The 57,447-nt window shown below is 59.7% G+C and carries 48 protein-coding genes, 1 other RNA gene and 1 pseudogene (2 of these 50 only partly in view); 25 read left to right on the top strand and 25 right to left on the bottom strand.

Annotated elements, in window-relative coordinates:
- Positions 1 to 314 carry the 3' portion of a cysteine hydrolase family protein gene (locus tag C2134_RS17545; protein WP_103321380.1) on the top strand. 259 nt of this gene lie to the left of the window's left edge, so only the last 314 of its 573 coding nucleotides appear in the window; its start codon lies off the left edge, out of view; its stop codon occupies positions 312 to 314.
- Positions 314 to 1,255, top strand: coding sequence for an FUSC family protein (locus C2134_RS17540; protein ID WP_103321379.1), 942 nt, complete (start codon positions 314 to 316; stop codon positions 1,253 to 1,255). The genes C2134_RS17545 and C2134_RS17540 overlap by 1 nt, the downstream gene beginning before the upstream one ends.
- A 129-nt stretch (positions 1,256 to 1,384) precedes the next feature.
- On the opposite strand, the gene C2134_RS17535 is transcribed toward C2134_RS17540, so the two are convergent.
- Positions 1,385 to 4,540, bottom strand: a complete 3,156-nt coding sequence (locus C2134_RS17535; protein ID WP_103321378.1) for a bifunctional diguanylate cyclase/phosphodiesterase — start codon at positions 4,538 to 4,540, stop codon at positions 1,385 to 1,387.
- A 106-nt stretch (positions 4,541 to 4,646) separates the two neighbouring features.
- Here C2134_RS17535 and rnpB point away from each other — a divergent pair.
- The 5 genes from rnpB to purD all read left to right on the top strand — a co-directional run bounded on the left by rnpB (position 4,647) and on the right by purD (position 9,747).
- An RNA gene (gene rnpB / locus C2134_RS17530) (RNase P RNA component class A) lies at positions 4,647 to 5,107 on the top strand.
- Positions 5,108 to 5,221: 114 nt separating this feature from the next.
- Positions 5,222 to 6,280, top strand: coding sequence for a tRNA dihydrouridine synthase DusB (gene dusB / locus C2134_RS17525; RefSeq protein ID WP_103321377.1), 1,059 nt, complete (start codon positions 5,222 to 5,224; stop codon positions 6,278 to 6,280).
- A 47-nt stretch (positions 6,281 to 6,327) separates the two neighbouring features.
- Positions 6,328 to 6,564, top strand: a complete 237-nt coding sequence (locus C2134_RS17520) for a helix-turn-helix domain-containing protein (protein ID WP_011134100.1) — start codon at positions 6,328 to 6,330, stop codon at positions 6,562 to 6,564.
- Between the two features lie 174 nt (positions 6,565 to 6,738).
- Positions 6,739 to 8,316, top strand: coding sequence for a bifunctional phosphoribosylaminoimidazolecarboxamide formyltransferase/IMP cyclohydrolase (gene purH, locus C2134_RS17515; protein WP_103321376.1), 1,578 nt, complete (start codon positions 6,739 to 6,741; stop codon positions 8,314 to 8,316).
- Positions 8,317 to 8,469: 153 nt separating this feature from the next.
- A complete protein-coding gene (purD, locus tag C2134_RS17510; RefSeq protein WP_103321375.1) occupies positions 8,470 to 9,747 on the top strand; it encodes a phosphoribosylamine--glycine ligase in 1,278 nt (425 codons plus the stop codon).
- A gap of 177 nt (positions 9,748 to 9,924) precedes the next feature.
- Here purD and C2134_RS21345 read toward each other — a convergent pair whose 3' ends face one another.
- From C2134_RS21345 to C2134_RS17455, 12 genes are all read right to left on the bottom strand, one after another.
- On the bottom strand, positions 9,925 to 11,376 hold the full coding sequence (locus C2134_RS21345) for a glycosyl hydrolase family 79 C-terminal domain-containing protein (protein ID WP_146042195.1): 1,452 nt from the start codon (positions 11,374 to 11,376) through the stop codon (positions 9,925 to 9,927).
- A 44-nt stretch (positions 11,377 to 11,420) separates the two neighbouring features.
- Positions 11,421 to 11,906: a hypothetical protein gene (locus tag C2134_RS17505; protein ID WP_103321374.1), complete on the bottom strand. Its 486-nt coding sequence runs from the start codon at positions 11,904 to 11,906 to the stop codon at positions 11,421 to 11,423.
- 134 nt (positions 11,907 to 12,040) lie between these two features.
- Entirely contained in the window at positions 12,041 to 13,363 is a 1,323-nt protein-coding gene (locus C2134_RS17500) for a capsule polysaccharide biogenesis protein (RefSeq protein WP_103321373.1), read from the bottom strand.
- Positions 13,364 to 13,430: 67 nt separating this feature from the next.
- Positions 13,431 to 15,464, bottom strand: a complete 2,034-nt coding sequence (locus C2134_RS17495; protein WP_233196492.1) for a capsule polysaccharide biogenesis protein — start codon at positions 15,462 to 15,464, stop codon at positions 13,431 to 13,433.
- Entirely contained in the window at positions 15,461 to 15,625 is a 165-nt protein-coding gene (locus C2134_RS17490; RefSeq protein WP_428037185.1) for a hypothetical protein, read from the bottom strand. The genes C2134_RS17495 and C2134_RS17490 overlap by 4 nt, the downstream gene beginning before the upstream one ends.
- Before the next feature lie 42 nt (positions 15,626 to 15,667).
- A complete protein-coding gene (locus tag C2134_RS17485) occupies positions 15,668 to 20,308 on the bottom strand; it encodes a CDP-glycerol glycerophosphotransferase family protein (protein WP_103321372.1) in 4,641 nt (1,546 codons plus the stop codon).
- 22 nt (positions 20,309 to 20,330) lie between these two features.
- Positions 20,331 to 22,604: a bifunctional glycosyltransferase/CDP-glycerol:glycerophosphate glycerophosphotransferase gene (locus C2134_RS17480; protein WP_103321371.1), complete on the bottom strand. Its 2,274-nt coding sequence runs from the start codon at positions 22,602 to 22,604 to the stop codon at positions 20,331 to 20,333.
- Between the two features lie 9 nt (positions 22,605 to 22,613).
- Positions 22,614 to 23,687 carry a stealth family protein gene (locus C2134_RS17475; protein WP_103321370.1) on the bottom strand — a complete coding sequence of 358 codons (1,074 nt, stop codon included), beginning with the start codon at positions 23,685 to 23,687 and terminating at the stop codon, positions 22,614 to 22,616.
- The gene (locus tag C2134_RS17470; RefSeq protein ID WP_103321369.1) at positions 23,684 to 25,348 is read right to left on the bottom strand and encodes a polysaccharide biosynthesis/export family protein; all 1,665 of its coding nucleotides are present in this window, start codon (positions 25,346 to 25,348) and stop codon (positions 23,684 to 23,686) included. Before C2134_RS17470 ends, C2134_RS17475 begins: the two co-directional genes overlap by 4 nt.
- Before the next feature lie 2 nt (positions 25,349 to 25,350).
- Complete coding sequence (locus C2134_RS17465) at positions 25,351 to 26,529, bottom strand: KpsE/RkpR family capsule polysaccharide export protein (RefSeq protein WP_199179969.1); 1,179 nt, start codon at positions 26,527 to 26,529, stop codon at positions 25,351 to 25,353.
- Positions 26,513 to 27,184, bottom strand: coding sequence for an ABC transporter ATP-binding protein (locus C2134_RS17460; RefSeq protein WP_103321368.1), 672 nt, complete (start codon positions 27,182 to 27,184; stop codon positions 26,513 to 26,515). Before C2134_RS17460 ends, C2134_RS17465 begins: the two co-directional genes overlap by 17 nt.
- Positions 27,181 to 27,954, bottom strand: coding sequence for an ABC transporter permease (locus C2134_RS17455; RefSeq protein WP_103321367.1), 774 nt, complete (start codon positions 27,952 to 27,954; stop codon positions 27,181 to 27,183). The genes C2134_RS17460 and C2134_RS17455 overlap by 4 nt, the downstream gene beginning before the upstream one ends.
- A 924-nt stretch (positions 27,955 to 28,878) precedes the next feature.
- Between C2134_RS17455 and tsaC the strand changes: the two genes are divergently transcribed.
- The 3 genes from tsaC (at position 28,879) to yedA (ending at position 31,058) form a co-directional block, all read left to right on the top strand.
- Entirely contained in the window at positions 28,879 to 29,439 is a 561-nt protein-coding gene (gene tsaC, locus C2134_RS17450; RefSeq protein WP_233196491.1) for an L-threonylcarbamoyladenylate synthase type 1 TsaC, read from the top strand.
- 25 nt (positions 29,440 to 29,464) lie between these two features.
- Positions 29,465 to 30,133: a protein TolQ gene (gene tolQ, locus C2134_RS17445; RefSeq protein WP_103321366.1), complete on the top strand. Its 669-nt coding sequence runs from the start codon at positions 29,465 to 29,467 to the stop codon at positions 30,131 to 30,133.
- 61 nt (positions 30,134 to 30,194) lie between these two features.
- The gene (gene yedA / locus C2134_RS17440) at positions 30,195 to 31,058 is read left to right on the top strand and encodes a drug/metabolite exporter YedA (protein ID WP_103321435.1); all 864 of its coding nucleotides are present in this window, start codon (positions 30,195 to 30,197) and stop codon (positions 31,056 to 31,058) included.
- Between the two features lie 12 nt (positions 31,059 to 31,070).
- On the opposite strand, the gene C2134_RS17435 is transcribed toward yedA, so the two are convergent.
- Positions 31,071 to 32,225: a lytic polysaccharide monooxygenase gene (locus tag C2134_RS17435; RefSeq protein WP_103321365.1), complete on the bottom strand. Its 1,155-nt coding sequence runs from the start codon at positions 32,223 to 32,225 to the stop codon at positions 31,071 to 31,073.
- Positions 32,226 to 32,607: 382 nt separating this feature from the next.
- On the opposite strand from C2134_RS17435, the gene C2134_RS17430 reads away from it, so the two are divergent.
- The 5 genes from C2134_RS17430 (at position 32,608) to gap (ending at position 38,631) form a co-directional block, all read left to right on the top strand.
- The gene (locus tag C2134_RS17430; protein ID WP_043629116.1) at positions 32,608 to 33,342 is read left to right on the top strand and encodes a GntR family transcriptional regulator; all 735 of its coding nucleotides are present in this window, start codon (positions 32,608 to 32,610) and stop codon (positions 33,340 to 33,342) included.
- Positions 33,339 to 34,460, top strand: coding sequence for an N-acetylglucosamine-6-phosphate deacetylase (gene nagA / locus C2134_RS17425; protein ID WP_103321364.1), 1,122 nt, complete (start codon positions 33,339 to 33,341; stop codon positions 34,458 to 34,460). The genes C2134_RS17430 and nagA overlap by 4 nt, the downstream gene beginning before the upstream one ends.
- Positions 34,453 to 35,463, top strand: a complete 1,011-nt coding sequence (locus C2134_RS17420; RefSeq protein WP_103321363.1) for an SIS domain-containing protein — start codon at positions 34,453 to 34,455, stop codon at positions 35,461 to 35,463. The genes nagA and C2134_RS17420 overlap by 8 nt, the downstream gene beginning before the upstream one ends.
- Before the next feature lie 276 nt (positions 35,464 to 35,739).
- The gene (gene nagE, locus C2134_RS17415; RefSeq protein WP_103321362.1) at positions 35,740 to 37,422 is read left to right on the top strand and encodes an N-acetylglucosamine-specific PTS transporter subunit IIBC; all 1,683 of its coding nucleotides are present in this window, start codon (positions 35,740 to 35,742) and stop codon (positions 37,420 to 37,422) included.
- Positions 37,423 to 37,632: 210 nt separating this feature from the next.
- Positions 37,633 to 38,631 carry a type I glyceraldehyde-3-phosphate dehydrogenase gene (gap, locus tag C2134_RS17410; protein ID WP_011134115.1) on the top strand — a complete coding sequence of 333 codons (999 nt, stop codon included), beginning with the start codon at positions 37,633 to 37,635 and terminating at the stop codon, positions 38,629 to 38,631.
- Between the two features lie 67 nt (positions 38,632 to 38,698).
- Here gap and C2134_RS17405 read toward each other — a convergent pair whose 3' ends face one another.
- Positions 38,699 to 39,142 (bottom strand): Lrp/AsnC family transcriptional regulator, encoded by a 444-nt coding sequence (locus C2134_RS17405; RefSeq protein ID WP_103321361.1) that lies wholly within the window; start codon positions 39,140 to 39,142, stop codon positions 38,699 to 38,701.
- A 419-nt stretch (positions 39,143 to 39,561) separates the two neighbouring features.
- Between C2134_RS17405 and phoB the strand changes: the two genes are divergently transcribed.
- The 3 genes from phoB to tal all read left to right on the top strand — a co-directional run bounded on the left by phoB (position 39,562) and on the right by tal (position 42,735).
- Positions 39,562 to 40,251, top strand: coding sequence for a phosphate regulon transcriptional regulator PhoB (gene phoB / locus C2134_RS17400; protein ID WP_103321360.1), 690 nt, complete (start codon positions 39,562 to 39,564; stop codon positions 40,249 to 40,251).
- Between the two features lie 6 nt (positions 40,252 to 40,257).
- Entirely contained in the window at positions 40,258 to 41,565 is a 1,308-nt protein-coding gene (gene phoR, locus C2134_RS17395; RefSeq protein WP_103321359.1) for a phosphate regulon sensor histidine kinase PhoR, read from the top strand.
- Positions 41,566 to 41,673: 108 nt separating this feature from the next.
- Complete coding sequence (gene tal / locus C2134_RS17390) at positions 41,674 to 42,735, top strand: transaldolase (protein ID WP_103321358.1); 1,062 nt, start codon at positions 41,674 to 41,676, stop codon at positions 42,733 to 42,735.
- A gap of 75 nt (positions 42,736 to 42,810) precedes the next feature.
- Here tal and C2134_RS17385 read toward each other — a convergent pair whose 3' ends face one another.
- On the bottom strand, positions 42,811 to 43,341 hold the full coding sequence (locus C2134_RS17385) for a hemerythrin domain-containing protein (protein WP_103321357.1): 531 nt from the start codon (positions 43,339 to 43,341) through the stop codon (positions 42,811 to 42,813).
- Between the two features lie 203 nt (positions 43,342 to 43,544).
- Between C2134_RS17385 and C2134_RS21965 the strand changes: the two are divergent.
- A pseudogene (locus C2134_RS21965) lies at positions 43,545 to 43,973 on the top strand (GNAT family N-acetyltransferase); the annotation flags it as partial.
- Between the two features lie 45 nt (positions 43,974 to 44,018).
- Positions 44,019 to 44,567, top strand: a complete 549-nt coding sequence (gene ampD, locus C2134_RS21960; RefSeq protein WP_255408117.1) for a 1,6-anhydro-N-acetylmuramyl-L-alanine amidase AmpD — start codon at positions 44,019 to 44,021, stop codon at positions 44,565 to 44,567.
- A gap of 15 nt (positions 44,568 to 44,582) precedes the next feature.
- Here ampD and C2134_RS17375 read toward each other — a convergent pair whose 3' ends face one another.
- From C2134_RS17375 to C2134_RS21340, 4 genes are read right to left on the bottom strand one after another with little or no spacing between them, the layout of a single operon-like run.
- Positions 44,583 to 45,038 carry a hypothetical protein gene (locus tag C2134_RS17375; protein ID WP_103321355.1) on the bottom strand — a complete coding sequence of 152 codons (456 nt, stop codon included), beginning with the start codon at positions 45,036 to 45,038 and terminating at the stop codon, positions 44,583 to 44,585.
- Positions 45,035 to 46,357, bottom strand: coding sequence for a chorismate-binding protein (locus tag C2134_RS17370; RefSeq protein WP_158248803.1), 1,323 nt, complete (start codon positions 46,355 to 46,357; stop codon positions 45,035 to 45,037). Before C2134_RS17370 ends, C2134_RS17375 begins: the two co-directional genes overlap by 4 nt.
- Positions 46,358 to 46,359: 2 nt before the next feature.
- Positions 46,360 to 47,103, bottom strand: coding sequence for a queuosine precursor transporter (locus tag C2134_RS17365; RefSeq protein WP_158248802.1), 744 nt, complete (start codon positions 47,101 to 47,103; stop codon positions 46,360 to 46,362).
- Entirely contained in the window at positions 47,100 to 47,627 is a 528-nt protein-coding gene (locus C2134_RS21340; protein WP_146042194.1) for a helix-turn-helix domain-containing protein, read from the bottom strand. The genes C2134_RS17365 and C2134_RS21340 overlap by 4 nt, the downstream gene beginning before the upstream one ends.
- A 405-nt stretch (positions 47,628 to 48,032) precedes the next feature.
- On the opposite strand from C2134_RS21340, the gene C2134_RS17360 reads away from it, so the two are divergent.
- Positions 48,033 to 48,599, top strand: coding sequence for a phosphohydrolase (locus C2134_RS17360; RefSeq protein ID WP_103321352.1), 567 nt, complete (start codon positions 48,033 to 48,035; stop codon positions 48,597 to 48,599).
- A gap of 59 nt (positions 48,600 to 48,658) precedes the next feature.
- Here C2134_RS17360 and kup read toward each other — a convergent pair whose 3' ends face one another.
- Positions 48,659 to 50,524 (bottom strand): low affinity potassium transporter Kup, encoded by a 1,866-nt coding sequence (kup, locus tag C2134_RS17355; RefSeq protein WP_103321351.1) that lies wholly within the window; start codon positions 50,522 to 50,524, stop codon positions 48,659 to 48,661.
- A 328-nt stretch (positions 50,525 to 50,852) separates the two neighbouring features.
- Here kup and C2134_RS17350 point away from each other — a divergent pair, with 328 nt between their 5' ends.
- Positions 50,853 to 52,559 (top strand): proline--tRNA ligase, encoded by a 1,707-nt coding sequence (locus C2134_RS17350; protein ID WP_103321350.1) that lies wholly within the window; start codon positions 50,853 to 50,855, stop codon positions 52,557 to 52,559.
- A complete protein-coding gene (locus tag C2134_RS17345) occupies positions 52,559 to 53,182 on the top strand; it encodes a lytic transglycosylase domain-containing protein (protein WP_103321349.1) in 624 nt (207 codons plus the stop codon). The genes C2134_RS17350 and C2134_RS17345 overlap by 1 nt, the downstream gene beginning before the upstream one ends.
- 86 nt (positions 53,183 to 53,268) lie before the next feature.
- Here C2134_RS17345 and C2134_RS17340 read toward each other — a convergent pair whose 3' ends face one another.
- Entirely contained in the window at positions 53,269 to 53,766 is a 498-nt protein-coding gene (locus C2134_RS17340) for a MarR family winged helix-turn-helix transcriptional regulator (RefSeq protein ID WP_103321348.1), read from the bottom strand.
- A gap of 214 nt (positions 53,767 to 53,980) precedes the next feature.
- Between C2134_RS17340 and guaD the strand changes: the two genes are divergently transcribed.
- The gene (gene guaD / locus C2134_RS17335; protein WP_103321347.1) at positions 53,981 to 55,291 is read left to right on the top strand and encodes a guanine deaminase; all 1,311 of its coding nucleotides are present in this window, start codon (positions 53,981 to 53,983) and stop codon (positions 55,289 to 55,291) included.
- 107 nt (positions 55,292 to 55,398) lie between these two features.
- Here guaD and C2134_RS17330 read toward each other — a convergent pair whose 3' ends face one another.
- Both C2134_RS17330 and C2134_RS17325 read right to left on the bottom strand, forming a co-directional pair.
- The gene (locus C2134_RS17330) at positions 55,399 to 55,824 is read right to left on the bottom strand and encodes a carboxymuconolactone decarboxylase family protein (protein ID WP_103321346.1); all 426 of its coding nucleotides are present in this window, start codon (positions 55,822 to 55,824) and stop codon (positions 55,399 to 55,401) included.
- The gene (locus C2134_RS17325; RefSeq protein WP_103321345.1) at positions 55,825 to 56,094 is read right to left on the bottom strand and encodes a DUF2798 domain-containing protein; all 270 of its coding nucleotides are present in this window, start codon (positions 56,092 to 56,094) and stop codon (positions 55,825 to 55,827) included.
- 99 nt (positions 56,095 to 56,193) lie between these two features.
- Between C2134_RS17325 and C2134_RS17320 the strand changes: the two genes are divergently transcribed.
- Positions 56,194 to 57,087 (top strand): LysR family transcriptional regulator, encoded by an 894-nt coding sequence (locus C2134_RS17320; protein WP_103321344.1) that lies wholly within the window; start codon positions 56,194 to 56,196, stop codon positions 57,085 to 57,087.
- Positions 57,088 to 57,091: 4 nt separating this feature from the next.
- On the opposite strand, the gene C2134_RS17315 is transcribed toward C2134_RS17320, so the two are convergent.
- Positions 57,092 to 57,447, bottom strand: partial view of an RDD family protein gene (locus C2134_RS17315; RefSeq protein ID WP_103321343.1) — the 3' portion only. Its footprint extends 166 nt past the window's final position; 356 of the gene's 522 nt are visible here — the last part of the coding sequence; its start codon lies off the right edge, out of view; its stop codon occupies positions 57,092 to 57,094.

Below are 57,447 nucleotides of genomic sequence, written 5' to 3'. Positions count from 1 at the left end.
GCACGGCCTTCCATGCCGATCTGGACGTGCAGCCCGGCGACGCCATCGTGGTCAAGCACCGCATCAGCCCGTTCTACGCCACCTCGCTGGAAGCGGTGCTGCGCGCCCAGCGCATTGAGCGGCTGGTGATCGCCGGCGTCAGCAGCACCTGGGCGGTGCAGGCGGCGGCGCGCGACGCGCACGACCGCGATTACAAGGTGCTGGTGCTGGAGCCGGCCTGCGCCGCGGCCAGCGAGGAGGAGCACCAACTGTCGATGCGCCAGCTGGCCACCATCGCCGACATCATCACGCTGGATCAACTGGCCGCGCTGTGATGGCTGCCCTGCGCCGGTTGTGGACGACGCACTGCGACGGCTATCTGGCGGTGCGCGTGCTGGCCCTGATCGGGCCGGCGCTGCTGCTGGCTTTGGCCGGCGGCGGCGAGCGGGCGCTGCAGGGCGGCATGTTGGCGGTGTGTTGCTTGATCGCGATGGAGCGCGGCCGGCTGGGCTGGAAAATGGGTATGGTTCAGGCCGCGCTGGCGCTGGCCGGCTGCTTGCTGTTGAGCCGGCTGTGGGCTTGGCCGCTGGTTTTCGCGCTGGCTTGCGCCGCGGCTGCGGAACTGGCGGGCCGGCTGGGCGCGCGCCAGGCGCGCTGGCGTTCCGTCGCCAATTTCACTTTCATTCCCGCGCTGTATCTCGGCTGCGAGGCGGCGCAGGCCGGCGCGCCGGGCCTGACTGAGCTGTGGTCGGCCTGGCCGTGGCTGGCGAGCGGGGCCATGGCGGCGTGGTTAGTGCGCGGGCTTGCCGGCAGGCGGGACGCGCCGGCAAGCCGGCCTGGTGTCGCGCCGCAAACTGGCGTCGCTTTCGCCTGCGTCGGCCTGCTGGCCTGGTTGGCGGCGCATTTCCAGCTGCCGTGCGGCCAATGGCTGGTATGGTCCGGCGCCAGCGTGTGCGTCGGCGGCTTCGCCGCCATCCGCGACAAATGCTGGCAGCGCTGCAGCGGCGCGGCCATCGGCGTGCCGGCCGGCATGCTGCTGGCGCTGGCCCTGCAGCCGTCTCCCGCGCTGCTGATGTTGCTGGGCGCGGCGGCGATGCTGACCTTGGCGTTGTTCCGCGCTTATCGGCCTGCCTTTGCCGCCCGCAGCGCCTTGGCCGCCGCGCATCTGAGCCTGCTAGGCGGCGCGGCCGTCATCCGCTTGCTGGATGTGGGGCTGGCGGCCGGGCTGGTGTGGCTGATGCTGGCGGCTGGCTACTGGTTGGCGCAGGCGCGCTAGGGGCTGGCGCCTTTCGCGCCGACTCTTCGTTGTTCCGCGCTGGCAGAGAATGACTATGCGGCGCACGAAACGCCTCGATTCGTCGCAAAACGCATCCCGGCGCGACCGCTCACCAAACGTCAACAGCCCCTAGGGAGTGGGCACCGCTTGTTGGCCCGTCAGCCGCTGCGTCATCGCGTCCTCGGCCAGCGGCGTGCCCAACAAGTAGCCTTGCATCGCTTCGCAACCCAGTTTTTTCAGGAAGCGTTGCTGCGCTTCGCTCTCCACCCCTTCGGCCAGCGTCTGCATGCCCAGCGCGCCGGCCAGGTGGACGATGGCGCTGACGATGGCGGCGTTTTCTTCGTCGTTCGGCAGATCGTTGATGAAGGAGCGGTCTATTTTGACGGTGTCCGGCGCGAAGCGCTTCAGATAGGCCAGGCTGGAGTAGCCGGTGCCGAAATCGTCCACCGATAGCCGCACGCCCATGGCCTTGATCACGGCCAGCTGGCGCGAGGCCAGGTCGGCATCGGCCATCAGCGTGCTTTCCGTCACCTCCAGCTCCAGGCAGTGGCCGGGCAGCTTGTGTTGCTGCAGGGCCTCGCGCACGTCGTCGAGGAAGTCGTGGCGCATCAGCTGGTGTGCCGAGACGTTGACGGCGACGCGGATCGGCCCCAATCCGTCTTCCAGCCAGCGGCTGGCCTGGCGGCAGGCTTCGTTCAGCACCCAGCGTCCCAGCGGCACGATCAGGCCGGTGTCCTCGGCCACCGGGATGAAGCGGCTGGGCATGATCAGGCCCTGCTCGGGATCGCGCCAGCGCAGCAGCGCCTCGCAACCCAGCAGCCGCTGGCCGGCCATGTCGTACTGCGGCTGGTAGACCAGGTACAGCTGGCCCAGCTCCATCGCCCGCCGCAGGCGGTTTTCCATCAGCAGCCGCTCGGCCACCTGGGTGTTCATCTCGCGGGTGTAGAAGCGGAAGGTGTTCCGGCCATGCGCCTTGGCGTGGTACATCGCCAGGTCCGCGTTCATCAGCAGGGTCTGGATGTCGCTGCCGTCGTCCGGCATCAGGCTGATGCCTATGCTGCAGCCGACCACCAGCGAGTGGGCGCCGATCTGGAACGGCTGCTGCATGGTGCGCAGGATGCGCTCGGCGATCAGCGCGGCTTCGCTGGGTTGATTGATGGACGGCAGGATCAGCACGAATTCGTCGCCGCCGGTGCGGCCGACGGTGTCCACGCCGCGCACCGACTCCGCCAGCCGCCGCGCCACCTGTTTCAGCAGCTCGTCGCCGGCGCAGTGGCCCAGCGTGTCGTTGATGTTCTTGAAGTGGTCCAGGTCGACGAACAGCACCGCCAGCTGGTTGTGTTGCAATTCGGCTTGGCGGATGGCCTGGTGCAGCCTGTCGTTGACCAGGACGCGGTTGGGCAGGTCGGTCAGCGCGTCGTACTCCGCCATGTGCTGTACCCGCGCTTCCTGCTCCTTGCGCTCGGAGATGTCGGAGAACAGGGCGATGAAGTGGCTGACCGCGCCCTGGGCGTCCTGCAGGATGCTGATATTGACCCAGCACGGGAAATGATCGCCGTTCTTGCGCTGGTTCCAGATTTCGCCGGCCCATTGCCCGCGCTGCTGCAGCGTCTGCCACATCTGCTGGAAAAAGGCCGGGTCGTGGCGGTCGGAGAACAGCAGGGCGGGTTTCTGGCCCTGCACTTCGGCCTCGCTGTAGCCGGTGATGGCGCTGAAGGCGCGGTTGACAGTGAGGATGCGGTTGTCCGCGTCGGCGATCAGGATGGCCTCATTGCTGGACTCGAACACCTGGGCGGCCAGCCTGAGCTGGCGCTCGGTCATGCGGCGGATGCTGATGTCGCGCGCGGTGGCGCACAGATAGCGCTCGCCCTCGTACTGCAGCTGGTTGACGGTGATTTCCAGATACAGCGCGGCCTCGCCGTCGCCGTGGCGGGTTTCGAAGGTCAGCGGGAAGGAGCCGGGCGGGTGGCGGAACAGCGCGTCCACCAGCTCCGGCCGCCGCCGCAGCGCCAGGTTGCAGTACACCACTTCGCCGCGGTCGCTGCGCAGCGCCACCATGTCGGTGGCGTTGTCGATCATGAAATGGCTCAGCCTGAGTTCGCGCGCCTGTTCCTTCAGCGACAGATGGCTCTGCGCCAGATCATGCTGGTAGCGCCGCACCAGCGCGCTGACCCAGCGCACGAAATACCAGCACAGGAAGCCGGCGCACAGCATGGCCACCAGCGTCATGCCCAGAGTGGCGACGATGCGTTCGGCCAGGCGGCCTTTGAGGCGCTGCGCGGCGCGCAGGCTGTCGTCCTGTATCGTCTGCACCCGCATGCTGGTGACCAGGGTCCAGTCCCAGCCCGGCAACTGGCGCGCGTAGGCCAGATAGGTCTCGCCGGATTGGCTGTCGCCGCCGCGGTTGAATTCGATAAAGCCGCCGCGCTTGCCCAGCTGGATCAACTGCAGCGCGCGTTCGCGCTCGGCCTGCGGCAACACCTTGTAATGGCGTCCCACCAGCGAGGGCTGGCTGGGGTAGAGCCGGATCAGGCCGTTATTGTCTATGATCATCAGCTCGCCGCCGCTCTGCCCCAGCCGCATGCGGGCCAGCGTGTCCAGGCCCTGTTGCTGCAACGCCGTCTCGACATTGCTGATGTATTCGCCGCTGCCGATCAGCCAGTTGTAATGCGGAAAGCGCCGGGCATAGGTGATCTTGTCGTCCATGTGGATGCCGCCGGGCAGATACCAGCGGTAGGACGAGAAGCCGCGGCCGGAGGCGTTGCTGACCGATTCGATCAGGCTCTTCATGATGTAGCGGCCGCGGTCGTCGCGGTTTTGCAGCAGCGAGCTGCCCTCGCGCTGCGGCGCGGTGGGCAGCAGCACGCATTGGCCGTCCAGGGTGTCGATGAAGAAATAGCCGCGGCCATCGAAATAGCGCAAGGGGCGCAGCGCCTCGATGATCAGCCGCTGCACTTGCGCCGGGCTTTGCCGCGCATGCTCGCGCCGCCAGATGGCGTCGGCCAGCTTCCAGGCCTGCTCCACCTGCTCCTGCAGCTGATGGCGCATGGTGTCGTTGGTGCGCTCGCGCAGCGCGGACAGCAGCAGCGCGGCGTGATCGGTGTAGCCTTGCAGGTTGTCGCGCGCGCGCGCGGCGGCTTCTTGCTCGATGTTTTGTCGTCCGGATTGGAAATCGCGCCAGCTCATCATCAGGAAATAGCTGGTCAGTGTCAGCGCGAGCGCAAACACGATGGCCAAGGTGCCAAACAACTGCAAGCGCGACAGCCTGGCTTGATTCAACTCCATCACCGATCCGGAACTTCGAAAAAGGATGATCAGTATACGGGAATATCCTGTATGTCATGGAAAATTGTCGGGCGGCCGCGGCGATTTTCCGCTAGAATCGCGGCCGGAAGTCAGTCAGACAATCGCCGCGCCCGCAAGGGCGGGGAGGAAAGTCCGGGCTCCGCAGAGCAGGATGCCGGCTAACGGCCGGGCGCCGCGAGGCGACGGAAAGTGGAACAGAGAGCTGAACCGCCGATGGCCGGACTTGTCGACCGCAAGGTCGACAATGTCTTTTTGGAGGGCTAGTCCCGACAGAAACCCGCAAGGGCGGATCAGGCAAGGGTGAAAAGGTGTACCGGGAGGCGCAAGCCGTACCGGACAGGCGGGGCAACCCGCTTGCGGTAAGAGCGCACCGCGGACGTGGCAACACGGACGGCAGGCTAAACCCCATCCGGAGCAAGACCAAATAGGGGGGCGCTAACGTGGCTCGCGTTGTCCCCGGGTAGGTTGCTTGAGCCTGCTGGCAACGGCAGGCCTAGAGGAATGATTGTCCAACGACAGAACCCGGCTTATCGACTGACTTCCACCCCCATTACTCGCGGCTATCGATCTTGCTTAAAAAATAAGCAAAAATTTTTCCCCGCCGCCGCGAATCGCTATACAATACCGACCCTTCCCGCCATTACCCGTATTTGAATTGTCATGCAGATAGGACCGTACCAACTGAAAAACCGGCTGATCGTAGCGCCGATGGCCGGGGTGACGGACAGGCCCTTCCGCATGTTGTGCAAGCGTCTGGGCGCCGGCATGGCCGTTTCGGAGATGATCACCGCCAACAAGGCCTTGTGGACCACGCCGAAGACGCTGCGCCGCGCCAATCATGAGGGCGAAGTGGAGCCCATCGTGGTGCAGATCGCCGGCGGCGAGCCGCAGATGCTGGCCGAGGCGGCCCGGCTCAACGTCGAGCACGGCGCGCAGATCATCGACATCAATATGGGCTGCCCGGCGAAGAAAGTATGCAATGTGGCCGCCGGATCGGCGCTGCTGCGCGACCTGGACAATGTCGGGCGGATACTGGAAGCGGTGGTGAAGGCGGTGGACGTGCCGGTGACGCTGAAGACCCGCACCGGCTGGAGCCGGGAGGTGAAGACGGCGCTGCGGGTGGCCAGAATGGCGGAAGAAGCCGGCATCGCCGCGCTGGCGCTGCATGGCCGCACCCGCGAGGACATGTACCGCGGCGACGCCGAGTACGACACGATACGCGAGGTGAAGCGGGCGGTGTCCATCCCGGTGGTGGCCAACGGCGACATCGATTCGCCTCTCAAGGCCAAGCATGTGCTGGATTACACCGGCGCCGACGCGATCATGATAGGCCGCGCGGCGCAGGGCCGGCCGTGGATTTTCCGCGAGATCCAGCATTATCTGGAGACTGGGGAGCTGTTGCCGCCGCCTACGGTGGGCGAGATCCGCGAGCTGATGCTGGGCCATCTGGACGAGCTTTACGGTTTTTACGGCGAGTACTCGGGCTGCCGCATCGCCCGCAAGCACATCGCCTGGTATACCAAGGGCCTGGCGGGCGGCAACGCTTTCCGCCAGCAGATGTACCGCTTGGAAAGCACGGACGAACAGCGCCGCGCGGTGGGTGAGTATTTCTCCCGCCTTGGCGACGCCGGGGATCGTCTAAGCTATGTAGTCGAGGATGAGGACAAGTTGGACCGCGACGGCGACGCCGTGGCGGAGGGCGAGGCCTGCGGCGGCTGAATCGGCGCGGACCTTACGGGAACCCTACTCTGGATATCAATAACAAGATGCAAAACAACGATCACATATCCCAGTCGGTGCGGCTGGCGATGGAGCAATATTTTCGCGATCTGGACGGCGAGGCGCCTTCCGCCATTTACGACATGGTGCTCGCCTGTGTCGAAAAGCCGCTGTTGGAGGTGGTGCTGATACACACCCAGGGCAACCAGACGCGAGCGGCGGAGTTGCTGGGCTTGAACCGCAACACCCTCCGCAAAAAGATGAAGTCGTATGATTTGATTTGAAGATAAACCGGCCAAACTGCTTACAGGATGGCCGGTTTTTTTTGCCCCCTCTCGCGCGGAGAGCCTTGGGGCTGGGGATTCGATGGACAGGCGGCCGCGGGGCGACCGAGGCGCACGTTGGCGGCCTGAGCCGGTTTTTATTGTTTTTATCCATAGCCAAAGCGGTAGAGAAACATGACCAAGATCGAACGAGCGCTGATCAGTGTGTCCGACAAGAGCGGTGTGCTGGAATTTGCCCAGGAACTGCATGCGCAGGGCGTACACATCCTGTCCACCGGCGGCACCGCCAAGCTGCTGCTGGACGCCGGCCTGCCGGTGACCGAGGTGTCCGACTACACCGGCTTCCCCGAAATGCTGGACGGCCGCGTCAAGACCCTGCATCCCAAGGTGCATGGCGGCATCCTGGGCCGCCGCGACCTGCCGGAGCACGTCGCCACCATGGCCGAACACGGCATCGGCAATATCGACCTGGTCTGCGTCAATCTCTACCCGTTTGAAGCCACCATCGCCAATCCGGACTGCACGCTGGAAGACGCCATCGAGAACATCGACATCGGCGGCCCGACCATGGTGCGCTCCGCCGCCAAGAACTGGGCGCATGTGGCCATCGTCACCGACAGCGCCGACTACGCCGCGCTGACGGCCGAACTGAAGGCCAACGCCGGCCAGCTGTCCAAGGCCACCCGCTTCGAGCTGGCCAAGAAGGCCTTTACCCACACCGCCGCCTACGACGGCGCCATCTCCAACTACCTGACCAGCCTGGCCGACGGCGTGGTGGCGGGCAAGCCGGAGCGCGTGGCCTTCCCGAACCGTCTGAACGCCCAGTTCATCAAGGTGCAGGACATGCGCTACGGCGAGAACCCGCACCAGGCGGCCGCCTTCTACCGCGACCTGGACCCGGCCGCCGGCAGCATCGCCCATTACCAGCAGCTGCAAGGCAAGGAACTGTCGTACAACAATATCGCCGATGCCGACGCCGCCTGGGAGGCGGTGAAAACCTTCGACGATACCGCCTGCGTCATCGTCAAGCACGCCAACCCGTGCGGCGTGGCCGTCGGCCCCGATACGCTGACCGCGTACAAGCTGGCCTTCGCGACCGACACCACCAGCGCCTTCGGCGGCATCATCGCCTTCAACCGTCCGGTGGACGCCGCTACCGTGGAAGCGGTGACCGGCCAGTTCCTGGAAGTGCTGATCGCGCCGTCCTTCACCGAGGAAGCCAAGGCCATCATCGCCGCCAAGAAGAACGTGCGTGTGCTGGAGATTCCGCTGGAATCCGGCGCCAATCGCTTCGAGCTGAAGCGCGTGGGCGGCGGCGTGCTGGTGCAGACGCCGGACATCCGCAATGTGGGCCTGGACGAGCTGCGCGTGGTCAGCAAGCGCCAGCCGACGCCGCAGGAGCTGTCGGACCTGCTGTTCGCCTGGCGCGTGGCTAAGTTCGTCAAGTCCAACGCCATCGTCTTCTGCAAGAACGGCCAGACCGCCGGCATCGGCGCCGGCCAGATGAGCCGCGTCGATTCCACCCGCATCGCCGCGCGCAAGGCGCAGGACGCCGGCTTGAGCCTGGCCGGCGCGGTGGCGGCGTCGGATGCCTTCTTCCCGTTCCGCGACGGCATCGACGTCATCGCCGAACAGGGCATCAAGGCCATCATCCAGCCGGGCGGCTCGATGCGCGACGAGGAAGTCTTCGCCGCCGCCGACGAGCATGGCATCGCGCTGGTGTTGACCGGCGTGCGCCATTTCCGCCACTGATAATTGGCTTTCGGCGAATGCCGCCGTCTTCCTCATGCGGAAACGGCGGCCATCTAACCGACTTGGCGCTATGCTATGCAGGTATTCGCCAAGTGAAGGCGGCGATGGCCGGCGCGTGCCGGCCGCGCCCTCTTGTATAAGGACTGAAATCCCATGAAAGTTCTCGTGATCGGCTCCGGCGGACGCGAACACGCGCTGGCCTGGCGCATCGCCAAATCCAAGCGCGTTTCCAAAGTGTTTGTCGCGCCGGGCAATGCCGGCACCGCGCTGGACCCGAATCTGACCAATGTGCCGGCCAACAGCGTGGCCGAATGGCTGGCCCTGGCCAAGCAAGAAAAGGTCGATCTGACCATCGTTGGCCCGGAAGCGCCGCTGGCCGCCGGCGTGGTGGACGTTTTCCGCGGCGAAGGCCTGAAGGTGTTTGGCCCCACTCAGTACTGCGCACAACTGGAAAGCTCCAAAGATTTTGCCAAGGCTTTCATGCAGCGCCATGGCATCCCCACCGCCGCCTACCAGACCTTCCGCAGCGCCACCGAGGCGCATGCCTATGTGAATGAGCGCGGCGCGCCCATCGTGATCAAGGCCGATGGCCTGGCCGCCGGCAAGGGCGTGGTGGTGGCGATGACGATGGAAGAGGCGCACGCCGCCATCGACGACATGCTGCTCTCCAACAAGATGGGCGAGGCCGGCAGCCGCGTGGTGATCGAAGACTTCCTGCAGGGCGAGGAAGCCAGCTTCATCGTGATGGTGGACGGCGAGCATGTGCTGCCGATGGCCACCAGCCAGGACCACAAGCGCTTGCTGGACCACGACCAGGGGCCGAACACCGGCGGCATGGGCGCCTACAGCCCGGCGCCGGTGGTGACGCCGGAAGTGCACAATCGCGTGATGCGCGAAATCATCCAGCCGGTCGTGCAGGGCATGAAGAAGGACGGCCATTCGTACACGGGCTTCCTCTACGCTGGCCTGATGATAGACGAGCAGGGCCACCCCAAGGTGATCGAGTTCAACTGCCGCTTCGGCGACCCTGAAACCCAACCCATCATGGCGCGCCTGAAAACCGACTTCACCGTGCTGCTGGAAGCCGGCGTCAACGGCAAGCTCGACAAGGTGGAAGCGGAATGGGACCGCCGCGTGGCGCTGGGCGTGGTGCTGGCCGCCGCCGGCTACCCGGACGCGCCGCGCAAGGGCGACGCCATCCATGGTATCCCGGCTGCCAGTGACGACGGCATGGTGTTCCACGCCGGCACGGTGCTGGACGAACAGCGCCAACTGCGCAGCAGCGGCGGCCGCGTACTATGCGCCGTTGGCCTGGGCGACAGCGTCAAGATGGCGCAAAGCCGCGCCTACCAGCTGGCCGACGCCATTGAGTTCGCCGGCAAGCAATTCCGCCGCGACATCGGCGCGCGGGCGATTGGGCGCAAACACTGATCGGTTTTTCTTGCACGGTAAATACAAAACAGCACCTGAGGGTGCTGTTTTGTCATGGGGCAGCTGGACTGAGGAGAATTTGTCCTCCGGGTGTATCGCTGGAGCGGGCAGATCAAGAGTTTGGCATGGCTCGAAGATGGCCCAAGCAGCCTCATACGTGGACTATGTTTTTGCGGCTCAGGCGCTTTGCAGCAGGATAGCTGTAAACGGAGGTACTGTCAGGGATAGGGTGCCGTTGTTGGTGGTCAATTGGCTGGCGGAGGAGGCTCCAGCCCAGCTACCGTCAGGATTAATCGGAAATCCATTCAGTAGTACACCAGATGTGCTACCCAAAGAGGGGCCGGTCAGATCCCAGCGTACAATCTTATTTACTGATGGTGGGAAGTCGACGGTCGTTTGTACCGAACGAGATGGATCTTTGTTAATCAGCAGAATATTCTGTCCATTGTCTACCCGGAAGACGCCATAAGCAGAGAAGTTGATACCATTATCCGATATGGATAGATTGACAGTTCTGCTGGCCCCTTGTGCAAGCTGAGCAAACATTTTTAAACCATAGAATATAGGTTGAGCTTGTTGAACCACTCCATTGTTATCGGTAATCGCAGCAAATGCTTCTTGTTGGCCACCATGCAGGTTTACGCCTGTGCAATGATTGAGTGCACATGTAAACATAACATCCAAAACCCAGAGTGCTGATGCATATGCATTGCTGATGCCCGGTGCACCTTGATTAACAAAGGAATTGAATTCTGCAAGGCGAAAGCCGTTTTCCAAATTTGCTGCGCTTTTGGTTTGTATCTGGATGTTCCGAATTAAGTTTTGATCCGGTTGGAGCAGAATATCTATGGAAGGGGTAGGACGCTCGGAGTTCGCATCGTTCCTGTAGTAGTGGCTGGTGAGTGTGCTGATTTGGCTCCCAGCATCCTGCGAAAATGGAACAACATAGCCTGGAATGTTGTCTGCAACAGCTGGTCCGGTAAGCGCTATGCCTGGAGCTGCACGAGTAATTGCGGCAGCGAGACTTTTCCATTCTCTCAAATAATTACTATAGTTCCAGCCTTGAGGCCTGTATTTGTTTTTTACGTATAGATCAGGCTCGTTTCCAATCTCAAAGCCAATGAGAGAAGAGGCAAGTGCCTGAGCAACATAACTTGCTTCTTCAGCTGCATTGACCGATGAGTTGTTAGCCATATTTATGCCGTAAATGACGGTCCAGCCTGTTTCTTGCAAGAATCCTGCGAGTGCATCAACGTGCGTGGGCAGTAATTGGGTTGCCGTTGGATCGAATCCGTTCCAGCTGGATTTATCGACTGAGTTTCCCCCTATGCGTAATACGCCTTGTCCCAGCTGTTTGAACAAATTGATAAAGGCAGTATTCTGTGAATTAAAAAGATTGGAATTGATCCTACCTTTTTCATAGCTGAGACCAACAAAGCTATTGGACAAATGAGCCCCTTGTGTTTCCGCGAGGCTGATTCTTGCTGTTGTTTGAGAAGGTGTGTTGCTCCCGGATCCGCCACCACCTCCACCGCATGCCGTCAAGGGAAGAGCTAGCGAACCAAGCAGGAAACTGCGGCGGTGAATTGGCGTATCAAAAATAGCGCGAAGGGGTTCAGTTTTTTTCATGGGCTTCATTTCCTGATGATTGATCAAGAGCCACTTCAAAATCATTACAGATCGTAGCGGGCATTAAAGGTAAGAATATGGTTGACTTCTTCCTTGTGTTTGTGGTGTCCTGCCTTGGAATCTCCGTAACCCACTTCGATAGAAAAGCGCTTGTAACCAACAGACATGAATGGTAGCGCGGCAAAGCCATCATGGTCTGATCCATTCAGATAACCGGCATAAATTCCCATTCCGACTTTCCAACCGTTGAAAATATTGAAATCCTTGCGCCAGCCGGCAGCAGCATAATAGGCAAATTTTTTGGAGGAATCGCTGTACGCTGCGGACCTAAGGATGGGGCGACCCAAATCATACTCTTTGGGAGACCACTCCAAGCCCAAACCTGGGTTGAACTGGTGAAATTCACATTTGTGCTTGGCTGGATCGCAGCCATAGTGTTTAGAGGCAAATGGTACAAGTAACGAGACATCTGCCAAGGTGGGGACGGAGATAAGCATCAGTAATGCGGACGCAAACCATTTACGGTGCATGGTGACTCCTTATTCGTACTTTTTGAGCGTTTTCAATATGTTTTGGATGGCATAGTGCCATTGTTTTAAGCAGCAAGGCAGTCGACTGTGTAAATGAAATGCAAATGTGATGGTTTGCATAGATACGCATAGGATTACCCGATTACGGCAAACCATTCCATGCATGTTTCCATCAGTTCGGTCCCTGCCCCATCTACCAGCAGGGTAAGCGCGGTGAGCTGGCTGAAGCGCAGCATGGTGTGCCACCGCTGGTTCCTAGGCGCCAGCTTGGGGTGGCGCATCCAGTGCGACTGGCCAAAGAATGCGCCATTCAGCTGAGTGTGTTTGATCATGTACGAGCGCAGCCTGCCGTACAGACTGTTATCAATAATGTATGGCTCGTTCCAGAAACGATCCAGCCCGTGTTGGAAGGTGAGGCCATCGATATCGTAAAAGGCTCGCCCCATAGTCATGAGTGGACGTCCATGATGCAGCGCAGATAGGCCAACTGTGCTGTTGATAGTCACGACGCCACTGCTCCCTTTAAGCAGGGTGGGCAAGTGCGCGTCATGTACATAGTACACGCGAGAGGCAATGCCGGCTTGGATGGCTTGCTCCTCGATAAACCTGCGATAGTTGCGGTGTCCCCGGTCCATTGGATGATGCTTGAATACCAGTTGTTGTTCCTCTGGCGCATAGCGGGCAAACGAATGGATCACCTCTGCGATGAAGTCGCGCACGTCCAGGTATGGGCTGTGTTGCCGGATTTGACTATCGTTGAAGACCTGCAGGGCGACCAGAAAATAGTTACGATGCATATGCTGATTGATGTGCCTGATCAATTGCCATTCTGTCACCCGGTACAGCTGTTTCCTTAGTCCCGCCCGAAGCCAGTAGCCGCATTCTAGGAGTGGAGAAAAACTCTTATGGTGCCGGTAGTGGGGAAAGAAACGGCCCAGAGCCCATCCTGCCGAGTAATAGCTTATGGCTGTGATTGCCATGTATTTGAACGAGGGGCGTGTTGGTAATGGACGTTCATTGGCGATGGGCTCATGCTGCAGATAGCGTTCTGGATTAAAAGCCAGTGCGGAGAAAGCATTGACGCCGCCTTTTTCCAGCGTTATGTAGTCAGGACGCAGATACCCCTCCTCAAACACATAGAAAGCACAGCCCAACTCTTTGCCCACCAGCGCGGCAACGCGGTGGAGTCGGCGGCAGTCACCAAAGCAGACCATGGCGTCTATGTTTTCGCGGCGTAGGTACAGGCGTAGCCAGCGGCTGAAGCTGGACATCCGGCCTCGGTAATGAACCGTGCCGGGGCGGCGGTGAAATAGCCAGTCCCCGCCATTGAAGTTGACCTTGCGGTTTTCGATGCCGTGTGCGTCCAGCCAGTCTGCCAACTGGTTGAAGAAATGTCCCATCGGTCCCTGCAACAAAAGCAGGCGACGATGTTTCAGTAGTGATTGTGCGGCCAGCATGATAGTTGATTTTCCAGCTCGTATTTATTCATCACGTTTAGCCCAGCCAAGGAAGGAGCAAGTGCGTTCAGTTCAGAGTTTTCATCAGCCCGCAGACCTTGCGCCATTGCCTTTGTAGCCAGTGGCTGCGCAGCGAAGCATGGCGGGTGCCTTGTTTCTGTTTTTCCAGGTGGTCCGCCACGGCCTCTACGCGGGCAAAGCCCGGTCTGCCAGGCAGCACATACCGAGGGTAGGCAATCAGTACTCCATGCACCAACTCATCCAAACTGAGGCGGCGTCGTCGGTGCGGCAAGTCGATGCGATCCTGTGTCAGGCCCCAGCCGGCGTAGAACGGGGCACCATAGCAATGCACGGTTTTCCCTTGTAGCAGCGCCTCGAAGCCGGCCAGAGAGGTCATGGTGTGCACCTCGTCGGAAACACGCAGGCAATCGGAGATATCTGCATCGATAGCCACTTGGTCGGCCAGCGCCGCTAAGGCATCGGCTGGAACCGCGCCCTTGCGATTGCCGGCGATCACATCAGGGTGAGGCTTGTAGACAATCCAGGCCTGGGGATTGGCGAGGCGCGCAGCCTGCAACAGCGCCAGGTTGCTATGGATTTGAGGCGATCCGGTGCGAATGGAGGCATCGTCCTCCACTTGGCCCGGTACCAGCAGCACTCTTTTGCTTACTGCAGTTTCCGGCAGCCGGAAAGCGCCGCCCACGTTGTACTTGCTGATGCGTCCGGCCACCAGCCGCTGGCGTAGCCTTGCCGCGCGGGCGCAGTCGTCGGCGTCCGGTTGCGCCTGATTGAGCAAGGCTTCCAGATCGCTGTCCGACTGGTAGGCGTAGTACAACCCGCCGCCATCCACCACCAGGGAGAGTGGGGGCTGCAGATTGGAGCCGAGTCCCACCGAACGCAAAAAGCCATCTTCCATGGACAGCATTGGCAAGCCGCGCTTCTGCGCCTGTTCGCACAGCGGCGCGCGTAGTCCCCATCCCACCACACGGCTGTCCGGCGGCAAGCGGGCCGGCAGACGGCGCACAAAGCGCATGCGGTTGTCCGGTGTTTTCAGGAAGGGCCAGACCACAGCTCGCTTCCACAAGCTCATGCCCACGCACCACAGGGTGCCACGGCTCTGTTCGCGTAGCGCTCGGTTCAGCCGTATCCATTCCGCCACGTCGAAAAAGGTGCCCGGCTGGCCGGTTTCCGGCTGGATGTAGCGGGCGTAGCGCAAATAGGCCGCATGGAACAACTGTTCCAGCGTGCGGGCGCGATATCGGCGCGGCTTCAGCGCGTCCATGGCGGGGTGACGGTCATCAGTCAGCCCCCAACCGGCATACCAAGGCATGCCGAAACACACCACGCGGCAGCCCGCTACCAGCGCTTCGAACCCCATATGAGAAGTCGCCGTATACACCACGTCTACCTGCGACAGCAGCGATTGCGGGCATACGTCTTCCGGCAGCAAACACACGCCGGTTGGCGCTCGCGGCAGATAGCCGCGTTTCTTGCCTGCTACCACGTCTGGGTGAGTCTTGACCCATATTTCCGCATCAGGGTGTTCGCGGCAGGCGGCGTCCAGCATGGACTGGAAGGTTTGCGTGTCCGCGCCGCCCAGCCGAACCGACACATCGCCTTCGGTCTGGTCCAGCACCAGCACGCGGGTGTGGCCCGAGCGAGGTGGTAGGTTTCTCTCGGGCGCGTGGTTGTATTTGGACAGGCGGTACCGGCGCAGCCACGCCAGCCCGCGGCGTGATTGCCGCAGCTGGTCATCGGTCAGCTCGCTGTCGGCGATGAGCTGTTCCAGCCTTGAGGCGCCGCTGGCATCGTAATAAATGCCCAGATCGTCCACCACGATCGACAATGGAGGGACTCCCGCCACGCCCAAGCCCAAGGAGCGCAGAAAGCCATCCTCCAGCGCCAGATAGGGCAGTCCGTTCCGCTCTGCATAGGCGCGCGCGCGCGCTGTGCTGGGACGAAGGCCCCAGCCGGCCACGGCAACGGGCTGGGAGCTACTGTGGGGCAGCCAGCGCCAACGCCAGCTGGCTACCGGCTGTCCCAGCAGATTTTCCAGATGGGGGATGCGGAGTATTCCGCGGGAAAAAACGGCAATCGTCACAGTGGATTTTCAGCCAGGAAAGCGGAGAACTCTTGGCGGGTTTCCGGGTGTTTCAAGCCGAAATTCACAGTGGCCTTCAGGTAGCCCAGCTTGGAGCCGCAGCTATAGTGGGTGCCCATGTTTGCGACAGGGAGCAGGGTTTTCTTGATTATTTGTGTCATGATGAGCGCTCAATAAAATATTTGTAGTATTTTTAAGGTAATTTATGTCATTAAAGGCATATTATTATCTTTCAGGGCCTTAATCACTTGCACACTGTTTAGTCGTTCCCAGTTTTCTTGGTTCGCTTGGTCAGGGTAGTACTGTATTAATGCAACCCAGCATTCAGCAGCCTGATCCCATTGGTTAGTCAGTTGTGCAATTTCTGCCTTCAGTTTCCATTCTTCTACATTGGCTGGAATGCGGCATGAAGGCGATGACAGTGTGAGAAAGGCTTGTTCCAGCTGTCCTGTCATGCGATAAGCTTCAGCCAATTTGAATGGAGCCTCCGCTGTGATGGATAGTAAATGACTCCAACGGATAATGGCTTGAGACCAGAAACCGCAATCTGTAGCCAATCTAGCAGCCTCGATTTGCAATTCTTGGTTATTGGGATGTGATGGTAGTAAAGCTTGCAACGCCAGCTCTGCTTCAGCTATTTTATTCAGCATGCGTAATGCCTGAATATAAATGGCAAGCAGTGGTTCGGGTTGATCGGCAAAGGTTGGGTAAGCCCTGCTAATCTGAGCCAATACCTTGTCCCATTGGCCACGCACACTGGCGAGCAGGGCAATTTGAACACGGCATTGCGGGTGATTGGCCGAATGCCTCTCAAAGGCAGCTAGTTGCGCATGAGCCGCATCCAGCAAGCCTTGTTCACGAAGACAGCGCGCCAATAGCAATTGTGGTTGCAAGGCACGCAAGTCTTCAGTGGACCAGCTGCTAATTTCGGCCAACAGAAGAGACGCGGCCCTAGGCCAGTCTTGTAGTGCAACGCAATGCCAAGCCAGTGCCAATTGACGCAATGAGGCTTCTTGCTCCAATGCTACTGGTGTGTGCAAGAGGGCCTCCAGCTCTGCAACGTAACCCAATTCAGCAAGACTCTGAATATGCATCAAAAAGTCGAAAGGCGTTTGTTCCTCCATGCAATCTAGGCAGCAGAGAACTTGCTGCCATTGTTGACGTGCCATATGCAGATTGGCGCGCTCATGCCAGATGGCGTCGCTCCATATTTGAACACCATCACCCGTTTCGCCAAAACATTGCGCAAACAAGGATTCTGCCTGCGTCAATTTCCCATTAGCGCGAAGAGTGGAGATCATCGGCAGTAAAGCTTGGCGTAAGGCGTCCTGGCTGGAGGTAAATAGCGTAGGCAAAAGCAACATGGCTTCCTCCCAGCGCTGGTTTTTCAACATCAGTTCAGCAGCGTGTTGTCGCAGTGCTAGGTTGTCAGGCCACTGTTTCAGCCACTGGACGACGGCTTGCTCCGCTTCTTTTTCCTTACCCAATTGCCGCAAAGATTGCGCGTATATCGGTGCCAGCGGTTGTGGCATATCCGCGAGCTGCGCGTAAGCCTTTTGCAGCTGATCGACGACTTTATCCCATTGGCCGCGTGTTTGGGCAAGCAAAGCGATTTGTTCACGACAAAGGGGATCGTTTGTTGTGTGCTTTTCATAGGCGGCCAATTGTTTATGCGCTTGATCCAGTAAACCTTGCTTACGTAGACAACAAGCCAGTAGGAGTTCTGGTTTGAATAGATACAACTCTTCTTCTGAGAAAGCTCCAAGAGCAGGCTCCATTAAATCGATGGGGGATTGCCATTCTTGTTTGGCTATTGCTAGCCATGCGCCCACCAGCGCTTTATGATGACCGGGCAAATCGAGTGCCCATTCATTTTTAATTTCTATTTCATATGGTTCAATAAGTTGTAGTTCGGCTAAACATTGCAGATAATGGAGTCGATCAATTGTGTGTAAAGGAGAGGCGTAGTGCCATAAATCAATAGCACAATTCCAATTGTGGCACGCCATGGCAATGCGAGCTTTCTCCATAATGGCAAAGTTATCAACTTCGCAGGTATGGACTTCCCCTAAAATATTTTCCGCCTTTTGTAATTTGCCTTGACAACGAAGTGCCTCGGAAAGATATACGAGATTTAGGGTGTTATTGGGCTTGTTGCTGCACTCTATTAATCTAGTCCAGAGTCGCTCAGCGAACGGCCAGTCATGGTTTTTACGTGCTTGTTTAGCGTATTGCTGTATGATTTTTGCATCTATAAAGTTTGGATCACGAGCAGAGTCTAATGCAATTATTGCCTGATAGGCCCGTTCGCAATTATTACCATCCCTAAATGGAAATGTTTTCTTGATTCTTTCTAGAATAGCAGGTGATGGTCTTCCATCATTTCTCAAAATATGCTCTAGCTCATTAAGGAGAGCGCGCTCGTCTATTACAACAGGACCAAACCCATCCTTCTTATAATTAAAGTATCCAGGTTTGAAAGTATGAGAGCCACTAGCTATTTCACTTGAGTCAAATTGATAGTAAATAACTGGCTTGTCTTGAATAGCCATTTCGAAAGCTACCGAAGAGTAGTCCGTTATCATGATTGATGTGGATTGGAAAATATTCTGTATGCTGCCATTCTCGTGAGTAATGACTTCAATATGGTCTGGTATGTTGAATTCTGGAATGTAAGGCTGCAAATTGACGTGCGGGAAAAAGAAAATTCGGAAGTTAAAATTTGAACAGAGTTGTTTAAGTTCATTGTTTTGAATAAGTGAATTCCAATGTTTGAAAAAATCGGTCTGTACAAAGTCATGATTAAATTCTCTCTGGAAGCTTAAATTTTTTGCTTTCCCTACAATACTATTTCTCCATGTGGGCATAATGACAATTATTTTATCTGTTCTATTGCGATTTGCCAGCAGAGAGTCATGTCTTGGTAAACCCGTCAGAACAACTTCCTTTTTTGTAAATTTGTAAAGTGAGTCATCGCTGATGATAGAGTTATACTCAGAAGGAGTAGTAGTAATAAAGCAATCTATTTGTTCTTTTGTATTTAACCAAGAAGAGTGATCGTGCATTATTACGCCGTGTTGTAAGAATACGGTATGCCGTCCCAGCATCATTCTTGGACCAAGGAAGTTGCTAATATATTTATCAATATTTGAACTAATTAACTTTTCACAACCCTGCAATGCGGCAGCGTGTTGATCGCTTCCAAATTCAATAAGATTAAACCCGTCAGAAATTAATCGCTCCCAATCGTGAGATTCTCTTGATAGAGAGAAATATATTTTCTGATCTGGATGATTATTTTTTATATATCTATAAAGATGCTCAGCATTGTCATCTGCTTGTGCGTCACGATCTATAAATAACCATGAATTAGAGAATTCATTTTTTACATCCTTAAATGGCATTAATTCTGAAAAATAATTTTTTATCGATTCTATGGCTATTCTTGCGGGGTGTTGCTTAGAACCCAGAGTTATTTTGCATGGTTTTTTTTCATGAGAAAAACTCAAGAGGCCTGACTCAGGAATAGGTATCCATAATAGATTTTCATCGATAAATTTTTCTCCATTCAATTTATGTTGGATTTTTTTTCTAAAATCTGGAATTATTCGTTTTTCATCTATTTTAATTTCTTCAAGTTCGTCTGAGCTACTAAAGTATTTAATAAGGATTTGATTTTTTTTTGCATCATAGGCACTTATGTATGCAATATTAAAATCAGGGCTGATACCTTTGAATTGATATAACATTCCAACTTTATGTAAAAACCATGTTCCGGCAAGATTGAAACTTAATATTGTTTTGGCGTCAATGTAAGAAAAGATTTTTTTGGTTTTGGAAATAAAATTATCTTTTTGTGTAGTGCTCAGGTGATTTAGGCTATTTTCATCCCTGATGATTTTTTTAATGTACCAAATTAGGTGGTAAAGAATGGTTCGTTGAATATAAACGGGTACGTAATTGTGGTTTTTCTTAAATTGCTCAAGCACGCCAATGCAACCAATTTGGAGAACCTCATCAAATAGAGATGGATTCTTCCATGATTTGTCAAGGGTTGATGAGCCATCAGAGCGTTTTCTATATATGTACTTTGCTTTTTTTAAGAACGTGACATTTTTTTTGAAAATATAGCAAAGGTATATATTAACAAAGTGTGCATCTTCAAAGCTGGGCTTTATATCACAGTTAAACCGTATATTGTTTGATGCGATTATTCCTGTTTTGAAAATGGCGGTGCTTGCTGATAATTGAATATTGTTTTTTAAGTCGGAAGCCGAAAATGGACCAGGATTGTCAAATCTATATCGTAGCGGATGAGTGTCAGAAATCTCGTTTTTTTCCTCAAAGAAAAAAATAAGATTTGTGCAAACTAGTTCAAGGCAATTATCTTTATTATTATAAATCTCGCGGTCAATATTGTAGAAATAGCTCTTTTCTAAAAAATCATCTGGATCTATGAATGTCACCCATTCTGTCTTGACAAGCTCAAGCCCTAAGTTTCGGGCAGATGCCTGTCCTCCGTTCTCTTTCCAGATATAGGTGATATTGTCAGGGTATTTTTTTTGCCAGCCCTTTATGATTTCAGCAGAATTATCTGTTGATCCATCATCAACCATGATGAGGTGGATATGGCGTTTAAAATCTAGCTTTTGCTTTACCAAGCTGTTGAAAAAGTCATCAAGATAGCGACCTACATTATAGACAGCAGACACTACAGTGTATTGGTAATAGCCTAGGGTTTCTGGATCGGGTGGCAAGACGCCCATCTTTCTACCGTGTTTAACCACCATGTCTTTGACGAATAATTTTGGATTGCGCAATAGTTTTTTGAATTTTCTATTCATTATAGGTGCCTTAGTTAACAGTTCAGAGTAGTTGTTGTAATTTATTTTTGATTCGTTGAGAGTGGTTCTGGTCTTTGTGGGAGAAAAATTCTTGAGCCCATGCTCGCTGTATCTGGGTTATATTAAATTGATGCTGTATAGCTTCCTGAACAAGATTCAGAGCATTTTCACAGTGGTAGGCAATGGAATCATGCATATCTTGGGTGGGGTGAATAAGTGGCCCCCCACGTTTGGCAAAGAAAGCTTGATGATCAAACCAGTAGAAAATGACAGGCTTATTCTGGTACAGCATATCGAAGGCAGCTGAAGAATAGTCAGTTATCATCAGGTCAGCCTGAATGATATGATGCTGAATGTCGCTATCGCTCATCGACACGATGCGCACATTTTCTATGATTGGAAGATGTTGAACATACTGAGCCATTTTATGATGCAGACAAAGCGTAATCTTTAGTCCATGCTGTGCATGCATCTGCCTTAGCATGGGATGATGGATTAGTTCGACTATTTTTTGGCAATAATCCGATTGTTCAAAGGCCTCGGGTGACATTTTTTCCAGCCATTCTCGCCAAGTGAATAGCATGAGGATGGCTCCACTAGGCTGAGAGCGCGTGGTGGGCAGATTGTCAAAACGAGATAATCCTGTCACAACGACTTCTTCTTCTTGGAAATCGAACTGATTACAAACCAGAGTTTTCTCAAATTCGGAGCTGACAACAAAGCAGTCTGGCCGCTCTCCTCGTTGCTCCATAGAGTGGCGGTCGTAATAGCCTTTGGCGCGGTTGAGTGCGAAGATGCCATGTTGCAGAAATATTTTCTTTTTATGCGCGTGCTCAGCATGCACCCGCTTCCATTGCCGAAAAATGTCCCGCATGTTATCGCTAAACACATAGGCGCTTGCGCGATGAAACAGGATGAAATGCTTCAAGCTGCCGTAATCAACGATATTTCGATAAGAATGAATCTTTTTCCGAGTTGGGGCATGTCTTTGAATGGTATAAAAATATTGTGCCTGAGTTGAGTCATCTTCTTGGCAATGTTTGAAAAAATGGTAGGAGGTATCGTTGGCGGTTTTTCCTAGCCGCTCGCCGATCAATATAATTTTTCCATTTTTCGGATAAAGGCCAGCTAAAATTTTGGCGAATTGATATTTTATGCGCCATGCTGAAAGAGTGAGTGATGATTGCACGCGTTTCTTGATTCGTTTTAAAGGTAGAAAACGTGTGTGTTTATATGTGGTTTGGTAGCGACTGAATAACGTGGCAGGTAGCACATTTCCTGTTCCAGTCAGCCAAGCCATTTTATAGCGATGCTGAGCGGCATGATGAGCGGCCAGGTAAAGATCATGGCTCAATAAATCTAAGACCAATTTTGCATGTTCAGATAGCACCGCCCAGTCTTCTGATTTCGTTTCGATTTTCAAGAAAGTAGCCAACACCTGATAGGTGGGTAGAGCAGTATCTAGTGAACACGATTTAGCCAGCTTTAACAGCCGATGGAGCAGGCTTTTTATGATGAAGTATTTGGCCAGGCGCTGATGTTCTGCGGGTAAAGAAAATTTTTTTGTGAGTTGATAAACCTGCATCAAGTCATGAAAGACCTTGTGATTGACCTGTTGAGTGCAGGACAGATTGTCAACATCATTTCGACCGCGATATAAATAGGTAATATCTGGCGTAGTTGAGATGTGATTGGCTTGAGATAATGCATGGAGGACAAAAATCCAGTCCTCCGCCAAGCCAATACCTTCTGGGAAACGAATGGCGTGTTGCCGAATCATTTCAGTTTTGTACAATTTTGCCCACGGAGGAGTGGTTTTTACCAGTATTGGCTGATCATTAAAATTAACCTGACGGAAAGCGCTGCTGGCAACTTCAGCGTGATCCTCAATAAACCAACTACGATTTTTATTAAAGGCTTTGCTCTGCGCGATGATTACTTCGGAACCAGTTTGCTTTGCTAACTGGTACAGCGCTTCAATAGCATTATGGGGAAGTAGGTCATCCGAGTCTAAAAAATATAGATACTCTCCTTGTGCAACTGTGATGGCATGGTTACGAGCGGCAGACTGTCCGGAATTTTCTTGACGTAGTAGGCGGACATTAGGATGTGAGAAAAGAAAAGGCTGAATGCGCTCGATGGATTGGTCTGGGGAGCCATCATCCACAACTATAATTTCTATAGTTTGAGAGCTATCATACTCGGCAATGGTTTGTGCTAAGGCCGATTGCAGGCATGCTTCTATATATTTCTCTGTTTTATAAACAGGGATGATGATGGATACCAGATAATTCACAGGATAGCTTCAAGAGTAATAGTATTTAAGATGAGATTTAATTTCATTATCGGTGGATAGATAATTAAAGTCGTTCGCACAAAATGAATGAGGTGTTGATGAACTATTTTTTCTATTCTTCAAATCCTGCCAATAACTTTTTGAGACGGGAGAGTGGGAGTTAAAGTAATAGCAAATATCGCGCGCAGGAGTGGCCTGGCCTTTGGCATACATCAACCACGGCACGAGAAAGGTTGCCATGTTTAAGTCATTCACACCTCTAAACCGATTAGCTAGAAAGTTCTGGATTTTATCTTCAAATTGCTCCCATGCCATATGAAAGGTGCTTTTCCGCAAAGGGACATAACTGTGGATGAGTGGAGTGTCCACTTTTACTCCGTAAGCAGCATGTAATAAGGCAGCGCTTTGAATTGAGGCTTGAAGCGTGGGTGTGGCAACACCACGTTGGCGCATTGCATGGAGACTTTTGTGCGCAACAAATAATGAAGCAATGCCGTTTCCACGGAAGAAATGGCTTGGTGGTAATGGCCGGGCGACAAAGACATCATCGTTAAAGTAGATGAAGTGTTCGCTCAAACCTGGAATATGGTGAAGATGTGCTTCGATTACATGTGAGTTGAAGGTCGGTAGATAGCGTGTGGCGATCAGTTCCTTGTGATCGATCAAGCGGATGCGTTCATTGGGCGTTAACCAAGTGGGGCATTGCTGGTCGGTAACTAGGTAAATGCGTCGCACCCAGGGCAGATTGCAGAGTATGCTGTGCAGCGAGTACCGCAGTTCGTCGTGATTGCGAAAGCGTGCAGAGTCGGCAGCATATAAACCCAGTCGTTCGTGCGCATAATTTGCAAGGGTTTGTTGATAGCGTGTTTGCCAAGCCGGATCGCTGTCATCCACCCAGGTAAACACAACGTCAATCTCGAGGTTGTTTTCCAGCAGCTTGTCCAATGCTAAGTCATGCTTGAGCAGGATGGCCTCCTCGTCTTGTGGGCAGGCAATCTCGTTGCGAATGATGGGATAGCGCTTGTTCAGGTAATCCCGGAAAAATAGTCCAGGATGGCGCAGGAGTTTTCTGAGCTTTCTCATAGGTCGAGGATTACCTTCGCCGCCACGGCGATCTGATAAAGGATCTGGGTAATCCCGCGGGTGACTTCGATGTTCTTGCTGTCTATCTTCGGCATCACCATCACTTCGTCGCCGGCTGAGACTTTGGCGCTGGCGCTGACCGGCAGCGCTTCGCCGTTCTGCTTCATCAGAAGCAGACGGGATTTATCGGCGCTCTGGTTGTAGCCGCCGACCTGTTCGACGTAGTTGCCCACATTTAACCCCTGCTGCCAGCTGACAGCATTGGGGAACAGCACGTCGCCATGCACCATGACCACGCTGGTCTTCTCCGGAATGCGGATCACGTCGCCGTCTTCCAGCAGAGTGGTTTGCAGAGCTTTTTCATTCAGGACGACCTGGCCTTTGGGCTCTACCTTGCCGGCCTTGGCAACGAAGCGTTCTATCAGTTCGGCCTCACGGGTGCGCAGGTCGGATTCTTCCTTGGTGGAGGAGCGGGCGGAGAAGGCGGTTTCCTGCAGCTTTTGCAATGACAGCGCCAGCATGGCTTTTTGGCGTTCGGCGACAGACTTGCGGAACAGCTGGATGGCGTCGATTTGCGACATGCTGTTGGCGCGTACCTTGGCCAGCACATCGGCCATCGTCGCGCCATACGGCAGTACGATCGCATGCTCGCCGGAGTGCGCGCCTTCCACGCGAACCTGGATAGTGCCGGGGTAGCGGTCGGCGGTGACGTTGAGTTGGTCGCCGTCATCCAGGGTCATGTTGCCGGCGCTGGCGAGAGGGTAGTACTCGCTGGTCTTTTCGCTGCCTTGGCGACGAGTGATGCTGATATGGGTGGCGCCAGGTTTGGGGCGGGCCATGGCCAGCGCATCGTGGACGCTGATCTGGCTTTTGCCAAACTCGAAGTCGTTGGCGTTGTAGACCTCGCCGCTGACGGAGAAAGTGTGCTGGCGCGGTCCGACCACGATCACGTCGCCATCGGTGAATTGCACCAAGTCCAACCGCCCCTTGAGCAGGAAGTCATAGAGATTGAGCTGTTTGCGGATGGTGTCGCCACGACGGATGGTAATGTCCACATAGCTGCCGCGGTCGGCATCCACGCCGCCGGCCTTGTCCAGATAGCTCAGCACGCTGTCGGCGGCGATGCCGCCATAAAGTCCAGGCTGCTTGACGAAACCGGTGACGAAGACTTTTACCGGTTGCGAGACGTCCAGCGCGGCATAGGCATGGACATTGGCTTTGTAGACGCGGCGCACATGATTGGCGATGACGCTGTTCAGCTCGCCGTTAGGCACACCTGAAACGGTGACAGGGCCCACATTGGGGACAAAGATGTTGCCCTGCGGGTCTACCGTCAACTGGCCGTCGTAGATGAAGGCGCCCCACAGCCGCAGGGCAATGCGGTCGCCAATGCTGATCTGGTAATCCGGGTTGAAACCGATGCCCGCGCTGTGGCGGAAGGCGCCGCCAAACAGTTGCGAGCCGAACATGCGGCTGGGCGCCTGCACAGGGACTTGCGGTTCGATGACGGCTTGCGGTGCCGTGGCGGGGGGCGTGGCTGGCGCGGCCTTGATGGCGGCCAGCGCCGCGGCATCCGACATGGCGGGGCTGCCCATCATCTGGTTGGGCAATGCGAAGACCGAACAGGAGGCAAATAGTAGAACAAATGGTGTCAGGCGCATTTTTAAATCTTGTGATCTTCAATAATGGACAGCGTCAGGCGCACGGTGCCGTACAGCAGGCTGCAAACCAGCAACAGGGAGCCCAATGCATAGAGCTTGCGCGGGTATTCGGCCTCTTCCGGCAATTGCGGCGAGCTGATGACGGCGAGGCTTTTGAGTTTGTGCGCGGAGGCCACTTTGGATTTTTCCAGCGCGGTAAGCGCCAGCTTGTATAGATCGGTGCGGAACTCGACGTAAGCGCGCAGTTCCTGGAATTGGGCAGTTTTGCGATTCAGCTTGTCGTCGTCAGGTGAGACAAGTTTGGATTTTTCACGCGAGATCTGGGTTTTCAGGGCATCCAGCGCGTTGCGGGCTGAGATGACTTGCGGCGAGTCGGCTTGCAGATAGCTCTGCAGATTGCGCAGCTCCGCCTCGAGTTGCGCCTGCTTGCCTTCCAGTTCCGCCACCAGTTGCCCGGTAGCCTGTGCTTGGGCGTGAGGGTCGATCAGGCCATGGCGGTTTTGGTAGCCCAGCAAGCGCTCTTTGGCCTGGTTGAGCTCCTGATAGGCGTAGTCCACTTCTTTCTGTGCAAAAGCCATGTCTTCACGGCTGATCTTGTGCGACAGCTCGTTGATGAAGCGCTCGCTTTCCGCCAGGATGGCTTGGTTGAGCTTTTGCGAGAAAGCGGGACTAAAACCCTGGCTGCGGATGACCAGCAACGCTGTTTTCTCGTCAAACTGCACGTCCACGCGGGCGCGGTAATAACTTAGGAACTCTTCGCGCGTGGCATGGCTGGGCAGTCGATAGTACCAATCCCAACCTGCAGGTTCGGCAAAGGCCTGCTTCAGGTTCAATGTCTTATCCAGGCGCGCCAGCATGTCTGGGGACAGGATGTACTGCTGCAACAGCATGGCGTCTTCTCGCAAGGTGGACGCGTTGCCCCCCAACAGAAATCCCAGGTCGAGACTGCCGGCTTTGTCGTCAGAGCCGCGCTTGACGATGACGCGCGATTCGCTGACATAGCGGTCTTGCGCGAGGGTGACAAAGTACAGGCTGGTCAACAGCAAGGGTAGGGCGAGCAGCAGCCATGCCAGCTTGTCCTGGCGGGCGCGTTGCAGCCAGTCATGCTGCGGAGTGGTTGGCGTGGGCAGGGAGGAAGCGCCATCAGCCTGGGGAGGGGTGAGATCAAACCACTTGAACATCTTCTTCTTTCTTATAGGCCTCGATGGCCTCATCGATCTGGTTGTAATAGCGCACGCCGTGGCGGCCCAGCAGCAGGGCGGCGTCGCAGAAACGCCGGATTTCGCCCATGCTGTGCGACACCATCAAAAACTGGCTTTTCTGGCGCTTTTCTTCGATCAGTCGCGCGCTCTTGTTTTTGAAGCTGGCATCGCCGACGGCGGTGACTTCGTCTACCAGGTAGTAGTCAAAATCGAATGCCATGGACAGGCCAAATCCCAGGCGAGACTTCATGCCTGAGGAGTAGGTCTTGATCGGCATATCAAAGTGTTTGCCAAGCTCGGCAAAGGCTTCGACAAAGGCCACTTTTTCCGGCAACTCATGTTTTTCGGCATAGAGCCGGGCGACGAACTTGACGTTTTCCCGCCCGGTCATGCTGCCCTGGAAGCCGCTGGCCAGGCCTACGGGCCAGGAAATGCTGCGGTCGGTATGGACTTTGCCGCAGTCCGGGCGATCCATGCCGCCCAGAATGCGCAGCAGGGTGGATTTGCCGGCGCCGTTGCGGCCAATCAGGCCCACGCTGACGCCGGATGGAATGTCCAGGGTCAGGTCTTGAAACACGTAATGCCGTCCCGCAGGCGTGCGATAGGACTTGCTGAGGTTGCGGATCTGGATCATGAACGCAGGATCGCCGGTTCGCGGGCTTTGTAAAGCAACAGCCCAATGAGTAGGGAAGACAGGGCCCACAGCCATAAGTACGACAAGCTGATGTCATACAGTGGGTAATTGGGCGAAACGGCGTGACGCATCAGCTCAAATGCATGGAGCAGTGGGTTCCAGTCAACGAGATAGCGGAATTCCGGCGGAAAGACGTGCAGGGAAAACATTACGCCGCTGGCGAAATACAGCGGGCGCACCAGCAGCGGCAAGATCTTGTCCGCTGCTTTGAACGCGTGGCCGAGCACCATGAAGGTGAAGCCCACGCCTTGTGACAACAGCGCCAAAGCCATCCAGATGGCGAGCAGCACCGGTATGTTGTCGATGCGCATTGGCTCGCCCAGCAGCCAAAGCCCCGCCATCAGCACCACAAAGCACCCGCCTTGGACTAGGCACTCCAGCAGCGAGCGGGCCAGCATGGCATCCACCGGGTGAACCGGGCGGTAGCTGAACAAACCACGGTTGGCTTCGATGGCGTTGAGCGAGCGCGTGGCGATGTTGGAAAACAGGCTGTAGGGCACGATGCCGCAGACAAAGAACACCGGAAAGGAGATGTCCGGCATCACGCGATGCATCAGGTAGCCCATGATGGCTAGCATCACGGCCATCTGCAGTACTGGCTCAAGCAATGCCCACAGATAGCCTAGACGGTATTCGCCAAAGCGGGTTTTCAGTTCGCGCAAAAAAAGCGCATGCACCGAGGTGCACATAATGTTCCAGGAGCTGCGCATGGTTACAGGTCAAAGTATTTAGTTGGTGCGTATGCGTCTTTGCCGATGTTCAAGTTCTCATGGAGCATTTCCCATGAGGCAACGGTGTGAACCATGCTTGGGCAACACACCACTATCTTGATGAAATGCTGGTGTATTTTCTTCTGCGCTTCATACCTTCATGCCGCGGCTGACAGAGGATGAGTGCCCAAGCAATCTGGGTGTGCTTTATGTAAGCCGGGCATCCATTCTCGAGCGGGGCTAACGCAGCGGCTATGTCGATTCCAAGCGCCAGCGCAATGGATAGCGAAAGGCTGGCATGTGAGATTCGATGGAATAAAACTGCGCAACATAAAAAGAATTTGCTACTTAATATGTTTGAAATAAACCGTATTTTGACATGGTTGACACGAAATTGTAACGGACAGTACGAGAAACGAGCAAAAAAATGGCAAAAATGCAGGATTAAGTATTTTTGCAGATTGATTTATGATATTTGAAAAAAATTATGTAAACAACAACAATAGATTGTAATCGCTATTTACATGGCGATAGAATTTGTTCGAACCATTTTTGAGAACATTCAAGCGATTGCAATGATCTGGTCATGGCGTGCTCATGTGCATACCTGTATATGCGCCTTTGCCACAGTCTTTTTGCAAACTGTTTACATATATGGCCTGCCCCGGCTCTTGCAGGAGGCACGCATTCCTGTTTTGTTGCGGCTACATCTAGTTGCGTCTGCATGGCGAGCGAGGGGGTTGGCAACTGGACTTTGTTGGAGTCCCTTGTGATGGAGGGTGTGCGCCGTATGTGGCTGGTGAATGGCACAGGCACATGGACTCGAAATGTACTTTTTGAGGCGTTCTGACTTTTGCTGCTGAGTTGGCATTACAATGACTGCTTATTTTTGTTTGAATTGCCATGAATTTTGGTCTTGTTCCTGTGCCCCGCCTTCCGGGGGCATTGCTGATTCGCCGCGCGCGCGCGCGTCTGCGCCATGGCGGCGTGATCGCCTATTCCACCGAATCCTGTTACGGCCTGGGTTGTCATCCGCTCGACGTGCGGGCGATCCACCGCGTGCTGGCGATCAAGGCGCGGCCTAATCACAAGGGTTTGATCGTCATTGCCGCCGATTTCGAGCAGATCCGCCATCTGGTGCGGCCGCTTTCCGCGGCGCAGCGCGCGGAACTGGCGCGCTATTGGCCCGGTCCATACACCTTTCTGTTGCCGGCTTCGCGGCGGGTGCCGCCGGCGCTGCGCGGCCGGCATGACAAGATCGCGGTGCGGGTGACGGCCCATGGCGAGGCGGCGGCCTTGTGCCGGGCGCTGGGGACGGCCTTGGTGTCGACTTCGGCCAACCGCGCGGGCCAGAAATCGCTGAAAACCGCGCAGGCCTGCCGCAAGGCATTCAAAGACAAGGTGTTGACCTTGCCCGGCCGCATCGGCAAACGGCGCAAACCGTCCACCATCATCGATCTGGAAACCGGCCGCGTGTTACGCTAGCCGTATGTGAACCGAGGAAGAAAACGTGCAACAGATTTCATTCATCAGCCTGATCCTGAACGCCAGCCTGTTGGTGCAGTTGGTGATGGCGGGCCTGGCCTTGACCTCCCTGCTGTCCTGGGCGCTGATTTTCAACAAGATCTCGGTGCTGGGCGCGGCCAAGCGCCATAGCGAGGAATTCGAGCGCAATTTCTGGAGCGGGGCGGATCTGAACCGTCTGTACGAGGATGTATGCCGTCGCAGCGACGCGGTGGGGATGGAGCGCATTTTCCAGTCCGGCTTCGCCGAGTTTCTGAAGCTGCGCGGCCGGACCGGCACGGAGCTGTCGGACATCATGGACGGTTCGCGCCGGGCGATGCGCGCGGCGGCGCAGCGCGAGCTGGACGCGCTGGACAGCCACACTTCTTTCCTGGCGACGGTCGGTTCGGTCAGCCCTTACGTCGGCCTGTTCGGCACGGTATGGGGCATCATGCATGCCTTCATTGGCCTGGGCAACGCCGGCCAGGCCACGCTGAGCACGGTGGCGCCGGGCATTGCCGAGGCGCTGGTGGCGACGGCGATCGGCCTGTTCGCCGCCATCCCGGCGGTGGTGGCCTATAACCGCTTCGCCACCGATGTGGACCGCCTGGCCACCCGCTTCGATACCTATATGGAAGAGTTCTCCAACATCCTGCAGCGGCTGGCGATGCGCTAAGCCGCTTGCCGCCCTGGCTTGCCTCTGGCATGGTTTGAGTCCGTACCGTCTGGACTTCGCCATGCCTTTTTCACGTCTCGCGCCGCTCACGCTGGCGGCCTTCTTTGCGCTCTACATCATCTGGGGCTCCACCTATCTGGCCATTCGCATCGGGGTGGAGTCCTGGCCGCCGCTGATGATGGCCGGCACCCGCTTTCTGTTGGCGGGCGGCATCGTCCTGGCCTATCTGCGCTGGCGCCGCGTGGCATGGCCGGATGCGCGCCAGCTGCGCGGGGCGGCCATTCTTGGTGTGCTGATGCCGGCGGTAGGCAACGGCCTGGTGACGATGGCCGAGCGCGAGGTGTCGTCCGGCGTGGCCGCGCTGGTGGTGGCGACGGTGCCGCTGTTCACCTTGTTGTTCGCCCGTCTGTTTGGCCACAAGTCGCGCGCCTTGGAGTGGGCGGGCATGTTGCTGGGCGTATTCGGCATTGTGCTGCTGAATCTGGGTTCCAGCCTGCGCGCCAGTCCGGAAGGGGCGGTGCTGCTGGTATTGGCCTCGGCCGGCTGGGCGCTGGGCTCGGCCTGGAGCAAGCATCTGGCGCAGCCGCCGGGCGCGATGGGCAGCGCCTGGACCATGATCTTCGGCGGGTTGGCGCTGCTGGCATCCAGTTTCGCCATCGGCGAGCGCTTGACGGCCTGGCCGGGCGCTGCCGGCTGGGGCGCCTTGCTGTATCTGACGGTGTTCGGCTCGATGATCGCCTACAGCGCCTACCTATATCTATTACGGACGGTGTCGGCCGCCGCCGCCACCAGCTACGCCTATGTCAATCCGGTGATTGCGGTGCTGCTGGGCGTGCTGTTCCTGGGCGAGCATGTCGGATTGCAGGAGATGCTGGCCATGGTGGTGATTGTGGCGGCGGTGCTGCTGATCAGCTGGCGGCGTTAGCCGGACGGCCCCTTACAGAGCCTGCCATAGCGCCGGTTGGCTGGACGGCGTCCAGCCGGAGCCGACCGTGGCGGTATGCGGCTGCAGGCAACGGTAGCTGCGGCCCTGATAGCTGACCAGCTGGCCGGCGCGGTAGGGCGCCCCTTCGCGCCAGTTGGCCGGCAGCGGCGGCACAATGCCGCCGTTGCCTTTCTTCAAATCGATGTTGTAGCCATAGCCCGGATAGCCATCGTTGAGATAGACGCGGTTGGCGCTGGCGCTCTGCACCGGCGTGATCACAACCTGCCGCTGCCGTTGGCTGGCCACGCCGATGCGTATCGCGCGCGATGTGGCATTGACCTTGCGCGCCAGCTCGTAAGGCCAATTGGCCATGCCGGCGTTGGCCGGCGTCAGCTTGACGCTGTGGCTCTCGGCATCATGTCCCAGCGCGTCGAATACCCGCAGCGTCACCGTGCTGTTGGCCGGCAGATCCTCATGCGCGACGACGTTGCCTATCTCTTTCCATGGATTGGCCAAAGGCGGCTTTGCGCCGGGAGTTTGGCCGTCGGTGTCGAACATCACGTCGGAGCACGAGTAAAAGGCCTCCTCGCTGTCTGAACGCTTCCACACGTTGTAGATGATGTGGCGGCCGCTCTTGCCGGCCGGCAGCGGCAGCGTCATCCGATAGCGCTTGTCGCCGTCCAGCCGCGGCGTGCCGTTGATCGTGCCGAACAGTTCCAGATCAGACCACTTCAGCGGCTGCTCCGGCCGCCAGCCGTCGCGCGTGATGTAGAAACGGAAGTATTGGGTGGCATGCGGCGCGGTGGCGCGGTAGACGAACTCGTAATTGCCTTTGGCGTCCGGCACGATGCGGGTGGCTGGCCAGTCGGCGCGCGGCTGGTTGAAGCCGCGGAATTCGGCCTTGCCGCCGCCGCACAGCGTGCCATCCGGCACCACGGCCTGGTGTTGGTCGCCGGATGGGTTCTGGTTGATGCCATTCCAGTCATACATCGCCTGAGTGCCGCCGATTTGCCTGGCGTCCTGGCATGCCTTGCTTTTTGGCGCTTCCGGGCCTTCCAGATAGCAGCCGTAGACGCGATTCAGCGGTCGTTCCATCGTGCCGTGAGCCCATAGTTGGGCGCTCAAGCTGCTCAGGACCATCACGGATAGGTGCCAATACGGTTTCATGCGGATTCCTCGTCTGATAGTGGTATGCGGAGGCTTCTACGTCGATCGCGCGGCCATCCTGGGCCGCCCATCCCGGCGTGCGGGGCGCGCCCTGCCAGGCGTGGCGGCTATTGTGGCAAGGTTTGACTGGGAGTTGACCTGTCCCGATGGCCCGGCCTGGCGCCGGGTCGATTTCTTTAAGGCGTCCCGCCGACTGTCGCGGCGATGTCATGTCTCGCGAATCAATTCACCTTGCCTTGATAATTGGTATTGACGTGGTATTAATGTGGTATTAACGTGCGGAGTGTAGCGAACGGATTACGCGGCATTCGGAACAGGGATGGGATACCGGCGGCGGGAGACTAGGCTTACACTGCCATTTTCAGACCACTTGCAGACGACCATGGAAAACCGCTGGCAAGCATTGAAACCGGATGAAACCCTGAGCACCCCGCTGTACCTGCAGCTGTCGCGCAAGCTGGCCGACGCGATCAACGCCGGCTGGTGGCAGGCAGACGAGGCGCTGCCGTCGGAACGGACGTTTTCGGAAGAGCTGGGCATTTCGCGGGTGACCGCGCGCAAGGCGATGGATGTGCTGCTGGAGCAGGGCATGATCCGCCGGCGCCAGGGATCGGGCACCTTCATCACGCCCAGGCTGGAGCAGCCGCTGTCGCGTTTGACCGGCTTTACCGAGCAGTTGAGATTGCGCGGCTTCGTGCCGTCCTCGGTATGGCTGGAGCGCGGGGTGTTTCCGCCCAGCAACGAGGAAGTGATCAAGTTGGGGCTGTCGCCGACCTCGATGGTGGCGCGGCTGAAGCGCCAGCGCCTCGCCGACGGCGTGGTGATGGCGATTGAGATGAGTACGATGCCGGTGGCGTATCTGCCGGACCCGCAGTCGGTGGGCACTTCGCTGTACGCCCATCTGGACGCGGCGGGACATTCGGTGGTGCGCGCCCTGCAGCATATCCGGGCGGTGAATGCTTCGGGCGAGATCGCCCAGCTCGCCGGCATCCGGCCGGGCGAGGCGATGCTGTTGATCACCCGTATCGGCTTCAATGCCGACAATGTGGCGATCGAGCTGACCGACACCTATTGCCGCAACGATTATTACGACTTTGTAGCCGAACTGAAACGATGACTTTGAACCAGACCTTGCAGGGCCGCATCCTCACCGCCTCCGGCTGGATGGACGGCACCGTGCGCCTGGCGGCCGATGGCCGCATCGCAGCGATAGACGCCAGCCTGGCATCGGGCCGGCAGCCGGAACGTTACATTCTGCCCGGCTTCATCGACCTGCACGTGCACGGCGGCGGCGGCGTGGACATCATGGAGGGCGGCAACGCCGTCTCCCATGTCGCGCGGCTGCACGCCCGTTTCGGCACCACCTCGCTGCTGGCCACCACCATGACCGCGCCGCCGGACGAAATCGCCCGCGTGCTGGCGGACATCGGCCGCTGCAGCAAGGAGCGGGCGCCGGCCGGCAGCCGCGTGCTGGGCGTGCACCTGGAAGGTCCGTACATCAACCCCGGCAAGCTGGGCGCGCAGCCGGACGACGCCTGTCAGGCGGCGATGGCGCAGATCGACGCCTACCGCGCGCTGGCGCCGATCTCGCTGATCACCCTGGCGCCGGAAATCCCCGGCCACATGGACATCATCCGTCTGCTCAGCGCCCAGGGCGTGCGCGTGCAGATGGGCCACACCCTGGGCAGTTACGAACAGGCTGTGGAGGCTCTGCAACAGGGCGCGTCCGGCTTTACCCACCTCTTCAATGCGATGACCGGCCTGCATCACCGCGAGCCCGGCGTCGTCGGCGCGGCCTTGGCGCATGCCGAGTACGCCGAGCTGATCCCCGATCTGCTCCACGTCCATCCGGGCGCCATCCGCACCGCCTTGCGCGCCATTCCGCGCCTTTACTGCGTGACCGATTCCACCGCCGCCGCCGGGATGCCGGACGGCCAGTACAAGCTGGGATCGCACTCGGTGACCAAATGCATGGGCGGGGTGCGTCTGGCCGACGGCACCCTGGCCGGCAGCACGCTGACCATGGATCAGGCGCTGCGCAATCTGGTGAAGATCGGCCTGCCGCTGGCGGATGCCTCGCACCGCCTGTCGCTGTACCCGGCCGACTATCTGGGCCTGGCCGAACGTGGCCGCCTGGAAGCCGGCGCCTGGGCCGACATCGTGGTGATGGACCCGGAACTGAATTTGCAGCAAGTCTACGTTGAGGGAGAGGAAATTGGCCTCGTTGATGCTTGAAGAAGCGCTGTACGCCGCCGAAGCGGTGGCCGCGCAACATATGTACGCCGATGAAGGCCTGGCCGCGCTGGGACGCGAACTGGCCCGCATCCGTCCGCAGCTGGCGCTGACCGTGGCCCGCGGCAGTTCCGACCACGCCGCCAGCTATTTCGCCTATCTGGCGATGCAGCGCCTCGGCGTGCCGGTGGTGTCGCTGCCGATGTCCATCGTCACGCTGCACCAGTCGCCGCTGGCGGTGAAGGGGCAGCTGGCCGTCGCGGTATCGCAATCCGGCCAAAGCCCGGACCTAGTCGACACCATGAAGGCCCTGTCCGATGCCGGCGCCCACACCGTGGCGCTGGTCAACAAGCCACACTCGCCGTTGGCGGAAGCCTGCCATTGGGCGGCGCCGCTGTGCGCCGGCGAGGAAAAGAGCGTCGCCGCCACCAAGAGCTACATCACCGCGCTGTCGGCCGTGGCCCGCCTGGTGGCCCACTGGCAGAACGACGCGGGCCTGCTGGCCGCGCTGGAGAACCTGCCGCAGCGCCTGACCGAGGCCGCGGCCCAGGACTGGTCCGCCGCCATCAAAGTGCTGCAGCCGGCGGAACGCATCATGGTGGTGGGCCGCGGTCTGGGCTTTGCCGTGGCGCTGGAAGCGGCGCTGAAGTTCAAGGAAACCTGCGCGATCCAGGCCGAGGCGTTCTCCGGAGCCGAGATCAAGCACGGCCCGATGGCGTTGATCGACGAAGGCTATCCGCTCTTGGTGTTCGCGCCGCGCGGACCGGAGCAGCAGGGCCTGATCGCCCTGGCCGCCGAGATGCGCGGCCGCGGCGCCAAGGTCTTGCTGGCCGCGCCAGCAGACGTGGACAGCCGCGACCTGACGCTGAGCGTGGCCGATGACGAGGCGCTGGACCCGCTGCTGGCGATTCAGAGCTTCTACCTGATGGCTGCCAGGCTGTCCGAGGCGCGCGGGCTGAACCCCGATGTGCCGCGCCACCTGTCCAAGGTGACCTGCACCCGCTGAGGCGGGCGCGCGCAAGGATGTGAAGGTTTCCCCGCCGCGTCTAGGGCTGTTTTGCTTTTAGACGCTTCCAGACCGTGGCGGCCCGCGGGGCGTCTCCCCCCGCGGGTTGTCGCCGGGTCGGAGGCCTGAGCGGCGGGGGAAGGCGCAGGAGACGGATGTGCGGGTAACGATGTTGTCACCCTCTGCCTGTGCAGGGCGCGGGGAATCTAACGCTGTAAAGTGCTGGGGAGCCGCCGTTTGATAAGACGGCACCAGAATTAACCTGGGAGAGATCTTGTGAGTACTACGAACAAATTTGCAGGCGTACAGCAGCTGGGGCGCGCCCTGATGCTGCCGATCGCCGTGCTGCCGGTGGCAGGCCTGCTGCTGCGTCTGGGCCAGCCCGATCTGCTGGACATCAAATTCATGGCGCAGGCGGGGGACGCCATTTTCAGCAACCTGGCGCTGATCTTCGCCATCGGCGTGGCGGTGGGCTTCGCCAAGGATGGCAACGGCACGTCCGGCCTGGCCGGCGCCATCGGTTTCCTGGTGCTGACCGCCGTGCTGAAAGTGATCGACGAAAAGATCAATATGGGCGTGCTGTCCGGCATTCTGTCCGGTTTGATCGCGGGTTATCTGTATAACCGCTACAAGGACATCAAGCTGCCCAGCTATCTGGCCTTTTTCGGCGGCAAGCGCTTCGTGCCGATCGTGACCGGCTTTGGCATGCTGGTGCTCGGGGCGGTGCTGGGCTATGTCTGGCCCCCGGTGCAGCATGGCATTGACGCCGTGGGCAAATGGCTGATCGCGACCGGCGAAGTGGGCGTGTTCTTCTATGGCGTGCTCAACCGCGTCCTGATCGTTACCGGCCTGCACCACATCCTCAACAATATTGTCTGGTTCCAGGTAGGCGACTTCACTACAGCCGCCGGCAAGGTGGTGCATGGCGACCTGACCCGCTTCTTCGCCGGCGACAAGAGCGCAGGCATGTTCATGGCCGGCATGTTCCCGGTGATGATGTTCGGCCTGCCGGCCGCCTGTCTGGCGATGTACCGCACCGCCAAGCCGGAAAACAAGGCGGCTGTCGGCGGCCTGCTGTTCTCCATGGCGCTGACCGCCATGCTGACCGGCGTGACCGAGCCCGTGGAATTCGCCTTCATGTTCCTGGCCCCGGTGCTGTACGGCATCCATGCGGTGCTGACCGGTCTGTCCATGGCCATCATGCAGACGCTGGGCGTGAAACTGGGCTTCGGCTTCTCCGCCGGCCTGTTCGACTACGTCATCAACTATGGCATCGCCACCAAGCCGCTGCTGCTGTTGCCGGTGGGCGCAGTCTACTTTGCCGTCTACTACGCGCTGTTCGTGTTCTTCATCAAGAAGTTCGATCTGAAGACGCCGGGCCGCGAAGATGTGGCCGTGGCGCTGGCTGAGGTTGCCGCCGGCACCGGCCGCGCGCGCGCCTTCATCGACGCGCTGGGCGGTGCCGCCAACTTGAAATCGGTTGACGCCTGCACCACCCGCCTGCGTCTGCAGGTGGCCAGCAACGAGCAAGTGAACGAAGCGGCGCTGAAGGCGCTGGGCTCGCGCGGCCTGATCAAGCCGGCCGCCGGCAGCGTGCAAGTGGTATTGGGGCCGGAAGCCGACCTGATCGCCGACGAAATCCGCAACGCGCTGGCTTCCGGCGCAAGCGCCCCGGCGCCGCAAGCCGCCGCCGAGAAGCTGGTGTCGGCCGCTGCCGCCAGCGGCGCCAGCATCGACAAGGCGCGCTGGCTGGCCGCTTTGGGCGGCGAGGGCAATGTGCGCAAGGTGGAAGTGGTGGCCGGCAGCCGGCTGCGCGTGGAAGTGGCCGATGCCGCCCGCGTGGACCAGGCCGCCTTGCAGCAACTGGGCGCCAGCGGCGTCACCTCGGTGTCGTCTACCGTATTGCACGTGGTTCTGCAAGGCGACGCCACCCCTTACGCGGCGGTTTTACAGGCCTGACGCGGTAAAATGATCAACATTTGATGTAGCGTGTTGATTACATTGTGAAATGAGTGGAAAGTGACAGCGCAAGGCGGGAAATCGGCCTTGCGCTGTTTTATTAAGGGCATGCGCGGCCTTGGCCGCGATCCGAATTCGCTATTTCGATGGCGTCGTTACCACCATCGAATCATTCATTGAGCTGTCACAAGCTGACAAGGAGACTTCATCATGGCTATCAAAGTCGGTATCAACGGTTTCGGTCGCATCGGTCGCATGGTGTTTCGCGCCATCGCCAAGGACTTCCCGGAGCTTGAGGTGGTTGGCATCAACGACCTGCTCGATCCGGAATACCTGGCTTACATGCTGAAGTACGACTCCGTGCATGGCCGCTTCCAGGGCGACGTCAAGGTGGAGGGCGGCAGCCTGGTGGTCAACGGTAAGACCATCCGCCTGACCGCGGAAAAAGACCCGGCCAACCTGAAGTGGAACGAAGTGAACGCCGAAATCGTCATCGACTGCACCGGCTTCTTCCTGACCAAGGAAGGCTGCCAGAAGCACATCGATGCCGGCGCCAAGAAAGTGGTGCAGTCCGCTCCGTCCAAGGACGACACCCCGATGTTCGTTTACGGCGTCAACCACGACAAGTACGCCGGCGAAACCATCGTTTCCGCCGCTTCCTGCACCACCAACTGCCTGGCCCCGGTGGCCAAGGTGCTGCATGACAACTGGGGCATCAAGCGCGGCCTGATGAGCACCGTGCATGCCGCCACCGCCACCCAGAAGACCGTGGATGGTCCGTCGTCCAAAGACTGGCGCGGCGGCCGCGGCATCCTGGAAAACATCATTCCGTCGTCCACCGGCGCCGCCAAGGCCGTGGGCAAGGTGATTCCGGAACTGAACAAGAAGCTGACCGGCATGGCCTTCCGCGTGCCGACTTCCGACGTGTCCGTGGTCGATCTGACCGTGGAGCTGGAGAAGGAAGCCGACTACGCCGACATCTGCAAGGCGATGAAGGCCGCTTCCGAAGGCGAACTGAAGGGCGTGCTGGGCTACACCGATGAAAAAGTGGTGTCCACCGACTTCGTCGGCAACACCGCGCCGTCCACTTTCGACGCCGACGCCGGCATCGCGCTGGACAAGACCTTCATCAAGGTGGTGGCCTGGTACGACAACGAATACGGCTACACCTGCAACATGCTGCGCTTTGTGAAGCACGTGGCAGGCTGAGCCTGATCGAGTAAGGGAGAGTTGTTCTCTGTTCCGGCTGGCGCCCGCAAGGGCCCCGGCCGTTTTTTCATTCGTCTTCGTGCAGCGCGGGCATGCGCGGCGCTACCGGCGTATCGATGATGATGGAGGTTTTGGTATCGCCAAACTGCATCAGCCGCGCGATCAGGGCCTGCAGTGCGGGCATGGTGTCCACCGCCACCTTGATCATCAGGCCGCTGGTGCCGGTGATGGACGCGCATTCGATCACCTCCGGCGTGTTGCGGATTTCGTCTACCACCACGTAGTACTCCAGGTGCTTGACTGTCAATTCGATCAGGCAGGAAATCGGCAGGCCGACCCGTGCTGGGTCGATCTGCGCGCGGTAGCCGGTGATCACGCCGGTCTGTTCCAGCTTGGCCACGCGGTCCGCCACCGCCGGCGCCGACAGGTTCACGCGCCGCGCCAATTCGGCGAAGCTGATCCTGGCATTTTCATGCAGTGCGGCAAGGATTTTTCGATCAAATCTGTCCATGTTTTGATTGTAAGGTGGAATGTTGAAAGAAACAGGCAAACGAAGGTGAAAATAGAAAAAATCCTTCGATTTTTATGCTCGCGTAGCGGAATTGCTACGTAGAATGCACCCCGTAATCAGGAGCAGGCGGCATGTCCCGCCTCCTGTTCCTCTCCAAGATTGGTTGCGGATGAGCGTGTCGCTCGACCCCCTCATTTGAGACTGTCCTGGTGATCTCTTTGTCCCTGGTCTCTTGTCAGATCAATGTTTTGACGACGACCATTCCGGGTCTGCCGCAGCGGCAGACCCGTTTTTTTTGGCGGTCATGGAACTTCCTGCAAGGATGCGGCACAATGCTCGCGAACGTTTCAAGACATGTCATATTAGTGTCATCTGGCGTTTGTATCCTTGCCACAAAATCAAACCGAGGATAGCCGAATATGGCCGCCAATATCTTGCTCGTGGAAGACGAACCGGCGATTCAGGAGCTGATCGCCTTCAACCTGGCCCAGGCCGGCCATCATGTGCTGCGCGCTGGCACCGCCGAGGCGGCGCTGACGCTGGTGAGGAACGCGCTGCCGGACCTGGTGTTGCTGGACTGGATGCTGCCCGGCGCCAGCGGCGTGGATGTGGCCAAGCGCCTGCGCGCCGACGAGCGCACCCGCCATATCCCCATCATCATGTTGACCGCCCGCTCGGACGAGCAGGACAAGATCATCGGCCTGGAAACCGGCGCCGACGACTATATCACCAAGCCGTTTTCGCCGCGCGAACTGCTGGCTCGCATCAAGGCGGTGCTGCGCCGCCGCGCGCCGCAGATGACCGACGACGCCGTCGATGTGCAGGGCCTGCGCCTGGACCCGGTGACCCACCGCGTCACCGGTCACGGCAATGTGATCGACCTGGGTCCGACCGAGTTCCGCCTGCTGCATTTCTTTATGACCCACCCCGAGCGCGTCCATTCGCGCGCCCAGTTGCTGGATCAGGTGTGGGGCGACCACGTCTTCGTCGAGGAGCGCACCGTGGACGTGCACATCCGCCGTCTGCGCAGCGCGCTGGAAGGTACCAAGCACGACGGACTGATCCAGACGGTTCGCGGCACCGGCTACCGTTTCTCCGTGCAGCAGTAGGCCGCGATGCGTGAATTCCTGCAACGCACCGCCCTGTGGCTGGTGACCATCACGGTCATCAGCTGCGGTTTCTGGGTCTCATCATCGGCCGACGCCGCGATGCTGGCGCTGGCGATTTGCCTGGGCGCCTGGCTCGCTTTCAATCTGTATCACATCGCGTTGCTGATGCGCTGGCTGCGCCATCCGGTGCCGGAGCGGGTGCCGGACGGCTTCGGCGTCTGGCATACCGTGTTCATGACGCTGTACCGCACCATGCGCACGCAAAGCCAGAGCAAGAAAAAGCTCACCCATGTGCTGGAGCGCTTCATCAACGCCGGCGAGGCGATGCCGGACGGCGTGGTGGTGCTGGACGAGCTGGACCGCATCGAGTGGATCAATCCGATGGCGGTGGAGCATCTGGGGCTGGACCGCAAGCGCGACGTCGGCAACCAGATTCTCAACCTGATCCGCCAGCCGGCCTTCCATGCGTATATGAAGAACGCCAGTTTCAGCCAGCCGCTGATGCTGACCTTCAGCCAGCCGCGCGAGCTGGTGATCTCGCTGCAATTGGTGCCGTTCGACTCCACCCGCAAACTGCTTTTGACGCGCGACATCACCCAGTTGGAGCGGGTGCAGACGGTGCACCGCGACTTCGTCGCCAACGTTTCGCATGAGTTGCGCACCCCGTTGACCGTGGTGGGCGGCTTTCTGGAGACGCTCAGCGACATGCCCGAGGTGAACGACCAAATGTTCCGCCAGTTCCTGCCGATGATGATGGAGCAGTCGCGGCGGATGCAGAGCCTGGTGGAAGACCTGCTGACGCTGTCCAAGCTGGAAAACAGCCCGAAGGCGGTCAATTCCGAGCGGGTGGACATGCGAGACATGCTGGACACGCTGATGGTGGAGGCCGAAGGGCTGTCGCAGGGCCGCCATCAGGTCAAGCTGCTGCGCAACTGCGATTGCGGCCTGTGGGGCAGCAGCCAGGAGCTGCATTCCGCCTTCGGCAATCTGGTGTCCAATGCCGTGCGCTACACGCCGGAAGGCGGCAGCATCACGCTGGCCTGGCAGGACGAGGGCGATCAGCTGCGCTTCTCGGTCAGCGACACCGGCATCGGCATTCCGCGCGAGCACATCCCGCGGCTGACCGAGCGTTTTTACCGCGTGGACCGAGGCCGCTCCCGCGGCAGCGGCGGCACCGGCCTGGGCCTTGCCATCGTCAAGCACGTGCTGGCGCGGCATCATGCCCGGCTGGAGATCAAGAGCGAGCCGGACAAGGGCAGCACCTTCAGCGTGGTGTTCCCGCGCGAACGCCGCAACGACAGCCAGGCCGCCTGATCCCGTTCGATCCAGCGCAAACCGCCGCGACAATTTTCTTGGCGCGGCGGTTGCGGCGCGCTACGATGTCTGTCTTTACCTCAAGCAATTCCCTCTGGACGCCTCACCATGAATCGTTTGCAAGCCATTCGTCCGTTCGGCCAGCGCATCTGGCTGGACAATCTGTCCCGTGAACTGATCGCCTCCGGCGAACTGTCGCGCCTGCTGGCCGACGACGGCATCGCCGGCGTGACCTCCAATCCGGCCATCTTCTACAAGGCGATCAGCACCGACGCGAGCTATCAGGGCGAGCTGGCGGTGCTGAAGCAGGACGCCGGGCTGTCCGCCGAAGCGCGCTACGAGAAACTGGTGGTGGCCGATATCCAGGCCGCCTGCGATCTGCTGCAGCCGCAATACGAGGCCAGCCAGGGCAATGACGGCTACGTCAGCCTGGAAGTGTCGCCGGAGCTGTCGCGCGACGAAGCCGGCACCCTGGCCGCCGCGCGCCGTCTGTGGGCCGAAATCGGCCGCGCCAACGCGATGATCAAGATTCCGGCCACTGCAGAAGGCATCCGCGCCTTCCAGCAGCTGACCCGCGAAGGCGTCAACGTCAACATCACGCTGCTGTTCTCGCTGCCGCAGGTGGAAGCGGTGTGGGATGCCTATATCGCCGGCCTGTCCGCGCGCCTGGCCGACGGCAAGCCGGTGGCCGGCGTCAAGGCAGTGGCCAGTTTCTTCCTGTCGCGCGTAGACAGCCTGCTCGACCCGCAAGTGGCCGAGCCGCACAAGGGCAAGGTGGCCATCGCCTTGTCCAAGGCGGCTTACGCCCGTTACCAGGAGCGCTTCCACGGCGAAGAGTTCGCCAAGCTGCGCGCCGCCGGTGCCCGTCCGCAGTTCCTGCTGTGGGCTTCCACCGGCACCAAGAACGCCGCTTACAGCGACGTGCTGTACGTGGAGAGCCTGATCGGCGACGAAACCGTCAATACCGTGCCGGACGCCACGCTGAGCTGCTTCCGCGATCATGGCAACGCCGCGCTGACGCTGCCGCAAGGCATGGAGCAGGCCAAGGCGCTGTTGGCCGAAGTGGAGGCCGCGGGCATCGACCTGAGCGCCGCCGGCGAGAAGCTGCAGCAGGATGGTCTGAAGCTGTTCGAGGATGCATTCGCCCAGTTGCTGAAGCTCACCGCCTAAGCCCGCGCGGACGGTTGTAACAACGGGTTGCCGGCGTGAGCGGGCAACCCGTTTTGTTTGGAGCGACGCGAGGGTTCAGGCGGCTTCGGCCCGGCGCGTGGCCATGCGGGCGCCGGCCAGCTTCAGCTCTTCCGGGCTTAGCGTGCTGGCGGCGGCGGGAAACAGCCAGGCTTCTTCGGTCGCGGCGTGATCGCGGTACTGGCGGGCGAACTCCTGCAATTCGTTCTTGCTGATCTGCTTGATGCGGCCGTCGCGCAGCGCGACCAGATCGTCGCGGATGGCGTTCCAGCACGAATGCAGGTAGCCATGCTCGGCCGATAATTGCTCCAGCCGCGAGGCGGCGGTGGGAATCCGCTCCTCGATCAGCGGAAACAGTTCTTCTTCTTCATCGGTATGATGGGCGGGGCCGGCGATGTCGAAATAGCGCACCACGTCGTCTATGGTGTTGCGGGCGGCTTCGTCGACGCCATTTTCCTCGATATACGGCGGCAGTTTGTCCAGCAGGTCGCAGAAACGGCGAATCTTGTCATGGCAGGCCAGCAGCATTTCCAGCGGCTGATCGAAGCTGGGCGAGGGATTGGCGCCCATAGTGTTGAGCGTGAGCATGTGGGGTCTCCAGCATATTGAGTCAATCAAGATTGTGCCGCACAGTTCAGGCCCAGGACATGACGTGCCTCAAGTGCAAACTGTCCGTCATAATGGCAGGTGGCGTGCGCGCCTGCTGCGCATGTTCTTGATACCGCTTTGCGCGATGGAACACAAGCCGGATTTTCGCGGAGCGAATCCGGCGCGGAAAACAAGGGAATAGCATGCAGTTGCCGTTCGAAGTGAAGGAACTGGATCGCGCCGACGACAGGCTGGCGCGGGAAGCGCTGCGCGTGCAGCTGGCGGCCCACCAACTGGAAGTGGCGTGGCTGAATTATCCGGCCCTGCCGGTGCTGTGGCCGGACCTGGCTGCGGTGCGCGCCAGCCGCGAGCGCATCCTGGCCGCGTTCGAGGGCGAGGCGCTGCGCGGCCTGGTGGTGGTGTCGCGCCGCCCCGACGGCGGCATCCACATCGAGCGCACGGTCGTGGACCCGGAACATCTGGAACAGGGCTGGGGCTACCGTTTGCTCAACCGCGCGCTGCAGGACGAATCAAGCTGCAGCGTGGACACCGCGGAAGTCAACCAGGCGGCGCTGGCGCTGTACCACAAGGCCGGATTCGTGCAGACCCAGCGCTGGACCACGACCGATGGCTTGGCCTTGTGGCGGTTGGAGTATCGTCCGGCCGAGCCGCCGGCGTTGAAGCTGGGCGCCGATGGCTGGGTGACCGGCGCCTTGCAGCAGCCGTCGCCCAATTGCGACGAGCGCGGCCCTGGCTGCGTGCCGGAATTGCTGGTGGTGCACAATATCAGCCTGCCGCCGTTCCGTTACGGCGGACCCGGCGTGGAGCAGCTGTTCGCCAACCGGCTGGACCCGGCCGAGCATCCGTACTATCAAGGCATCCATCAACTCCGGGTGTCGTCCCACTTTTTCATCCGTCGCGACGGCCGGCTGCTGCAGTTCGTGCCGGTGGGCAAGCGCGCCTGGCATGCCGGCGTGTCCAGCTGGCGCGGCCGCGACAAGTGCAATGACTTCTCCATCGGCGTGGAGCTGGAAGGCTGCGATTTCGAGCCGTTCAGCGAGGCGCAATACCGCACGCTGGCGGCGCTGGGCATGGAGCTGAGACGCCATCTGCCCTTGTCGGCCATGACCGGGCACGAACATATCGCGCCGGGCCGCAAGACCGATCCTGGGCCGTGGTTCGACTGGAAGCGGGCGCAGGCCGCCTGCGGCCTGGCCTTGGGCTAGCGGCGCCATTCGCCGCTATGTCAGTTTCAGATACGGCCGGGGATGGTCGCCGAAGGCCAGCGCCTCGCCCGGCAGCGCAAACAGCGCGTAGCTGAAGCCCAGGTAAAACGCCGCCTCGTCGCTCAGCCGCGAAATGGCGTCCAGATTGCCCAGCAATTCGCGGAACGGCAGCTGCACTCGCGTGTCGCCGTTTTCGACAAAGCCGACGCTGTGTTCGAAGACCACATGCCGCGGCCGGAAATCGCCGGCGACGGCGACATCGGAAAAGTCGTATTGAGCCAGCAAGGCGGGACGCTTGCGCGCGACCTTGCCGGCCACTACGCCGGCCAGCAGGATCTCGTCGCGCGGCAGGCCGCGCAGATCGGCCAGCTTCACCTTCCGCTCCAGGCTGAGGCGATAGGTCTGGGCGGTGTTGACCAGCCGCACCGTGATCGAGTCGGCGTCGATGTCTTCTATGGTGAGCGCGCTCACAACACCCCCAGGATCAAGGAGGCCTTGGCTTCCAACTCGCCGCGTTCCAGTTCCGGGCTGGAGCGCGCGCTCAACGTGCTGCCCACGCGGGTGCTGGCCATGCCGTGCGCCAGCAGCGCGCTGCGGATCACGGTGCCCAGCTCCGTCTCGCCGGCGCAAACATAACCGCAGGCGCCGGCGTACCAGTAGCGGGTTTCGTGTTCGGCCAGCAGCCGGGCGGCGGCATCCACCGGCGTGCCGATGACGGTGGCGGGCCACAGGTGGTCGCAGATGGCGTCAGCCAGCGTTTTGCCTGGCTTCAGCCGCGCGCTGATGCTGGCCGAGGTGTGGAACACGTTGGCGAAGCGTTCCACTTCCCGCGCTACGTCGACGCGGATGTCTTCGCAGCAGGCCTCCTTGGCCAGGATGTCGGCGCGCACGCATTCTTCCAGTTCGAACTTGTCCTTGTCCGACGCCAGCAGTTTCTCCACTTGCAGCCGGTCTTCGGCTTCATCGCGGCCGCGCGCGACGGTGCCGCAGATCGGGCTGGTGCTGAGCCGCCCGTCGCGCAGCCGCAGGAACATCGCCGGCGAAGAGCCGGCCAGCTGGAAGTCCCCGCCGTCGAAATACAGGTTGTACGGAGCGGGATTGCGTTGCAGCAGGTCGCGGTGAATCTGGTAGGCGTCTCGCGCGCAGGGGCGCTGAATGGCGAAGCTGGGGTTGACCGAGCGCAGCGCGCCGTCGGCGATGCGCTGGCTGGCGATATCGTACATGCGCGGGTAGGGCTGGCCACGGCCGGCGGCGAAGTCGTCGGCGTCCAGCAGCGGCCCCAGCGCCAGCGGCCAGGCTTCGCCGCCGGCATCGGCCGGGTCGAGCAGATAGTCCACGGCCACGCCGTCCACGATCAGCCTCTCCGGCAGGTGGAACACGCCCAGCACGCCGCTGCCCAGTCCCAGCTTGGCGTGGATCAGCTCATAGCAGAAGAAGCCGTAGAGGCCGAAATGCGGGTCGGCATCGAAGCGCGCGGGCAAGTCCAGCAAGGGCTGCAGACGGGTTGGCAGCGGCGCGGCCGGGTCAAGCGGCAGACGCCGCGCGCCAGGCGCGCTGGCGTCGGGCATCAAGCCCAGCAACGGCGTCAGCGCCTCGGCGATGCGGACGCCATTGCGGCTGCGCGGCAGCAGCGCGATGCGGTCGCCGAAGAACAGTACGCTGAGCGCGGCGCGTTCGACCGCGCGGGCGCGGTGCGCGTATTTGCCGGTGTAGTCGTAGTTGGATTGCAGCGCGAACAGCGGCGGATGCGGCGCGGTTTGCGGGACGGATACGGAATGCAGCTTGATCATGTTCATACTTGCAGGTAGCGGGAGGAGAATTTGACCTTGCGGCCGCCGGGGACGGTTTCGATCCAGGCTTGATAGCGGTACAGCAACTGGACGATGAGTTGGGAAATCCAGGACAGCACCACGGTGGATGAAAATTTGAAGACCAGGCTGAAGGCGAAGATCTTCACGATGGTGGCGAAGGGGAAGACGCCGTAGAAGGCGATCATGAAGCAGATGGCGGTATACACCACTTCGCCGATCACCGACGAGAAGATGTCGCGGACGAAGTACAGCCGGCTCGACCACAAACTCTTCAGATAGAGCAGGAAACGGGTGTTGAACTGGCTGCCGATCAGGCAGCCGATCGCGAACGAGATCGAACCGCGCACGATGTGTTCGCTGATCAGCACATAACTCTGGTTCAGCGCTGCGCAATGGCCGCGCTCGCCCAGCGGCAACAGGCTGCAGTCGCGTTGCGACACGCTGAGCGCGGTAAAGGACGCGGCAAACAGGATTTCCGCCAGGCAGGTGGCGAACAGGATCTGGTTGGAGCGCTGTTTGCCATAGACCTCGGTGATGGGGTTGAGCAGCATCAGGATGATGGGCATGGTGAATGTGCCCAGGCTGGCCTCGGTGCCGAAGACCTGGATCACCTTGTAGGAGGTCAGATTGGACGCGATCGCCGAGATCAGGATCAGGAAGGACAGGATCACGATGGGATCGATGCAGGCCAGCGCGCGGCTGGCCAGGTCTTGGAGTCGTTTCATGTGTTTTTCCGAAAAATGATGGCCACCACGCAGCCGAAGGCCGCGTGGCCGTTGTCTTCCAGGCTGAGCGCGCCGCGGTCTGCGAATACGGCCCGGCCATGCCAGGGCGGGGCGGTTTGCACGACCACCACCGAGCGGCGCGGGAATACGCGCTGACGGAACAGCGCCTGGTCTATGGCGAGTACCGAATCGTCCAGCGACGGCTCCAAGGGGATGAACTCGTCCCATATCGGCTGGCGGCCGTCGCTTAACGCGGCCAATTGGTCAAAGCTGCGGATCACGGGCGCCATGCCACCTGCGGCGGCGCTGCCCAGGCCAATATCCAGCGCGCGGCTTATCGCAAGCGCATTGCTGAAGGTCAGCTCCCGTCCTTCATATAAGCCCCGATGCAGCGTCGACTGCTTGATGCCGGTGATGCGGGCTAACTCGCTGAGGGAAATTCTTTTATCGCGGATTCTGCGTATCGCACTTTGCTTGAATTTATGCAATACCGAATGGGGGAGGGTGGTTTTGTTTGCCTGCATTATATTGTTTGAGTGTGAATATTCTCTTGTCTGATAAATCGTATTGAGATGGATGGTTGGGTGGATTCTATTTTTTCTGGAAGAAATAGGTTCGGCTGTGCTAGATTGGATTGCTTATGATTTATGTCATAAGTTGACTGTTTATTGTTGTTTTCAAAGGATAATTTAAACTATCTGCTTGGCGATTGTCTGGTTTTCAGGTTTTCATCTGGCGGCGGCGCTTTCTTGATTCAGGTGAATAAGCCAGAAGATATCGATTTCTTTATTTATTTTCCGACGCAATATTTTGCGGATGAAATTTTATGCCGTTGCAATTGAATTGGGCAATGGAAAAGTGAAAAGCACGAGAGCTGGATAGGAATCAGACAAATGCAATCAGAGACAGCGGCGCGGGCGGGAGGACAAATGAGGGGCGCGTATATACAGACCGTTTCCGGGCGGTACCTGAATGTGATGGACCCGCGGCCGGAGGACATAGACATCGTCGATATCGCCCACCATCTGGCGCATCTTTGCCGCTTTGGCGGCGCCTGCCGCCAGTTCTACAGCGAGGCCGAGCATGCGGTGCGGATGACGGAAATCCTGCCAGGGCGGCTGCAGCTGGCCGGCTTGCTGCATGGGGCGGCCAAGGCCTATGCCGGCGAGGTGGTGCGAGCCGATGGTGAGGGAGGCGCGCCCGAATCGCGGCGGCTGGCGGCGGCGGTGGAGGCGCGTTTCGAACTCCAGCTCAATGGCGAGGACAGGGCCGAGCTGGCCTTGGCCGACGCCCGGCTGCAGGCGACCGAGCGGCGCGACCTGATGCCGCCGGACCGGCAGCCGTGGCCCATCCTGATGGGGGTGCAGCCGCTGCCGGAGCGGATCTGGCCGATGACCATTTCCCTGGCGCTGGCGCGCTTCTGCGAACAGTATGAGCAAGCCCTGCGCTGGCCGCAGCCGTCGCGCATCCAGTTCCGCCAGGACGCGCCGTGTTGAGCGGCCATGAAAAAGGCGCGTCCGGATGGACGCGCCTGTGAGCGGTTTTGGCGGCGGATCTACAGCTCCACTTGCGCCCCAAGCTCCACCACGCGGTTGGTCGGCACCTGGAAGAAATCGGTCGCCCGCAGCGCGTTCTTGCTCATCCAAACGAACAGCTTCTCGCGCCAGAGCGCCATGCCGGGGTGGTCGGTGGGGACGATGGTTTCTCGCGACAGGAAGAACGAGGTGTCCATCAGCTCCATTTCGAAGCCTTCCTTGGCGCACATTTCAATCACCTGCAGCACATTCGGGTCTTCCTTGAAGCCGTAGCGCGCCACCACGCGCCAGAACGATGCCGACATCTGCACGATGTCCAGCCGGTCCTCGTCGGAGATGTAGGGCACGTCCTCGGTGCGCACCGTCATCAGCACTACCCGTTCGTGCAGCACCTTGTTGTGCTTCAGATTGTGCAGCAGCGCGTGCGGCACGCCGTGCAGCGTGCTGGTCAGGAATACCGCGGTGCCCTGCACCCGGGCCGGCGGGAAGGCTTCCAGGTTTTCGATGAAGCCATCCAGCGGCAGCGCCTGTTCGCGCAGGCGGTTGAACAACAGTTCGCGGCCGCGTTTCCAAGTGCTCATCAACAGGAAGATCACCGCGCCCATCGCCAGCGGCAGCCAGCCGCCATCGGCGATCTTATGGAAGTTGGCGCTGAAAAAGGCCAGATCGATGATGCCGAAGACCAGGGTGATGCCCAGCGCCAGCGGCAGCGGCCAACGCCAATTGACGCGGGCGACCACGAAGAACAGCAGCGTGGTGATCAGCATGGTGCCGGTGACGGCGATGCCGTAGGCCGCCGCCAGACTGTCGGACGAGCGGAAAGTCAGCACCACGATCAGCACCGCGATCATCAACAGCCAGTTGATGAAGGGCATGTAGATCTGGCCGATTTCCTGCGCCGACGTATGCTGCACCTCCATGCGCGGGCTGTAGCCGAGCTGGATGGCCTGGCGCGATAGGGAGTAGGCGCCTGAGATCACCGCCTGCGAGGCGATCACGGTCGCCAGCGTGGCCAGGACAATCAGCGGCACCAGGCCCCAGTCCGGCGCCAGGATGAAGAACGGGTTCTTGATGGCGGACGGATCGCGCATCAGGAGCGCGCCCTGGCCGAAGTAGTTCAGGGCCAGGCCGGGCAGCACCAGCGCGAACCAGGCGCGGCGGATCGGCGTCTTGCCGAAGTGGCCCATATCGGCGTACAGCGCCTCGGCGCCGGTCAGCGCCAGCACCACCGAACCCAGCGTCAGGAAGGCGTGGAAGCCGTGCTGCTGGATGAAGAGAACGGCGTAAACCGGGTTGAGGCCGTGCAGCACGGCCGGCGTGACCAGGATTTCCTTCAGGCCCATCAGGCCGATGGTGGCGAACCAGACCATCATCACCGGGCCGAACATCATGCCCACCTTGGCGGTGCCGAAGCGCTGCAGCAGGAACAGCCCCAGCAGCACGGTCACCGCCACCGGCAGCACCCAGGTCTGCATCTGCGGGGACAGCACCTCCATGCCTTCGGCCGCGGACAGCACCGAAATGGCCGGCGTGATGATGGCGTCGCCGTAGAACAGCGCGGCGCCGAACAGGCCGAGCAATACGATCTTCCAGCGCGCGGCGTGGGTGGTGTAGTGCCGCGCCAGCGCCATCAGCGCCATGATGCCGCCTTCGCCGCGGTTGTCGGCGCGCAGAATGAAGGCGACGTATTTGATCGACACCACGAAAATCAGCGACCAGAAGATCAGCGAGAGGATGCCGAAGATGTTGTCAGGCGTGGTGGGAATGTTTTGTCCGGTGAAGCACTCGCGCAGCGTATACAGCGGGCTGGTGCCGATATCGCCGTATACCACGCCGAGCGCCGCCAGCGTCAGGCCTGCCATCGCCTGTTTGTTTTGTTCCTGCATAAGTTTCCATTGCGGTTGTTCATCGTCGTCGTTGCGGCGGCGATGGTTGAGCCGGATGCATTTTGCGGCTGCGTCGTAACATCATAGTCGATGACAGCGGCCGATAAAAAAACCATAAAAATGCTCGGAAGCGCGCAGGTTACCCCAGTGGCCCCAGCCCGCCAAGCGCGGGTAGGCCTGCCGTAAACAGGGTTGTTGTACCGCAACAACTGCCAAGCGCCTAACGGTTGACGCGGCCTGCGCCGACGTGACAGGGGCGTGACGCTTGGCCGCCAAGGCGGGACGACGCTACAATCGAAGACATTTAGCCGAATTCCAAGGACGCATCATGCGCGCATCGCAGTTTTTCATCTCCACCCAGAAAGAAGCTCCCGCCGACGCCGACATCACCAGCCAGAAGCTGATGCTGCGCGCCGGCTTCATCCGCAAGCAAGCCGCCGGCATCTATTCCTGGATGCCGATGGGCCTGCGCGTGGTGCGCAAGGTGGAAAACATCATCCGCGAAGAGATGAATCGCGCCGGTGCGATCGAAGTGAGCCTGCCGGTGGTGCAGCCGGCCGAGCTGTGGCAGGAAACCGGCCGCTGGGACGCGATGGGCGCCGAGCTGCTGCGCTTCAAAGACCGCCACGAGCGCGATTTCGCCCTGCAGCCGACCGCCGAGGAGGTGATCACTGACATCGCCCGCCGCGAGCTGCGCAGCTACCGCGCGCTGCCGAAGAACTTCTACCAGATCCAGACCAAGTTCCGCGACGAGCGCCGCCCGCGCTTCGGCGTGATGCGCGGCCGCGAGTTCACCATGAAGGACGCCTACTCGTTTGACCGCAGCGCCGAAGACGCCCTCAAGAGCTACGACAATATGTACGCGGCCTACCGCCGCATCTTCGACCGTCTGGGCCTGACCTACCGCGCGGTGGCGGCCGACACCGGCGCCATCGGCGGCGATCGCTCGCACGAATTCCAGGTGATCGCCGATACCGGCGAGGACGCCATCATCTACTGTCCGGACTCCGAATACGCCGCCAACATCGAACTGGCCGAGGCGTTGGCGCCGGCCGGCGAGCGCGCCGCCGCATCGGCCGCGCTGACCAAGGTGCACACGCCCAAGGTCAAGACCATCGCCGAGCTGGTGGACTTCCTGAAGATCGACATCAAGCAAACCGTCAAGGCGGTGGTGGTAGAAGGCGAAGAGGGCGAGGCCGTGCTGATGATGGTGCGCGGCGACCACGAATTGAACGAGGTGAAGGCGCAAAAGGTGGCCGGCATCAAGAACCCGCTGACTTTCGCCAGCCCGGCCGCCATCCGCGATGCCTTCGGCGCCAATCCCGGCTCGCTGGGCCCGGTGGGCTTCAAGGGCCGCGTCATCGCCGACCGCACCGTGGCCAAGATGGCCGATTTCGTCATCGGCGCCAATGAGGACGACCAGCACTACACCGGCGCCAACTTCGGCCGCGACTGCGCCGAGCCCGAAGTGTTCGACATCCGCAACGTGGTGGAAGGCGATCCGTCGCCGGACGGCCAGGGCGTGCTGGCCATCCAGCGCGGCATCGAGGTGGGCCACGTGTTCTACCTGGGCACCAAGTACTCCGCCGCGATGAACGCCACCTTCCTGGACGAGGACGGCAAGCCCAAGCCGTTTGAAATGGGTTGCTACGGCATCGGCGTGACCCGCATCCTGGGCGCGGCCATCGAACAGAACTACGACGACAAGGGCATGATCTGGCCGGATTCCATCGCGCCGTTCGCGGTGGTGATCTGCCCGGTCGGCTACGACCGTTCCGAAGCGGTGAAGGAAGCCGCCGACAAGCTGCACGCCGAACTGCTGGCCAAGGGCGTGGACGTGATGCTGGACGACCGCGGCGAGCGCCCGGGCGCGATGTTCGCCGACTGGGAGCTGATCGGTGCGCCGCACCGCATCACCATCGGCGACCGTGGCCTGAAAGAAGGCAAGGTCGAGTATCAGCACCGCCGCGACAGCGAGGCGACTGCCGTTGCCGCCGACGCCATCCTGGCCCACGTGCTGGATAAGCTGGCCTGATGAAGCCGCGCCTCGTGCTTCTGCCGCTTTGCCTGCTGCTGGCGCATGCGCCGGCGTGGGCCGGCGCGCAGAAGGAGGAGGCGCTATCGGCTAATGTGGCGTCGGCGATGAGCCGGTCGATTTCCGACGTCAACGCGCCGCGGCTGGTGTTCGATAACCCGCGCGAGGGCCAAGCCTGGCTGGCGGAGATGTCGGCGCGCCTGCAAAAACGCATCCCAGACCCATGGGTGCGCGAGCGGCTGCTCACCGCCATCCAGTACGAGGCCACCCGCGCCGGGCTGGACCCGCAACTGGTGCTGGGCCTGATCCAGGTGGAGAGCGGCTTCAACAAGTACGCGATTTCCGGCGCCGGCGCGCGCGGCCTGATGCAGGTGATGCCGTTCTGGCCGCGCCATATCGGCACGCCGCAGCACAATCTGTTCGACCTCAGCACCAATCTGCGCTACGGCTGCACCATTCTGCGGCACTACCTGGACATCGAGCGCGGCAATCTGTACCGCGCCTTGGGCCGCTATAACGGCAGCCTGGGCCAGCCGGAATACCCCAATATGGTGATGGGCGCCTGGAAGAAAAAATGGACGTGGACGCCGCCCGCCGCAGTGCGCACGGCGGCCTTGCCATGAAAAAACCGGCCAATAGGCCGGTTTTTGTCGCCAGAGCATGGCTTTGCAAGCGCTGGCTCGGGAGGGCTGGCGTCTGGCGCCGCGGCTCAGTCTTCCTGCGCCTGCAGCATCTTTTTCAGCAGGCGGGCCAGCGTGGCGCGTTCTTCGCCGTCCAGCATTTCCAACAACTCCGACTCTGCGGCCAGATGGTGGCCGGCGGCGTCTTCTATCACCTGGAAGCCCTTGGGCGTCAGCGTGACGATCACGCCGCGGCGGTCGTCCGGATCCGGCGAGCGCTGAACCAGGCCGGCTTCTTCCAGCCGGTTGATGCGGTTGGTCAACGCGCCGGACGAGATCAGTACCATGCCTTGCAACTGGTTGGGCGACAGCTGATACGGCTCTCCGCGGCGGCGCAGCGCCGCCAGCACGTCAAATTCGCCTACATTGAGATTATGGCGCGCCAAATCCTGCAGCACCCGGCGGGTGATGAAGTATTCCATCCGTACGATGCGGCCGATGACCTCGGTGGCGGAGGTATCGAGATCGGGGCGGACTTCGTTCCACAGGGCGACAATGCGGTCAATCTGGTCTGGTACTTGCTGCATGCTGCTGATTCCTGATCGTAAGGTAAGCACGGCGAATCCGGTCGGGCGCAAGAGTATCACGACTTCAAAATATACTATCTTCATCTAAAGACAAATGCTGCAGATCAACTATGTTGCAGCGCGGGATCCTTGCCAGAATGCCAAATCAGCGATATATTTACATGTAAAGATTCTTTATATGAAGATAAATACCGCATAGCGGCGGGAGTGAAGCTTGAAAACAGCGGTACGTGGCGATGTGCTGAGTTTCCGGGGCAATCCGTTCCGGGAGGCTGAGCGGGATTGCCTGGCGTTCCAGCGCGACGCGCTGGTTGTGATGGAAAACGGACGCATCGCGGCATGCGGCCCGGCGGTAGAGCTATTGCCGACGCTCCCGGCCGATCTGGCGGTGGCGCATTATCCGGATCACCTGATCCTGCCGGGCTTCATCGATTGCCATGTCCACTATCCGCAGACTGAGATGATGGCCGCCTACGGCGAACAATTGCTGGACTGGCTGCATCACTACACTTTCGTCACCGAGCAGGGCTTCGCCGACGAGGCGCATGCGCGGGACGTGGCGCGCGTGTTCCTGGATGAGCAGCTGCGCAACGGCGTCACCACGGCTTGCGTGTTCGGCACCGTGCACGCTGCTTCCGTCGATGCGTTGTTCGAGGCGGCGGCAGGCCACAATCTGCGCATCCTGGCCGGCAAGGTCTGCATGGACCGCCATGCGCCGCCGGCGCTGCTGGACACGCCGCTGACCGCCTATGAGCAATCGCGCGCGCTGATCCAGCGCTGGCATGGCAAGGGCCGCGCCGAATATGTGATCACGCCGCGCTTCGCGCCGACTTCCAGCCACGGCCAACTGGAAATGCTGGGCGCGCTGGCGGCCGAGTTTCCCGATGTCGCCATCCAGTCCCATATTTCGGAAAACCTGGACGAGATCGCCTGGGTCAAGCAGCTGTTTCCCGGCTGCCGCGACTACGCCAGCGTCTACCAGCGCTATGGCCTGTTGCGGCCGCGCGCGGTGTACGGCCATGGCATCCACCTGAGCGATGAGGAGCTGCAGGCTTTCCACGACAGCGGCGCTTCGCTGGCCCACTGCCCGACCTCCAACTTCTTCCTGGGCTCCGGCTGCCTGAACCTGCGCCGCTGCGTCGAGGGCGAGCGGGCCATTCCGGTCGGCCTCGGCACCGACTTGGGCGCCGGCACCAGCTTCTCCATGCTGCAGACCATGAACGCGGCTTATATGGCGGCGCAGAGCCACGGCAAACCGCTGTCGGCGGCGCAGGCATTCTATCTGGCCACGCGCGGCGGCGCGGAGGCGCTGGGCATCGCCGACAAGGTGGGCAGTATCGCTGTCGGCATGGAGGCCGATCTGGCGGTGCTGAACCTGCGCTCCACGCCGCTATTGGATTTCCGCATGCGCTACGCCCGCGACCTGTCCGAGGCGTTATTTGTGCAGATGATGCTGGGCGATGATCGCGCGGTGGCGGCGACATATGTGGCCGGCAGCCCGGTGTATCGGCGCGCGACAGCGTAAAGCGCAGGCACGGCGACAGCAAGCAGGCGGATGGCCAATAGGCCTCCGCCTGCTTGCTATTGTGGATAACTTGCGGTTTTTCCGATGCCTGTGGATAAGCTTGCCGTCTACTGACGCACCGCCACCGCGATGCGGGTGAAGGCGTTCATCAGCGCGATGGCCAGGGTCAGGTCGGAGATTTCCGCTGCGCTGAAATGCCCGCCCAAAGCCTGATACAAGTCATCCGGCGCGCGGCTTTCGCCGATGCGCGTCACCGCTTCCGTCCAGGCGATGGCGGCGGCTTCGCGCGGCGATAGGATATCCGCTACGTCCCAGCCGGCCAGCGCGTCGAGTTTTTCCTGGCTTTCGCCGCGACGGCGCAGCGCGTGGCTGTGCAGCTTCAGGCAGAAGGCGCAGCCGTTCAGTTGGGCCACGCGCAGATAGACCAGTTCGATCAGCGGCAGGCCCAGGCTGCTCTCCGCCAGTGCGTTTTTGCAGGACAGCAAGCCTTGATAGGCTTGGGGCGACAGTTTGGTGTAGTCGAGTCTCATCATTCATCCTTTCGGGTTCAGCGCGGATTGGGCGCTGGTGGCGGGTGCGCGCCAATTCAGCAGGCGCGCGGTCAGTTTCTGCAGGGGCGGCGCCAGCAGCAGCACCGCGCCCATTGCGACCGGCCAGGCCTGGGCGAAGGCGTGCAGCCAGTGCGCCAGAAAATCGGCATGCAGCCCCAGATTCAGGCTGGTGAACCAGGCAGTCATGACCAGGGACATGGCCCCAGACATCAGCAGCGAGAACAGCAGGCGTTGGCGCAGAGCGGGATGCATGGCGTGATTCTCCGTCGGTTTTTGATGAGCAGAGTCTAGTAAAAAGCGAATTGCGAAAATAGAATGAAAAAATCAATTTCAAATTCCATTTTTGCAATCATGCTGGATGATCTGGATCTGTTTGTGGCGATTGTGGATGCCGGCAGCCTGCGCGCGGCGGCGCTGCGCCTGGAGATGCCGGCGCCGACCTTGACGCGGCGGCTGCAGGCTTTGGAGGCGAGGCTGGGTTGCAAGCTGCTCAATCGCAGCGCGCGGCGCATGGTGCCGAGCAACGAGGGCTGGCAGTACTACGAGCAGTGCAAGCCCTTGCTGGCGGCGCTGCGGCAAGCCACAGCGTCGCTGGACGCGACGCTGAACCGGGTGGAGGGCGTGGTGAGGCTGATGGCGCCGCTGAACATGGCCAACGATATGCTGCTGCCGCTGTGGGAGCGGCTATTGCGGGAGCATCCGCAACTGCGGCTGGAGTTGAAGCTGAACAATAATATGGATGATTTGTACAGCGGCATGGCGGATCTGGCGCTGCGGGTAGGGGAGCAGACCGATGCTTCGCTGCAGCAGCGCCGCGTCGGGGCCGTGCGCACCATTCTGACCGCCGCGCCGTCGTATCTGGACGCGCACGGCGAACCTGAGCGGCCGGCTGACTTGGCGGCGCACCGATTGCTGATGTCGGAGCCATTCCAGCGCTGGAAACTGCGTCACCGGGAAAGCGGCGAGGAGGTGGAGTGGCCGGTCGCGCCGTGCCTGCAAGCCAACGATATGCTGCTGACGCGGAGGCTGGCCGAGGCCGGGGCTGGCATCGCCGTCAGTCCGCTCAGCATTTGCCACCGTCAGGTGGCCGATGGCACATTGCGCCGCGTGCTGGAGTCATGGGAGATCGCCACGCGACCGGTGTACGCCGTCTGGCCGCAGCGGCGCGCCTTGCCGGCGCGGGTGCGCGTGGTGCTCGATGCCCTGCTGGCGTTTGCCGCAGCGGAGCCGCGCTTGCAGGAGTGAAGGCTTATTTGCCGCCGCGCGGCGGCTTGGGCAGCAGGACCAGCCGGGTGCCGGCCAGCCTGTCGTGCAGGTGGCGGCCTTCCTTGTCGTAGAAGCGGGCCAGGAAGGGCAGCAGCCACCAGATCAGCGCCAGCCACTTGGCCGCCGGATGGTCGCCATAGCTGCGCTGCCAGCCGAGGTAGGAGATCACCGGCAGGCCGACGAACAGCATCGCCGCGACGGCGAAGCGCATCAGCGCCTGCTGCCAGTTCAGCAGCCTGCCGTCGGCCGTCACCAGCCGGATATGCCAGGTCTTCATTGCGGCGGTTTGGCCGCTGCGCGTCCAGCAGTAGCCGAAGTAGGCGAACAGCACGCCGGCCG

The sequence above is a fragment of the Chromobacterium sinusclupearum genome, assembly GCF_002902845.1.
GTDB classification, from domain to species: domain Bacteria; phylum Pseudomonadota; class Gammaproteobacteria; order Burkholderiales; family Chromobacteriaceae; genus Chromobacterium; species Chromobacterium sinusclupearum.
Note: the sequence above shows the minus strand (reverse complement) of the source record. Positions and strands in the feature narration are given on the sequence as shown.

Excerpts from the sequence above, each read along its gene's own strand:
- C2134_RS21340 (WP_146042194.1), bottom strand. The coding sequence starts at position 47,627 with ATGCAGGCAAACAAAACCACCCTCCCCCATTCGGTATTGCATAAATTC.
- purH (WP_103321376.1), top strand. The coding sequence starts at position 6,739 with ATGACCAAGATCGAACGAGCGCTGATCAGTGTGTCCGACAAGAGCGGT.
- C2134_RS17340 (WP_103321348.1), bottom strand. The coding sequence starts at position 53,766 with ATGCAGCAAGTACCAGACCAGATTGACCGCATTGTCGCCCTGTGGAAC.
- C2134_RS17490 (WP_428037185.1), bottom strand. The coding sequence starts at position 15,625 with ATGACACAAATAATCAAGAAAACCCTGCTCCCTGTCGCAAACATGGGC.
- C2134_RS17385 (WP_103321357.1), bottom strand. The coding sequence starts at position 43,341 with ATGCTCACGCTCAACACTATGGGCGCCAATCCCTCGCCCAGCTTCGAT.
- kup (WP_103321351.1), bottom strand. The coding sequence starts at position 50,524 with ATGCAGGAACAAAACAAACAGGCGATGGCAGGCCTGACGCTGGCGGCG.
- C2134_RS17325 (WP_103321345.1), bottom strand. The coding sequence starts at position 56,094 with ATGCATCCCGCTCTGCGCCAACGCCTGCTGTTCTCGCTGCTGATGTCT.
- C2134_RS17460 (WP_103321368.1), bottom strand. The coding sequence starts at position 27,184 with ATGATCCAGATCCGCAACCTCAGCAAGTCCTATCGCACGCCTGCGGGA.
- C2134_RS17535 (WP_103321378.1), bottom strand. The coding sequence starts at position 4,540 with ATGGAGTTGAATCAAGCCAGGCTGTCGCGCTTGCAGTTGTTTGGCACC.
- C2134_RS17365 (WP_158248802.1), bottom strand. The coding sequence starts at position 47,103 with ATGAAACGACTCCAAGACCTGGCCAGCCGCGCGCTGGCCTGCATCGAT.
- purD (WP_103321375.1), top strand. The coding sequence starts at position 8,470 with ATGAAAGTTCTCGTGATCGGCTCCGGCGGACGCGAACACGCGCTGGCC.
- C2134_RS17360 (WP_103321352.1), top strand. The coding sequence starts at position 48,033 with ATGAGGGGCGCGTATATACAGACCGTTTCCGGGCGGTACCTGAATGTG.
- gap (WP_011134115.1), top strand. The coding sequence starts at position 37,633 with ATGGCTATCAAAGTCGGTATCAACGGTTTCGGTCGCATCGGTCGCATG.
- C2134_RS17500 (WP_103321373.1), bottom strand. The coding sequence starts at position 13,363 with ATGCTGGCCGCACAATCACTACTGAAACATCGTCGCCTGCTTTTGTTG.
- dusB (WP_103321377.1), top strand. The coding sequence starts at position 5,222 with ATGCAGATAGGACCGTACCAACTGAAAAACCGGCTGATCGTAGCGCCG.
- C2134_RS17330 (WP_103321346.1), bottom strand. The coding sequence starts at position 55,824 with ATGATGAGACTCGACTACACCAAACTGTCGCCCCAAGCCTATCAAGGC.
- C2134_RS17420 (WP_103321363.1), top strand. The coding sequence starts at position 34,453 with ATGCTTGAAGAAGCGCTGTACGCCGCCGAAGCGGTGGCCGCGCAACAT.
- C2134_RS17455 (WP_103321367.1), bottom strand. The coding sequence starts at position 27,954 with ATGCGCAGCTCCTGGAACATTATGTGCACCTCGGTGCATGCGCTTTTT.
- C2134_RS17505 (WP_103321374.1), bottom strand. The coding sequence starts at position 11,906 with ATGCACCGTAAATGGTTTGCGTCCGCATTACTGATGCTTATCTCCGTC.
- phoR (WP_103321359.1), top strand. The coding sequence starts at position 40,258 with ATGCGTGAATTCCTGCAACGCACCGCCCTGTGGCTGGTGACCATCACG.
- tal (WP_103321358.1), top strand. The coding sequence starts at position 41,674 with ATGAATCGTTTGCAAGCCATTCGTCCGTTCGGCCAGCGCATCTGGCTG.
- C2134_RS21345 (WP_146042195.1), bottom strand. The coding sequence starts at position 11,376 with ATGAAAAAAACTGAACCCCTTCGCGCTATTTTTGATACGCCAATTCAC.
- phoB (WP_103321360.1), top strand. The coding sequence starts at position 39,562 with ATGGCCGCCAATATCTTGCTCGTGGAAGACGAACCGGCGATTCAGGAG.
- C2134_RS17405 (WP_103321361.1), bottom strand. The coding sequence starts at position 39,142 with ATGGACAGATTTGATCGAAAAATCCTTGCCGCACTGCATGAAAATGCC.
- C2134_RS17470 (WP_103321369.1), bottom strand. The coding sequence starts at position 25,348 with ATGCGCCTGACACCATTTGTTCTACTATTTGCCTCCTGTTCGGTCTTC.
- C2134_RS17345 (WP_103321349.1), top strand. The coding sequence starts at position 52,559 with ATGAAGCCGCGCCTCGTGCTTCTGCCGCTTTGCCTGCTGCTGGCGCAT.
- C2134_RS17520 (WP_011134100.1), top strand. The coding sequence starts at position 6,328 with ATGCAAAACAACGATCACATATCCCAGTCGGTGCGGCTGGCGATGGAG.
- yedA (WP_103321435.1), top strand. The coding sequence starts at position 30,195 with ATGCCTTTTTCACGTCTCGCGCCGCTCACGCTGGCGGCCTTCTTTGCG.
- C2134_RS17465 (WP_199179969.1), bottom strand. The coding sequence starts at position 26,529 with ATGTTCAAGTGGTTTGATCTCACCCCTCCCCAGGCTGATGGCGCTTCC.
- C2134_RS17350 (WP_103321350.1), top strand. The coding sequence starts at position 50,853 with ATGCGCGCATCGCAGTTTTTCATCTCCACCCAGAAAGAAGCTCCCGCC.
- C2134_RS17370 (WP_158248803.1), bottom strand. The coding sequence starts at position 46,357 with ATGATCAAGCTGCATTCCGTATCCGTCCCGCAAACCGCGCCGCATCCG.
- nagA (WP_103321364.1), top strand. The coding sequence starts at position 33,339 with ATGACTTTGAACCAGACCTTGCAGGGCCGCATCCTCACCGCCTCCGGC.
- C2134_RS17485 (WP_103321372.1), bottom strand. The coding sequence starts at position 20,308 with ATGAATAGAAAATTCAAAAAACTATTGCGCAATCCAAAATTATTCGTC.
- C2134_RS17475 (WP_103321370.1), bottom strand. The coding sequence starts at position 23,687 with ATGAGAAAGCTCAGAAAACTCCTGCGCCATCCTGGACTATTTTTCCGG.
- C2134_RS17430 (WP_043629116.1), top strand. The coding sequence starts at position 32,608 with ATGGAAAACCGCTGGCAAGCATTGAAACCGGATGAAACCCTGAGCACC.
- C2134_RS17540 (WP_103321379.1), top strand. The coding sequence starts at position 314 with ATGGCTGCCCTGCGCCGGTTGTGGACGACGCACTGCGACGGCTATCTG.
- C2134_RS17435 (WP_103321365.1), bottom strand. The coding sequence starts at position 32,225 with ATGAAACCGTATTGGCACCTATCCGTGATGGTCCTGAGCAGCTTGAGC.
- C2134_RS17320 (WP_103321344.1), top strand. The coding sequence starts at position 56,194 with ATGCTGGATGATCTGGATCTGTTTGTGGCGATTGTGGATGCCGGCAGC.